Source organism: Streptomyces sp. H39-C1 (assembly GCF_027158125.1).
GTDB lineage: Bacteria > Actinomycetota > Actinomycetes > Streptomycetales > Streptomycetaceae > Actinacidiphila > Actinacidiphila fildesensis.
Genome location: NZ_JAPVLS010000066.1, coordinates 1 through 56,177, shown reverse-complemented (window position 1 = coordinate 56,177; position 56,177 = coordinate 1). Strand labels below are relative to the sequence as shown.

General features: G+C 70.4%; 56 protein-coding genes, 1 tRNA gene and 1 pseudogene (1 of these 58 running past the window's edge). 32 read left to right on the top strand and 26 right to left on the bottom strand.

What is annotated here, in order from left to right:
* The 9 genes from O3W51_RS33735 to O3W51_RS33695 all read left to right on the top strand — a co-directional run.
* On the top strand, window positions 1-255 hold the end of the coding sequence (locus O3W51_RS33735) for a hypothetical protein (protein ID WP_269288211.1). 567 nt of this gene lie to the left of the window's left edge; 255 of the gene's 822 nt are visible here — the last part of the coding sequence; its start codon lies off the left edge, out of view; it ends in the stop codon at window positions 253-255.
* Window positions 256-671: 416 nt separating this feature from the next.
* Window positions 672-1,055: a hypothetical protein gene (locus O3W51_RS33730; protein ID WP_269288210.1), complete on the top strand. Its 384-nt coding sequence runs from the start codon at window positions 672-674 to the stop codon at window positions 1,053-1,055.
* Between the two features lie 127 nt (window positions 1,056-1,182).
* Window positions 1,183-1,623 (top strand): hypothetical protein, encoded by a 441-nt coding sequence (locus tag O3W51_RS33725; RefSeq protein WP_269288209.1) that lies wholly within the window; start codon window positions 1,183-1,185, stop codon window positions 1,621-1,623.
* Between the two features lie 67 nt (window positions 1,624-1,690).
* Complete coding sequence (locus tag O3W51_RS33720; RefSeq protein WP_269288208.1) at window positions 1,691-2,545, top strand: hypothetical protein; 855 nt, start codon at window positions 1,691-1,693, stop codon at window positions 2,543-2,545.
* On the top strand, window positions 2,545-3,231 hold the full coding sequence (locus O3W51_RS33715; RefSeq protein ID WP_269288206.1) for an ABC transporter ATP-binding protein: 687 nt from the start codon (window positions 2,545-2,547) through the stop codon (window positions 3,229-3,231). Before O3W51_RS33720 ends, O3W51_RS33715 begins: the two co-directional genes overlap by 1 nt.
* Window positions 3,228-4,370 (top strand): ABC transporter permease, encoded by a 1,143-nt coding sequence (locus O3W51_RS33710; RefSeq protein WP_269288205.1) that lies wholly within the window; start codon window positions 3,228-3,230, stop codon window positions 4,368-4,370. Before O3W51_RS33715 ends, O3W51_RS33710 begins: the two co-directional genes overlap by 4 nt.
* A 122-nt stretch (window positions 4,371-4,492) precedes the next feature.
* Window positions 4,493-4,595 (top strand) — tRNA-Thr (locus tag O3W51_RS33705).
* A 348-nt stretch (window positions 4,596-4,943) separates the two neighbouring features.
* Complete coding sequence (locus O3W51_RS33700) at window positions 4,944-5,267, top strand: hypothetical protein (protein WP_269288204.1); 324 nt, start codon at window positions 4,944-4,946, stop codon at window positions 5,265-5,267.
* A gap of 11 nt (window positions 5,268-5,278) precedes the next feature.
* Window positions 5,279-5,935, top strand: coding sequence for a nucleotidyl transferase AbiEii/AbiGii toxin family protein (locus O3W51_RS33695; protein ID WP_269288203.1), 657 nt, complete (start codon window positions 5,279-5,281; stop codon window positions 5,933-5,935).
* Window positions 5,936-6,746: 811 nt separating this feature from the next.
* Here the strand turns inward: O3W51_RS33695 and O3W51_RS33690 are convergent.
* From O3W51_RS33690 to O3W51_RS33665, 6 genes are all read right to left on the bottom strand, one after another.
* Window positions 6,747-7,589: an alpha/beta hydrolase gene (locus O3W51_RS33690; protein ID WP_269288202.1), complete on the bottom strand. Its 843-nt coding sequence runs from the start codon at window positions 7,587-7,589 to the stop codon at window positions 6,747-6,749.
* A gap of 102 nt (window positions 7,590-7,691) precedes the next feature.
* A complete protein-coding gene (locus O3W51_RS33685) occupies window positions 7,692-8,078 on the bottom strand; it encodes an STAS domain-containing protein (RefSeq protein ID WP_269288201.1) in 387 nt (128 codons plus the stop codon).
* A gap of 57 nt (window positions 8,079-8,135) precedes the next feature.
* Entirely contained in the window at window positions 8,136-9,335 is a 1,200-nt protein-coding gene (locus O3W51_RS33680) for an ABC transporter permease (protein ID WP_269288200.1), read from the bottom strand.
* Window positions 9,332-10,171, bottom strand: coding sequence for an ABC transporter ATP-binding protein (locus tag O3W51_RS33675; RefSeq protein ID WP_269288199.1), 840 nt, complete (start codon window positions 10,169-10,171; stop codon window positions 9,332-9,334). Before O3W51_RS33675 ends, O3W51_RS33680 begins: the two co-directional genes overlap by 4 nt.
* A complete protein-coding gene (locus O3W51_RS33670) occupies window positions 10,168-11,232 on the bottom strand; it encodes a peptidoglycan-binding protein (protein ID WP_138354096.1) in 1,065 nt (354 codons plus the stop codon). Before O3W51_RS33670 ends, O3W51_RS33675 begins: the two co-directional genes overlap by 4 nt.
* A gap of 125 nt (window positions 11,233-11,357) precedes the next feature.
* The gene (locus O3W51_RS33665) at window positions 11,358-11,846 is read right to left on the bottom strand and encodes a hypothetical protein (protein WP_138354097.1); all 489 of its coding nucleotides are present in this window, start codon (window positions 11,844-11,846) and stop codon (window positions 11,358-11,360) included.
* Between the two features lie 124 nt (window positions 11,847-11,970).
* Here O3W51_RS33665 and O3W51_RS33660 point away from each other — a divergent pair.
* Window positions 11,971-12,624, top strand: a pseudogene (locus tag O3W51_RS33660) (response regulator transcription factor); the annotation flags it as partial.
* A 128-nt stretch (window positions 12,625-12,752) separates the two neighbouring features.
* A complete protein-coding gene (locus O3W51_RS33655) occupies window positions 12,753-14,006 on the top strand; it encodes a sensor histidine kinase (protein ID WP_232485411.1) in 1,254 nt (417 codons plus the stop codon).
* A 68-nt stretch (window positions 14,007-14,074) separates the two neighbouring features.
* On the opposite strand, the gene O3W51_RS33650 is transcribed toward O3W51_RS33655, so the two are convergent.
* The 6 genes from O3W51_RS33650 to O3W51_RS33625 all read right to left on the bottom strand — a co-directional run bounded on the left by O3W51_RS33650 (window position 14,075) and on the right by O3W51_RS33625 (window position 18,766).
* Entirely contained in the window at window positions 14,075-14,530 is a 456-nt protein-coding gene (locus tag O3W51_RS33650) for a tellurite resistance TerB family protein (RefSeq protein ID WP_138354099.1), read from the bottom strand.
* 144 nt (window positions 14,531-14,674) lie between these two features.
* Window positions 14,675-15,664, bottom strand: coding sequence for a zinc-binding dehydrogenase (locus O3W51_RS33645; RefSeq protein WP_269288196.1), 990 nt, complete (start codon window positions 15,662-15,664; stop codon window positions 14,675-14,677).
* Between the two features lie 157 nt (window positions 15,665-15,821).
* A complete protein-coding gene (locus O3W51_RS33640) occupies window positions 15,822-16,220 on the bottom strand; it encodes an SHOCT domain-containing protein (protein ID WP_138354101.1) in 399 nt (132 codons plus the stop codon).
* Between the two features lie 55 nt (window positions 16,221-16,275).
* Window positions 16,276-16,764, bottom strand: coding sequence for a hypothetical protein (locus O3W51_RS33635; RefSeq protein ID WP_138354102.1), 489 nt, complete (start codon window positions 16,762-16,764; stop codon window positions 16,276-16,278).
* Window positions 16,765-16,898: 134 nt separating this feature from the next.
* Window positions 16,899-17,576, bottom strand: coding sequence for a response regulator (locus O3W51_RS33630; protein ID WP_269288195.1), 678 nt, complete (start codon window positions 17,574-17,576; stop codon window positions 16,899-16,901).
* Window positions 17,573-18,766 (bottom strand): sensor histidine kinase, encoded by a 1,194-nt coding sequence (locus tag O3W51_RS33625; RefSeq protein WP_269288212.1) that lies wholly within the window; start codon window positions 18,764-18,766, stop codon window positions 17,573-17,575. Before O3W51_RS33625 ends, O3W51_RS33630 begins: the two co-directional genes overlap by 4 nt.
* Window positions 18,767-19,040: 274 nt before the next feature.
* Here O3W51_RS33625 and O3W51_RS33620 point away from each other — a divergent pair, with 274 nt between their 5' ends.
* Window positions 19,041-19,577: a GlcG/HbpS family heme-binding protein gene (locus O3W51_RS33620; protein ID WP_269288193.1), complete on the top strand. Its 537-nt coding sequence runs from the start codon at window positions 19,041-19,043 to the stop codon at window positions 19,575-19,577.
* An 87-nt stretch (window positions 19,578-19,664) separates the two neighbouring features.
* On the opposite strand, the gene O3W51_RS33615 is transcribed toward O3W51_RS33620, so the two are convergent.
* Complete coding sequence (locus tag O3W51_RS33615; RefSeq protein ID WP_138354105.1) at window positions 19,665-20,240, bottom strand: TerD family protein; 576 nt, start codon at window positions 20,238-20,240, stop codon at window positions 19,665-19,667.
* 174 nt (window positions 20,241-20,414) lie between these two features.
* On the opposite strand from O3W51_RS33615, the gene arfB reads away from it, so the two are divergent.
* Window positions 20,415-20,843 (top strand): alternative ribosome rescue aminoacyl-tRNA hydrolase ArfB, encoded by a 429-nt coding sequence (gene arfB / locus O3W51_RS33610; protein WP_138354106.1) that lies wholly within the window; start codon window positions 20,415-20,417, stop codon window positions 20,841-20,843.
* A 22-nt stretch (window positions 20,844-20,865) separates the two neighbouring features.
* Here arfB and O3W51_RS33605 read toward each other — a convergent pair whose 3' ends face one another.
* Window positions 20,866-21,369 carry a flavin reductase family protein gene (locus O3W51_RS33605; protein ID WP_138354107.1) on the bottom strand — a complete coding sequence of 168 codons (504 nt, stop codon included), beginning with the start codon at window positions 21,367-21,369 and terminating at the stop codon, window positions 20,866-20,868.
* A gap of 307 nt (window positions 21,370-21,676) precedes the next feature.
* Between O3W51_RS33605 and cdgB the strand changes: the two genes are divergently transcribed.
* From cdgB to O3W51_RS33585, 4 genes are all read left to right on the top strand, one after another.
* On the top strand, window positions 21,677-23,308 hold the full coding sequence (cdgB, locus tag O3W51_RS33600) for a diguanylate cyclase CdgB (RefSeq protein WP_138354108.1): 1,632 nt from the start codon (window positions 21,677-21,679) through the stop codon (window positions 23,306-23,308).
* 263 nt (window positions 23,309-23,571) lie between these two features.
* Window positions 23,572-24,774 carry a sensor histidine kinase gene (locus O3W51_RS33595; protein WP_138354109.1) on the top strand — a complete coding sequence of 401 codons (1,203 nt, stop codon included), beginning with the start codon at window positions 23,572-23,574 and terminating at the stop codon, window positions 24,772-24,774.
* 90 nt (window positions 24,775-24,864) lie between these two features.
* Entirely contained in the window at window positions 24,865-25,554 is a 690-nt protein-coding gene (locus O3W51_RS33590; protein ID WP_269288192.1) for a response regulator, read from the top strand.
* 60 nt (window positions 25,555-25,614) lie between these two features.
* The gene (locus O3W51_RS33585; RefSeq protein WP_138354111.1) at window positions 25,615-26,595 is read left to right on the top strand and encodes a quinone oxidoreductase family protein; all 981 of its coding nucleotides are present in this window, start codon (window positions 25,615-25,617) and stop codon (window positions 26,593-26,595) included.
* A 36-nt stretch (window positions 26,596-26,631) separates the two neighbouring features.
* Here O3W51_RS33585 and O3W51_RS33580 read toward each other — a convergent pair whose 3' ends face one another.
* Window positions 26,632-27,768 carry a threonine aldolase family protein gene (locus tag O3W51_RS33580; RefSeq protein ID WP_198357932.1) on the bottom strand — a complete coding sequence of 379 codons (1,137 nt, stop codon included), beginning with the start codon at window positions 27,766-27,768 and terminating at the stop codon, window positions 26,632-26,634.
* A 186-nt stretch (window positions 27,769-27,954) separates the two neighbouring features.
* Between O3W51_RS33580 and O3W51_RS33575 the strand changes: the two genes are divergently transcribed.
* From O3W51_RS33575 to O3W51_RS33530, 10 genes are all read left to right on the top strand, one after another.
* Entirely contained in the window at window positions 27,955-28,854 is a 900-nt protein-coding gene (locus O3W51_RS33575; RefSeq protein WP_164296156.1) for a Rossmann-like and DUF2520 domain-containing protein, read from the top strand.
* Window positions 28,851-29,714: a pantoate--beta-alanine ligase gene (gene panC / locus O3W51_RS33570; RefSeq protein WP_198357934.1), complete on the top strand. Its 864-nt coding sequence runs from the start codon at window positions 28,851-28,853 to the stop codon at window positions 29,712-29,714. Before O3W51_RS33575 ends, panC begins: the two co-directional genes overlap by 4 nt.
* Window positions 29,711-31,474 (top strand): L-aspartate oxidase, encoded by a 1,764-nt coding sequence (locus O3W51_RS33565; RefSeq protein ID WP_138354115.1) that lies wholly within the window; start codon window positions 29,711-29,713, stop codon window positions 31,472-31,474. The genes panC and O3W51_RS33565 overlap by 4 nt, the downstream gene beginning before the upstream one ends.
* Complete coding sequence (nadC, locus tag O3W51_RS33560) at window positions 31,471-32,508, top strand: carboxylating nicotinate-nucleotide diphosphorylase (protein ID WP_138354116.1); 1,038 nt, start codon at window positions 31,471-31,473, stop codon at window positions 32,506-32,508. Before O3W51_RS33565 ends, nadC begins: the two co-directional genes overlap by 4 nt.
* A 7-nt stretch (window positions 32,509-32,515) precedes the next feature.
* Window positions 32,516-33,313, top strand: coding sequence for a type III pantothenate kinase (locus O3W51_RS33555; protein WP_138354117.1), 798 nt, complete (start codon window positions 32,516-32,518; stop codon window positions 33,311-33,313).
* Window positions 33,314-33,391: 78 nt separating this feature from the next.
* Window positions 33,392-34,123 carry a hypothetical protein gene (locus O3W51_RS33550; protein ID WP_232485412.1) on the top strand — a complete coding sequence of 244 codons (732 nt, stop codon included), beginning with the start codon at window positions 33,392-33,394 and terminating at the stop codon, window positions 34,121-34,123.
* Between the two features lie 14 nt (window positions 34,124-34,137).
* The gene (locus O3W51_RS33545) at window positions 34,138-34,317 is read left to right on the top strand and encodes a hypothetical protein (protein ID WP_138354118.1); all 180 of its coding nucleotides are present in this window, start codon (window positions 34,138-34,140) and stop codon (window positions 34,315-34,317) included.
* 39 nt (window positions 34,318-34,356) lie between these two features.
* Window positions 34,357-34,752: a BlaI/MecI/CopY family transcriptional regulator gene (locus O3W51_RS33540; RefSeq protein ID WP_138354119.1), complete on the top strand. Its 396-nt coding sequence runs from the start codon at window positions 34,357-34,359 to the stop codon at window positions 34,750-34,752.
* Window positions 34,753-34,761: 9 nt separating this feature from the next.
* Window positions 34,762-35,280, top strand: coding sequence for an amino-acid N-acetyltransferase (locus O3W51_RS33535; RefSeq protein ID WP_138354120.1), 519 nt, complete (start codon window positions 34,762-34,764; stop codon window positions 35,278-35,280).
* A 122-nt stretch (window positions 35,281-35,402) separates the two neighbouring features.
* Window positions 35,403-35,741, top strand: a complete 339-nt coding sequence (locus O3W51_RS33530; RefSeq protein WP_138354121.1) for a histone-like nucleoid-structuring protein Lsr2 — start codon at window positions 35,403-35,405, stop codon at window positions 35,739-35,741.
* Here the strand turns inward: O3W51_RS33530 and O3W51_RS33525 are convergent.
* Window positions 35,672-36,253 (bottom strand): SCO3374 family protein, encoded by a 582-nt coding sequence (locus O3W51_RS33525; protein WP_198357935.1) that lies wholly within the window; start codon window positions 36,251-36,253, stop codon window positions 35,672-35,674. The genes O3W51_RS33530 and O3W51_RS33525 overlap by 70 nt on opposite strands.
* A gap of 429 nt (window positions 36,254-36,682) precedes the next feature.
* On the opposite strand from O3W51_RS33525, the gene O3W51_RS33520 reads away from it, so the two are divergent.
* Window positions 36,683-39,217 carry an ATP-dependent Clp protease ATP-binding subunit gene (locus O3W51_RS33520; protein ID WP_269288190.1) on the top strand — a complete coding sequence of 845 codons (2,535 nt, stop codon included), beginning with the start codon at window positions 36,683-36,685 and terminating at the stop codon, window positions 39,215-39,217.
* Window positions 39,218-39,303: 86 nt separating this feature from the next.
* Here O3W51_RS33520 and O3W51_RS33515 read toward each other — a convergent pair whose 3' ends face one another.
* Window positions 39,304-42,576: an NACHT domain-containing protein gene (locus O3W51_RS33515; protein WP_244809337.1), complete on the bottom strand. Its 3,273-nt coding sequence runs from the start codon at window positions 42,574-42,576 to the stop codon at window positions 39,304-39,306.
* Between the two features lie 5 nt (window positions 42,577-42,581).
* Window positions 42,582-42,926, bottom strand: a complete 345-nt coding sequence (locus tag O3W51_RS33510; protein ID WP_269288189.1) for a trypco2 family protein — start codon at window positions 42,924-42,926, stop codon at window positions 42,582-42,584.
* A 480-nt stretch (window positions 42,927-43,406) separates the two neighbouring features.
* On the opposite strand from O3W51_RS33510, the gene O3W51_RS33505 reads away from it, so the two are divergent.
* The gene (locus O3W51_RS33505; protein WP_138354124.1) at window positions 43,407-44,111 is read left to right on the top strand and encodes a M23 family metallopeptidase; all 705 of its coding nucleotides are present in this window, start codon (window positions 43,407-43,409) and stop codon (window positions 44,109-44,111) included.
* Between the two features lie 39 nt (window positions 44,112-44,150).
* Here the strand turns inward: O3W51_RS33505 and O3W51_RS33500 are convergent, their stop codons facing one another.
* Complete coding sequence (locus O3W51_RS33500; RefSeq protein ID WP_269288188.1) at window positions 44,151-44,726, bottom strand: TetR/AcrR family transcriptional regulator; 576 nt, start codon at window positions 44,724-44,726, stop codon at window positions 44,151-44,153.
* Between the two features lie 178 nt (window positions 44,727-44,904).
* On the opposite strand from O3W51_RS33500, the gene O3W51_RS33495 reads away from it, so the two are divergent.
* Window positions 44,905-46,491: an MDR family MFS transporter gene (locus O3W51_RS33495; RefSeq protein WP_187144970.1), complete on the top strand. Its 1,587-nt coding sequence runs from the start codon at window positions 44,905-44,907 to the stop codon at window positions 46,489-46,491.
* A 74-nt stretch (window positions 46,492-46,565) separates the two neighbouring features.
* On the opposite strand, the gene O3W51_RS33490 is transcribed toward O3W51_RS33495, so the two are convergent.
* From O3W51_RS33490 to O3W51_RS33470, 5 genes are all read right to left on the bottom strand, one after another.
* Complete coding sequence (locus O3W51_RS33490; RefSeq protein WP_138354126.1) at window positions 46,566-47,804, bottom strand: sensor histidine kinase; 1,239 nt, start codon at window positions 47,802-47,804, stop codon at window positions 46,566-46,568.
* A gap of 6 nt (window positions 47,805-47,810) precedes the next feature.
* Window positions 47,811-48,494 carry a two-component system response regulator CseB gene (gene cseB, locus O3W51_RS33485; RefSeq protein WP_138354127.1) on the bottom strand — a complete coding sequence of 228 codons (684 nt, stop codon included), beginning with the start codon at window positions 48,492-48,494 and terminating at the stop codon, window positions 47,811-47,813.
* On the bottom strand, window positions 48,487-49,095 hold the full coding sequence (locus tag O3W51_RS33480) for a hypothetical protein (RefSeq protein ID WP_244809340.1): 609 nt from the start codon (window positions 49,093-49,095) through the stop codon (window positions 48,487-48,489). Before O3W51_RS33480 ends, cseB begins: the two co-directional genes overlap by 8 nt.
* A complete protein-coding gene (locus O3W51_RS33475) occupies window positions 49,083-49,613 on the bottom strand; it encodes a SigE family RNA polymerase sigma factor (RefSeq protein ID WP_138354128.1) in 531 nt (176 codons plus the stop codon). The genes O3W51_RS33480 and O3W51_RS33475 overlap by 13 nt, the downstream gene beginning before the upstream one ends.
* A gap of 178 nt (window positions 49,614-49,791) precedes the next feature.
* On the bottom strand, window positions 49,792-50,688 hold the full coding sequence (locus tag O3W51_RS33470; RefSeq protein WP_138354129.1) for an A/G-specific adenine glycosylase: 897 nt from the start codon (window positions 50,686-50,688) through the stop codon (window positions 49,792-49,794).
* Window positions 50,689-50,819: 131 nt separating this feature from the next.
* Here O3W51_RS33470 and O3W51_RS33465 point away from each other — a divergent pair, with 131 nt between their 5' ends.
* Window positions 50,820-51,641, top strand: a complete 822-nt coding sequence (locus tag O3W51_RS33465; RefSeq protein WP_138354130.1) for a hypothetical protein — start codon at window positions 50,820-50,822, stop codon at window positions 51,639-51,641.
* A 214-nt stretch (window positions 51,642-51,855) separates the two neighbouring features.
* On the opposite strand, the gene disA is transcribed toward O3W51_RS33465, so the two are convergent.
* Both disA and radA read right to left on the bottom strand, forming a co-directional pair.
* Window positions 51,856-52,980, bottom strand: a complete 1,125-nt coding sequence (gene disA / locus O3W51_RS33460) for a DNA integrity scanning diadenylate cyclase DisA (RefSeq protein ID WP_138354131.1) — start codon at window positions 52,978-52,980, stop codon at window positions 51,856-51,858.
* Between the two features lie 101 nt (window positions 52,981-53,081).
* Window positions 53,082-54,467 (bottom strand): DNA repair protein RadA, encoded by a 1,386-nt coding sequence (gene radA, locus O3W51_RS33455; protein ID WP_138354132.1) that lies wholly within the window; start codon window positions 54,465-54,467, stop codon window positions 53,082-53,084.
* Window positions 54,468-54,659: 192 nt separating this feature from the next.
* Here radA and O3W51_RS33450 point away from each other — a divergent pair.
* A partial coding sequence (locus tag O3W51_RS33450; protein WP_269288187.1) for a BACON domain-containing protein occupies window positions 54,660-56,177 on the top strand: 1,518 nt, incomplete at its 3' end.

Sequence of the window (56,177 nt, the reverse complement as noted above, 5' to 3'; positions counted from 1 at the left end):
GGTGGAATTCTAGAGTTGGGCTACCCGATCGGGGATTCAAATGGCCTCCTTGGTGACGCTAAGAACATCCCGGCCCGACTTCCTAAGGGCACTGTGGAGATCAATAGCGTTGCGCATGCAGGGGGTATCCTTGGAAGGGAAATTTTGATTCGTGGCATCAACGCGCTTCTGTGTGTATTTTCCGCCACTTACTCTGGGTCCGACATTCAGAAAGAGCTCAGCGGGTTGTTGAGAAATTTTCTCACCGCCGAATAATCGAATATTCCCAATTCGGTTCGGCTGGGCCTGGTCGTCGCCATCTGGCGCGCGGGCTGTAATTGCACGAGGGAGGGGTTTGTGTGTTTGGAATGAGACATCTCGGGGATGACCTGCTCGAAATGACGGAACCAATCCAAGCGGTACGTGATCTGCAGTTGCGACTGCTTCCGTTCGATGGCGGAGAGCAGATCGAACCTGTGGCCATCTACATCGGGGAGCGAGGTTCAGGTATTGAAACATCGGAGAAATCCTTCCTCGCGGTCCCTGGAGGATCTCGATGGGTTCCCGATCCGCCGCTGGTTGGCGAAAGACCGGTGATTTTCCGCTAGCAATTCGCTGTATGAGTGCTTTTCAACTGTTCGTGGTTTTGATCCGAGGGGGTTCCGAAAATGCGTGGAGCACGTAAAGTCCTGATGACGGTTGTGCTGGCAGGTTTGATGGTGGCGGTTTCTGTGCCGGCGCAGGCGGATCCGGGGCGGCCTAACCAGCATGTGGAGGGGGACCTTCCTAACGGGAATTCCACGGTGGTTCAGTACTCGACATACCGCACCATTCCTTCTGCGTGGCGGAACGTCGACCTCTGGTACGCCAACAAGATTACTGGAGACCTGCGTCTTGGGCTGCGGAATGTCTGGGGGTACCAGATCACTACCAGTGTGCAGCTCGGTGGGATCAATGCCTCCTACAGGCTTGCAGCGAATATGGCCGCGGGCACGGAGTTCGCAATCAATGGCCGTGCTGTCAGCTACCTGTGGGCCAGCGACGATCAGCACTGGGCCGGGGAGCTCTACTGGTAGATCGCCTGGCCGTGGTGGGGTTCTTTATCGCAGCATGAGCAGGGGGCGGGAAGTCATCTTCCCGCCCCCTGGCAAGCAGGGGAATATAATGAGAAATGTTGTGCGGCAGTGTGCTGTACTTGCCGCTGTGGGCGTCATGGCGGCCGGTCTTGCGGGTTGTTCGGAGTCCAATGAATTCACTGGCTACGATAAGGCGGCTGCCGAGTACCGGGATGCCGCCGGTGATCTCACTCTTCCGCAGGGCGCGAAGCCCTTCCCGGGTCTTCCGGAGCCGAAACAGAAGACCAGTTACCAGAACGGCGTAGGACTGGTCACCGCGCAGTACTTCTGGCGGTGTTCATGGGAAAAGGAATGGCTGGACAGTCAAGGCTCGGACAAGACCAGAGCGGGCAAGGCCCTGGCTGAACTCAAGAAATCACCATCTATGGATTTCATGAGCAAGGATCATTTGGACGACACCGGACGGTCCATGTTCACCGAGTACATGGACAAGGCCGAGCTCGGCGACCCCAGCGGGTTCCAGCAGCACTACAGTGCCAACTGCATCATGCCGGGGCAGAGCCAATGACGTGTGGTCGTCCTGCAGGGAACAGGTTCGCGAAGTGAGCGGGACGGGATTCGTGCGCAAGAAGAGTGTGCTGGCGGCCGGCTGCGGCGTGCTCCTGGCCGCGGCCGCGGCCTATGCCGCGGCCGGGGCGGGTGCCGGACCGGCAGGGGAGTCCTCCGAAGGGAGCCTGGCCACAGGCAGTGGATCGAGCGGAACCGTCACGGTCACGAAAGGCGACATCCGCAATGTCTTGTCCCTCAACGCCGAACTGGTGGCGCGCCCGGCGTATACGGTCCTCGCGCCGGTCGGGGGAACCTTCCAGCCCCGCGTGCAGGTGGGAGCGACGGTCCGACCGGGCGAGGTCCTTGCCACGGTGCAGACCAAAGACGGGCAGGTGTCGGTCACCGCGACGGCGCGCGCCGAGGTGCTGTCCGTCGCGGCGGCCTCAGGCGAGCAGGTCCCCTTGGGTATCCCCTTGGTCTCGCTGCGCTCCCAGGGCTTCGCCCTGCGGGCGGCCGTGGCCCCCGCTGACCGTTACCGGCTGACGGCCATGGACGCCGGCTCTCGGGCCCGGGCCTCCATCGACAAGGGGCCAGGCCCCTTCGACTGCCCCGTCCTGGGAGGTCCCCAGCAGTCCGACGGCGGCGACCTGTCTGTCTTGTGCGCGCCTCCGGACAACATCCGTGTCTTCGCTGGCTTGCGCGGAATCCTCGCCATTGACCTGGAAAAGCGTGGCCAGGTCCTGACCTTGCCCCTCACCGCCGTGGCGGGAAGCGCGGACTCCGGCCAGGTGAACCTCGTCGACAGCGCGGGAAACACCACCGTCCACAGCGTCACCCTCGGGATCACCGACGGCATCCAGATCGAGATCCGGTCCGGCTTGACCGAAGGCCAATCCGTCGCCGCGCGGCCCCCCGCCCTCGACACCCCGGCAGCCGACTGATGCCCGACGTCCCCTTCCTCGAGTTGCGTGACGCGGTCCGGTCCTTTCGCACAACTACCGGTCAAGAACTACCGGTTCTCCGCGGCGTTTCCCTCACTGTGCATTCCGGCACCAGCCACGCGGTGCTGGGCCGGTCGGGATCCGGCAAAAGCACTCTGATGGCGCTGCTGGGACTGCTCGACCAGCTGGACGCGGGCACTTATCGGGTCAACGGCCAGGACGTCCACAGCCTGCGGGACCGCGACCTGTCCGCTTTCCGCGGCGAGTTCTTCGGCTTCGTCTACCAACGGTTCTTCCTGATGCCCCATCTCACGGCACTGCAGAATGTCGAACTCGCGCTCGTCCACGCGAGCCGCGCGGGGCGCCGGCAACGCAGACAATCCGCACTGGAAGCCCTGGACCGCCTCGGCCTGGCCGACCGCGCCCACCATCGCCCCGCACAACTGTCCGGCGGCGAGCAACAGCGCACCGCGATCGCCCGAGCCCTGGCCCTCGTTCCCCGCGTCGTACTCGCCGACGAACCCACCGGCGCCCTCGATGAAAAGACGGCAGAAGACACCGTGTCCTGGCTCCTGTCCCTGTGCCGCGAACAGGACATCGCCCTGGTCGTGGTCACCCACGATCCGCAGGTCGCCGCCAGGATGGACGCAACCCACCACCTCGTCGAAGGACAGTGGGCCCCGTGAGACCGTCACACATACCCCGCGGCATCATCATCCAGACCGCCGCCCAAGGCTTGCGCAGCCGAGCCGGCCGCACCCTACTGTCCTGCCTCAGCCTCGTCCTCGGCGTCCTGGCCATCCTCATCGTCGACGTGGCCTCGACCACCGCGGAACGCGTCATCCTGCGCCCCGCCGAGCTACAACACGGACTCGAAGGCACCTGGGCACTGAAGGCCGACGGTAGCGCACAATCCCTGCAAGCCGCCGACCACCTCGTCCATCACGGGCAGGGAACCGCAGCGCTGCTGGCCACCGAGAACGGAGCCGCCCTGACCAACCCCGACGGCGCCCAGGTGTCCGTCACCGCCTTCAGCGGCCCGCTGCTGCAGATCCGCCCCTTCCGCATCGAAAGCGGGAGATGGCCCACCGACCACGACCAGCTCATTCCCACCATCGCGCTGAACAAGGCGGCCGCGCGGTTCGGCGCCCTGACACTGCGCCCCACCTCCGGCTCCGTCCCCCTGCCCGTCGCCGTCGTCGCCCTCATCGACGACGGCGACGACACCCCACACGCATGGCTTCCCCTGACCCAACTCCGCGCCCGGGCCGGAGCTAACCCCTCCACGATCCTCCAAGTGCTCGCCCGAAATCCCCGCGGAACCGACGACGCCGCACACCGCCTCACCGCCGCAGCCACAACCTACGGACTGCGTACCGACGGTGGTGCGGTCCGCGTCGACACCATCGAAACCCTCACCAACACCCTCCACAGCACCCGGACGATCTTCCTGATCATCGGGGGAGTCACTCTGCTCGTCGGCGTCATTGGCGTCTTGAACATCGGACTCGCCACGCTCAAAGAGCGAGCCGAGGAACTCGCGCTACGCCGCTCCCTGGGCGCAACGCGCCGCGACGTGGCACTCCTGGTCCTGACGGAATCCGTCCTGGTCGGCGTACTCGGTGCTGCCGTGGCCACATGCCTGTCCTGGGCAGCATTCACGATGGCGCTGCCTTTGGTCGTGGGCGGCCTCGACACCGGGCCATTCCCGCTCAGAGCCTGCCTGGTAGGCCTTGCTGTCGGAGCGCTGGCCGGTCTAGCCGGAGGTGCCGTGCCAGCGCTGCGCGCGGCGCGGCTACCCATCGCCCTCGTGATGCGTGCCTGATGATGCTCGGCACCCGGGGTGGACCGCTGGAGGGGACTGTCTTGATTAGGACAGTCCCGCCCTTGCGGCGGCGGGTGAACAGCGGCGCCTGCTGCTGAACGGCACATGGATCCCCACCTGGCGCCGCGCCTCGCTGGCCAGCGAGGCGAATCCCGATCCGCGCTACAGCGGGAAGCGGCACTCGTAATACGTAGGTCTCGGGTTCGAATCCCGAAGGCGGCTCCATGGTGAAACCCAGGCCGGGCCTCTGACGCGCAAATAGATCGGTTCCAAGGTCATCGATGTCCTGGTGTCTTAGATTTGCCCGCCCCACGGCGGGCGGCGAAGCCACCCTGGGTCGCTGACCTGGGGTTTTACTTTTCGATGATCTTGGGATGCGTGCAAGGTTGCTGTGGAGCCTTAGGGAGTCCGAGGGCGCCGGCCGGCACTCCGGCCGGTTGTAGGTGCCGTCCCTGACGCCGGCGGTCTCGTCCTTGCTCCAAACCTGCCCTTGCTGCACTCGTTGCTTCCGCCGCGAACTGGAGCGGGTGGATGGCTGTGGTTTCGGGGGTCAGCCTTGGGCATACTGGGCGCATGGAGACACGGGTGCGGTATGCGGAGATCCGGCCGTACACGGTTCCGGAAACCCTGGATGAGCTGGCCGGTCCGACGGACGGGGTCGTGGTTTTGCCGACGGTGTTGGACTGGACTCCGAAGAGGTCCTACGACCTGTCGGACGATGTTGACCTTCGAATGCTCTATGAGACGGTCATCCGGGAAGCTATGCATGTGGAGGAGCTTCGGGGGTTCCTGGACCCGGTGCTTCTGTCGGCTGTGTGGCAGAGGTTGTGGCTTCCGCCGCGGGTGCGGTTGATGTGGGAAGGGCGTTTCCCGGAGCTGGCCCGTAGGGCTGCGTAGTATTCGCTGGCATGGATCCGTTTCATGCCCGACTCGCCCGTATCGGTCTTGGAGCCGCCGCGAGATACGGCTTTGTCCTGGCCGGCGGGTACGCGGTTCAGGTGCACGGGTTCCTGGAACGCCTGTCGGATGACGTCGACCTCTTCACGGATATCGCCGACCCCGTCGCCTTTTCAGAGGCCATCGATGCGGTAGCCGCCGCGTACCGGGCGGCAGACCTGACCGTTGAGGTGGAGAAAACCGGTGAGGTGTTCGCTCGGCTCGCGGTTGCCGACGAACAGGGGCACATGGCGAAGGTGGAGCTCGGGTGCGACTGGCGGGCTCGGCCGCCTGCCGTGTTGGAGATCGGGCCCGTACTGCACCCCGACGACGCGGTGGCCAACAAGGTGACCACGCTGTTCGGACGGGCCGCGCCGCGAGATTACCTTGACGTGAATGCCGCGCTCGCCTCCGAGCGGTACTCGGGTGAACAACTGCTTCAGTTGGCGTCGGAGCACGATGCCGGGTTCGAACCGCGCTACTTCGCCCAGGCGCTGCAAGCGGTCGACCGTTGGCCGGACCGAGAGTACGAGGCCTACGGCGTCGATAGCGGTCAGGTGGAGGACATGCGTCGACGCCTGCGTGCCTGGGCTGCCGAGATCCTCGATGAGTGGGTCGACGAGCGATGACCCAGCCGGGCGTGGTGACCCGGAGAGCCTACTGGCGGCTCTTTCGGCGGCTATCGGCGCTTCGGCACCCGAGCAGGAGTACTGGCCGCTCTTGTGTAGGGATGCGACAAGGCCGCCGGGCGGACTGAATGCCCCGCAAGGAAGGGTCTCCGGTGGACGGGCGGTGGACGGACGCCTTTGGACGGTGCGTCACGGCGTAGCACGGAACAACCAGCCGCACGTGCTCTGATCAGGCAAAACGTCACCCGGCAGCACGACCTGGCACTACGCAACACGATCGCTCATGGTCTTGTAAAGCGAAGGTCGTCGGTTCGAATCCGACAGGGGGCTCCCCGCACCACCCGCCCGAGCCGCACCAGCGGCCCGAGCGAGCACCACATCGTGACCACCACAGACGGCCCCGGACACCGCGTCCGGGGCCGTCTGCGTGAGCGCTGCGTGAGCGGCCGGCCCGGCCGGAGGCGGCGTCGATGGCGGCGGCCGCGACGAATCTGCGGAACGCGACGCACAAGCTGCCCAGGCGCTGAGCGCCTACCGCCACGCGTCCGGAACCAACGGCCCATACCACTTCAAGGCCACCGTCACCTGGAAGATCGGCTGGACGGGCACCGGCAACCCCAAGCCGGTCGATCTCCCCGACGGGACCTTCGGTACCACCACGGACCTGACCGTCCGCGAGATCCAGGCCGTCGTCCGCTGACCTAAGTCGGCGACCGCTTGGCAGGGTCAGGCGCGGGGGATGGGGTTGAACCCCCGGTGTTGAACGCCCTCGTGGCCCTTCTCGCGTTCACCCGGGCCGCCCGTGAGCCGGTCAGCGGGTGAGGAGGGTGGCCAGTTGGGTGGCGAAGGCCGGGGCGTGGGGGAGGTAGCCGGCGTGGTTGCCTGGGAAGTCGGTGATGGGGATGCCGAGGCGGGTGGCCAGGACGGTGTTGGGGCGGTAGGGAAGGAAGCCGCGGGAGTCGCGGCCGCCGGCCAGGGCCAGTTGGGGGGTCACGGTGGCCAGGGCGGTCAGGTCCGGGAGGTGGTTCGTGACCGGCAGGAGCTCGTGGGCCAGGAGGTGGTCGGTGTTGGCGGCCATCCGGGTGACGAGGTCCCGGATCTGTGGGGGGAGCTCCGTGTGGGGCAGGGGACCTTCGGTGTCCAGGCCCATGCGGGCGCCGAAGACCTCCATCGCGGGTCCGACGCCGTCGCGGAGGTAGATGGCGTGGACGTTCCTGAGGAAGGCGATGTGCTCGTCGGCGTCGGGGAGCACGCCGAACAACGGGGGTTCGTGGGGGACGGCGATGCGGACGCGGTCCGGGTGCCGGGTGAGCAGGTCGAGAGCGACGATGGCGCCCGAGCTGCTGCCGAACACGTGGGCGGGCTCGTCGGTGAGGGCGGCGAGGAGGAGGCGGGCGTCCTCGCTGTCGGTCGCGACGCTCATGTCCTGCGGCGGGCCCTCCACCGGGCTGCGGGAGTTGCCGCGCCGGTCGTAGGTGACGACGGTGTAGCGGTCGGCCAGGGCGCCGGCGACGCCCTCGAAGACACCGGCGTCGCCGGAGCCGCCGTGGATCATGAGCAGGACGGGACCGGAGCCGCGGATCTCGTAGTGGAGGGTGGCTCCGGGCACTTTGAGCGTGTCGGTCCTGGGCGCGTTCGTCGACGGCGCGTTCATCGGTCCTCCTGGGGCGTTCCGGGGTCCTGGCCGGCGCTGCCCGGATCCGTCAGGTCTTGGTGGCCCTAGCGGATCCGGGCAACGACTCCACTGTGGACCGCGTCACCGACAGGGCGCTGATACGCGGCCGACGCGGGCGTCCTGGACGGCGAAGGTCCTGTCCAGGCCGGTGAGGTGGAGGAGTTTGCGGAGGTGCGGGCGGACGCCGGTGAGGTGCAGCCGGCCGTGCCGTGCGCTGATGAGGTTGTGGGCGTGGACGAGCACGGAGAGCCCACGGCAGTCCATGAACGTGACGCCGGTGACGTCGATGACGAGGTCGGGAGGGTGGCCCTCGTGCTCCCGGCGGGCGAGTCCGTCCAGCCGTCGGCTGATGTACGGCGTGGCCATGAGGTCGATCTCGCCGTGGAGTTCGACGACCGGCACGGTGCCGCGGGTGCTGACACGGACGGTGAAGGCGGGGCTCGGGTGGTCTGGTGGGACGAGGGGCACGGGGGCTTCCTTCCGGAGAGGTTCCACGGGAGGCGTACGGGCTCGGCCGGACCGGCCCTACGCGGCGTGCAGCGCCAGGGTCGGCGAAAGGCGGGCCGCGCGGACCGCCGGATAGAGGCCGGCGACGGTGCCGATGATCAGCGTGGCGCCGAAGCCGCCGCTGACGGCCCACGGCGGTACCACCCACGGGAGGCCGCCGGTGGTGGCGTAGACGAAGGTGGCGAGGGAGCCGAGGGCGATGCCCGCCAGGCCGCCGAGTCCGGAGAGCATGAGGGACTCGGTGACGAACTGGATGCGGATCTGGCCCCTGGTCGCGCCCAGGGAGCGGCGCAGCCCGATCTCGTAGCGGCGTTCCAGCACCGAGATGATCATGGTGTTGGCGACGCCGACGCCGCCGACCAGCAGGGCGACCCCGCCGAGACCGAGCAGCAGATTGGTGAACGCGCCGTCCGTGGCGGCCTTCGCCTGCAGTGCCGCCGAAGGATCCGTGACCTTCACGACCTGCGGGTTCTGCGGGTTGGCCGTGCGCGGGACCAGGTCGCGTACGGCGGCGACCGCGGCATCGGTGGAGCGTTCGTAGACGGACGTGGGATGGCCGTCGAAGCCCAGCAGCCGTTCCGCCGCGTCCCACCCGACGAGGGCGGAGCGCTCGATCTCGGGGGCGAGCGGCAGCGGGTCGAGGATGCCGGTGACGGTGAAGTACCGGCCGCCGATGAACACCTGCTGCCCGGGGGCGGTGATGCCGAGGCGGTCGGCGGCGACGCTGCCGAGCACGACGGACGGGTACCTGCCGGTGGCCTTGTTGAGCCAGTTGCCGCTGCGCACCGAGCCGCGCAGGGTCTTCAGCAGCTCCTCGGTGGTCGCCTTGACGGCGATGCCGCCGGTGTCGCCCTCGGGGATCTTCTCGGAACGGCGTACCGACTGCTTGATGTCGCCGGTGGCGCCCACCTGCTCGACGCCCGGGATCCGGCCGACCATGCCCGGGGCCTCCTTCGGCAGCCGGGCGTCCTGGCCGGTGAACAGCGCGTCGCCCGGGGTCACCACGAGCATGTTGGTGCCCAACCGGTCCAGTTCCCGCATGAGTTGGGCCTTGCTGGAGGACGAGATGCCGACCACCGCGATCATCGTCGCGATGCCGAGCGCGATGCCCAGGGCGGACAGGACGACGCGCATGGGGCGGCCGCGCAGCCCGGCGGATCCGACGTGGAACACATCGCGGGCGCTGAGCCGGGCGGGGGAGAGTGCGGTGCGCCTCATACGGCGACCGCTCCGGCGTCGGTCCCGGCGTCGGTCCCGGTGCCGGTCCCGGTGCCGGGTGCGGTGCCGGGCACAGTGCCGGGTGCGGAGTCAGCTGCCGCGTCCGTCCTGGCATCAGCACCCGTCCCGCCACTCGTGCGGGCCTGTCTGGTGTCCGCCACCACCCGGCCGTCGCGGATCCGCACCTGGCGGGGCAGCCGGTCGGCGATCTCGCTGTCGTGGGTGATCACGGCGATGGTCGCGCCTTCCTTGTTGAGATCGTGCAGCAGCTCCATGACCGCCTCGCCCGAGGCGGAGTCCAGGGCGCCGGTGGGCTCGTCGGCGAGCAGCAGGTCGGGTTCGCCGACGACGGCGCGCGCGATGGCGACGCGCTGCTTCTGCCCGCCGGACAGCTGGTGCGGCTTGTGGTCCATCCGGTCCGCGAGGCCGACGCGCTCCAGCGCGGCGGCGGCCCGGCGGCGGCGTTCGGCGCGCGGCAGCCCCGAGTAGAGGAGCCCCTCGGCCACGTTGTCCTGGGCGCTGATGCCGGGCACGAGATGGAACGCCTGGAAGACGAATCCGACGTGCTGGGCGCGCAGCGCGGAGAGCCTGCGGTCGGACAGCGCGGCGACGTCGTGGCCCGCGATGGCGACCGAGCCGGAGGACGGCCGGTCCAGGGTGCCGACGATGTGCAGCAGGGTGGACTTGCCGGAGCCGGACGGGCCGACGATGGCGAGCAGTTCGCCGTCGTCGATCGTCAGGTCCACGCCACGCAGCGCCGTGACGCCGCCCGGGTACTGCTTCCCGACGCCCACGAGTTCGACGACGGTGTTCGGGGCGGTACCGGTGGAACTCACAGCGACGGCACCCCGACCTTCATGCCCTCGCGCAGCCCGCCGCCGCTGATCTCGACCCGCCCCTGCCCGAACATGCCGAGCTCGACCGCGACGTCGCGCGCCTTGCCGTTCTCCACGACCTGGACGCCGAAGCCGCCGCTGGGCAGCGCCAGCAGGGCGTTGACGGGTACGGACAGCACGCCCTGGTGGGTCTGGCCGGTCAGGTTCACCGTCACCGGGGACTTGTCGAGGCCGCCGACCTTGGACGGGTCGTCGAAGGTGACCGTGACGGAGATCCTGGGTGTCTTGTCCTGCGGGTCCTCGCCCTCCTCGACGGTTTTGCCGATGGAGGAGACCTTGCCCTGCGCGGTCCCGCCGCCCGGCAGATCGACGGTGACTTTGGTGCCGGTCCGCGCCAGCTGACCGTCGGCGACCTCCAGCTTGAACTCGACGATCCGCTCGGAACTGGTCGTGGTCAGCACCGGCTTGCCGGGACCGGCCTGGTCGCCGACGGTGGAGTCCGCCGACTTGATCCGTACCGGGCCGGCGGAGAAGGCGATCTGGTCGGGGCCGGTCGTGCCGGTCCTCGGCAGGTCGTGGTCCTTCTGCCAGCGCTTCACGGCATCGGCGGTGCCGGCGGTGAACGTGCCGTCGGCGGCCAGGCCGGAGCCGAAGCCGAGGGCGCGCAGATTCTCCTTCAACTGCCGGACGTCGTCGCCCTTGTCGCCGGTCTTCAGCGTCCGGTACATGGGGGTCGTGCCGTACATCAGCCGTACGGGCTTGCCGTCGACCTCGTACAGCCTGCCGTCGCGCGCGACGGAGGAGCCGGCGCCGGCGACCCAGGTGATGGTGCCCATGGCGCCCGCGTTGATCTTGCGCTCCTTGGAGTACCCGAGCGTGCCCTGCTTCTGGGTGCTGTCGCTGAGATCGCCGCGCTCGATCGGGGCGGTCGCCGGCGGGAGGCCGGAATTCTGCTGGGTCACCCCCTTGTCGGGGGCGGCCAGCGCGGTGACGGCCACGCCGCCCCCGGCGACGACCACGACCACCGCCACGGCGGCCAGAACGATTCTCTTGCGCTTCATCGACGTATTCCCGTCCGTCCCCTGCGTGCTCGGCCGCGTGCTCTGCGTTTCGTGCCTTGCCTGCGTTCGGCGTGTTCCGTGCGTTCCGTGCGTGCTCTTGCGCATGCCGTCGGTCACGCCGGTCGTCAGTCGACGGAGCAGAGCTTGTTGGCCTTGTCGAACTTCTCCTTCTCCGCGCCCTGCGGCATCGGCATGGCCTTCTGCATCCCGCCACTGCCGCCAAAGTTCGGATCGGGCATGTCGACGCCGTTCCTACGCATGCACTGCGCGAACTTGAGAGCCTTGTCCTTGTCCGCCTGGGATATTTCTCCCGACGGATTCGCGCTGAACTGCTTGCAGGCGTCCATCGCCTTCTTCATCGACGCCTCACTGCCGTTCCTGCCGATCGTCATGCCCCGCGGGTCCTCGCCCGGCTTGGGTTCCTGCACGTCCATGCCGTTGTCCCGCAGGCACTTGCGGAACTTGAGCGCCTTGTCGGCGGCGGTGTCGGCCGAGCTCTTCCCGGGCGATCCCTTCGCGTCGGAGTCCGTATCGGAGCCCGAACAGGCGGAGGCGAAGAGGGCGAGAGCGGCCAGTGCCGCGGCGCCGGCGGAAACGCGGTTGCGATTTCTCATGGGATTCTCACTTTGCGGCTGTTCCGGATAGTGACGGGAGGAGATTGACAGCCGCAGAGCTCTCGTTTCTCTAAGCGAGGTCCTTTACAACGCCGAAAGGTCCCCATCGGGTAAACAGGGGCACATGCGTGTTTTGCTGGTGGAGGACGAGGAATTCCTGGCCGAAATGGTGGCCGACGGGCTGCGCCGTGACGCCATCGCGGTGGACGTGGCGTCGGACGGCGCCGAAGGGCTGCGCAAGCTCCGGTTCGGCGCCTACGACGTGCTCGTCCTGGACCGCGATCTGCCCGGGGTCCACGGCGACGAGGTCTGCCGCCGGGTCGTGGAGCAGCGGCTGCTCACCCGGGTGCTGATGCTCACCGCCGCCGGCACCGTCCGCGACCGGGTGGCGGGGCTCGGCCTGGGCGCCGACGACTACCTCACCAAGCCGTTCGCCTACGACGAGTTGCTCGCCCGGGTCCTGGCACTGGGCCGCCGGGTGCACCCCGCGCTGCCCCCGGTGATCGAACGCGCCGGCCTCGTCATGGACGGCGCGCGCCGCCAGGCGAGCCGCGACGGCCGGTATCTGAGCCTGTCCCGGAAGGAGTTCGCGGTGTTGGAGGTACTGATGCGCGCGGACGGCGCGGTCGTCAGCGGCGAGGACCTGATCGAGCAGGTGTGGGAGGAGGACACCAGCTACCGCACGAACGCGGTCCGGGTGACGCTCAGCAAGCTGCGCACCAAGCTCGGCGAGCCGCAGGTGGTGGAGACGGTGCCGGGCGTCGGCTACCGGATCGCCGACGTTCCGGGGGACCGGTCGCCGTACGCAGCCGCCGGGGACCAGGCCCTGAACTCAACCGCCGGGGAGCGGACCCCGAACTCCGCCTCCGGGGACCAGGCCCCGAACTCCGCCTCCCGGGACCGGTCATGAGCCGGTTCCGTCTGCGGCTCTGGCGGCTGAGCAGTGAACGGGCCCGGCTGACGAGTCTGTACGGCGGGCTGCTGGTGCTGGCCGGCGGCGTGCTGATAGCCCTCGTGTACTCGCTGGTGCGCAGCGGTCTCTACTCCACCATCAGCCTTGCCGTCACCACCGCCGTCCCCATCGGCGGCGGCCCCCGCTCCCCTTACGCCCTGCCGACCCGGCAGTTCGCCGAGGCCCAGCCGGCGCTTCCCCTGCAGGGGCAGACGTTCGACGCCGCCAAGGCGCACGCGGCGACGAAGATGATCACGACGGCGGCGGAGAGCGCGGCCCTCAGCAAACTGCTGACGGTCTCGCTCATCTCGCTCGCCGTCTTCGCCGTGCTGTCCGTGGCGCTGGCCTGGTGGATGGCGGGACGGGTGCTGCGTCCGGTGGGCGTCATCACGTCCACCGCCCGCCGGCTGTCCGGTGAGAACCTGCACGAGCGCATCAAGCTGAAGGCGCCGCCCGGCGAGCTGAAGCAGCTCGCCGACACGTTCGACACCATGCTCGACCGGATAGAGCAGCTGGTCTCCGCCCAGCAGCGGTTCGTCGCCAACGCCGCCCATGAGCTGCGGACGCCGCTGGCCGTGCAGCGTGCCGCGGCCGAGATCGGGCTGGCGGACCCGGACCTGGATCCGGAACGGCTCGCGCGCCTGCGCGGCAAGCTCATCGACGTCGCCGATGACAGCGAGAAGCTGATCGACGGACTGCTGCTGCTCTCGGCCAGCGACCAGGGGCTGGAGCGCGTCGGGCCGATCGCGCTCGACGCGACCGCGGCGAGCGTTGCGACGGCGCTCGCGGACCAGGCGGGCGAGCACGGGGTCACCGTCGGGACCGAACTGCGGCCGCTGACCGTGCAGGGCGAGGCCGTGCTGCTCGGGCATCTGGTGCACAACCTGGTGAGCAACGCGATCCGCTACAACCACCCGGGCGGGCAGGTGCGGGTCAGGGTCGGCGCGGACGGCCTGGAGGTCGTCAACACCGGCCCTGAGGTGCCGGCCGCCGAGGTGCCGGAGCTCTTCGAGCCCTTCCGGCGGATGCAGGCCCGCCGCCACGGGCCGGGGGAGGGGGCGGGACTCGGGCTCTCCATCGTCGCCTCGATCGCCCGCGCGCACGGGGCCGTGGCCACCGCCGCAGCGAATCCGGGCGGCGGCCTGACGGTCCGCGTGGCCGGCTTCCAGCCGGCCGGCTCCAGGAAGCCGGTTTCTCAGCGGTCCTAGAGGTCCTGGCCCTGGAGGCCCTGGAGGCCCTAGCGGTCCTAGCGGTTCTGGCCCTAGCGGTCCTGGCCTTAGAGGTCGAACTCCTTGGGGTCGATGCCCACCGCGAAGCACGCCTCGCGGACGACACCCTGCTCGGTCTTGTCGAAGTCACCGTCGGCGCCGCCGATGACGATGCCGATCTGGATGACGGCGCGGGCCTCGGTCGGCTTCTTCTGGACCTTGCCGATCTCCTGCAGGATCCCGACCTTGCCGAAGTCGAAGTCGGCGGTCAGCTTGCCGAGGTAGGCGTCGAACCGGCGCTGCAGGTCATCGGCCGGGAAGTTCTGCAATACGTCGTTGCCCGCGATCAGCGACGCCACGCGCTGGCGCTCGGACGGGTCGATCTGACCGTCGGCGGCGGCGACCAGTGCGCACATCGCCATGCTCGCGTCGCGGAACGCCCCGCTCTTGAGGTCGTTCTTCTTCGCGGTGAGCTGGGTCTGCATGGTCTGCGCGGACTCCTTGAAGCGATTCCACAGGGCCATGGTGGTGTTCTCCTCGACGCATTGGCTTTCGATCTCGCCCAGGGAACTCCCCGGAGGCCCCATGGAGTTCCCTGGCGCCCCCGGGCCGGGCACCGCCCGGGGGCGCGCGGGACGGCACGCGACCGGCGGCCAAGGATGCGGCGGCTACGGGACCAGCACGACCTTGCCCATCGTGGCGCGGGTCTCCAGCGCCCGGTGCGCGGCGGCGGCCTCCGCCAGCGGGAAGCGCTGCACCGCAGGTACGAGACGGCCGGCGGCGGCCTCCGCGAGGGCCGCCTCCTCCAGGGCGCGCAGGCCCTCGGGGCCGCCGATCGCCTTCATCATCGGCGGGCCGATCACGGTCTGCGAGGTGATCCCACGAGTGGCCAGTTCCTCCTCGCCGAGCTCCAGCGGTCCGCCGGCGGACCAGCCGTAGACGAGGTGCCGGCCGCCCTTGCCGAGCAGATCGACGGCGGCGCGGCCGAGCGGGCCGCTGACGGCGTCGAAGACGACGGTCGCGGACCGGCCGCCGAGGGCGGTGCGCACCTGGTGGGTCCAGCCGGGGGTGTTGTAGTCGACGGCCACGTCCGCGCCCAGGCCGCGGATCCGTTCGACCTTGGCCGGGCCGCCCGCCGCTCCGACGACGGTCGCGCCGAGGTTCTTGGCGTGCTGGACGAGCAGGGTGCCGATGCCGCCGGCCGCGGCGGTGACGATCACCACGTCCTGGTCGGTCAGGTCCGCGAACCGCAGGATGCCGAGGGTGGTGCGGCCGGTGCCGATCATGGCGATGCCCTCGGCGAAGTCCAGGTTCTCCGGCAGCTCGTGCAGTTTGCCGGTGTCGGTGACCGCGGTCTCGGCGTAGCCGCCGGGGACCATGCCGAGGTGGGCGGCGACGCGCCGGCCGAGCCAGCGCGCGTCGGTGCCCTCGCCGAGCGCGTCGACGGTGCCGGCGACCTCGCGGCCGGGGATCGTCGGCAGCTCGGGCAGCGGGTACGGGCTCTTCGGGTCGCCCTGGCGGAAGACGGTGTCGATCACGTGGACCCCGGCCGCGCCGACGGCGATCCGCACCTGCCCGGGACCCGGAACCGGGGTCTCGGTCTGCTCGTACGTCAGGTTCTCGGCGGGGCCGAAGGCGTGCAGACGGGCGGCGCGCATGGCGTTTCTCCGGATCTTCGGGCGGTGGGGGGGGGGGGGGGGGCCCCCCCCACCGCTCATCCTTCGACGTGAACCTAGGTTCACGTCAAGGCCGGAGGTCCGGAGGAAGCCGGGAGGTCCGAAGGCGTCCGGGAGACCCGGGGCCTGCGCTACCGCGTTACGACGACCGGGCCAGGAGCTTCTGCTTGGCCTGGGCGTACTCCTCCTCGGTGAGGTCGCCGCGGCTCTTCAGCTCGGACAGCTTGTGGAGCTGGTCCACGCTGTCGTCCTGCGTGCCCGCCGCTTCGCGCACGTACTGCTTGAAGGCCGTCTGCTGAGCCTCCACCTGCTTGACGTCGCGCTGGCTCATGCCCTTGCCGCGCACGATGACATAGGCCAGCACGCCGACGAAGGGCAGCAGGATGACCAGGATCATCCAGCCCGCCTTGGCCCAGCCGCCGAGCTCGCGGTCGCGGAACAGGTCGCCGATGATCCGGAACAGCAGGAAGAACCAGAGCACCCAGAAGAACAGCAGAAGCATCGTCCAGAAGAGGTCGAGCATCGGGTAGTTTTCCATGACTCAAGGAGAAGCTCTGGTCAGAACCGGCGCATCCGGGGTTGACCCGAATGGGTCACACGCGCGGGAAGCGGGCCCGCAGGTCCCAGATCGCCGGGTTGTCGCCGAGGCCGTCGTGCATGTCGGTCAGGTCCGCGATCAGGTCGTGCAGGAAGTCGCGTGCCTCGCGGCGGAACGTCGTGTGGTGCAGGGAGAGCGGCGGCTCGTCCTCGGCCCAGTCGGCGACGACGTCCACGTAGCCGAAGCGCCGCGCGAAGCGGAGCCGGTCCGTGGACTCGGTGAAGTCGAACTCGGCGTACTGCGAGCGCGAGGCGCGGCTGCCGCGCGGGTCCTGGTCCAGCCGCTCGACGATGTCGCACATCGCCCACGCGAAGTCGAGCACCGGGACCCATCCCCAGGCTGTGGACAGTTCGCGCTCGCCCTTCGCGAGGTACACATCGCCGCAGAACAGGTCGTGACGCAGGGAGTGGACGGTCGCGGTGCGGTAGTCCGTCTGCGGGGGGTCGGGAAAGCGGCGGGAGAGGGCGTAGCCGAGGTCGATCACACTGTCGATCGTCGCACGCGGTACGACTGCGGAATGACGCGGCGGAACGACGCGTGGGCGCGACCCGGTCCGCGTCGGTGCAACAGCCGCCGGCCGGTCCGGGTCGGCGCAGCAGCCGCCGGCCGGCCGCGTGGTCAGCGCAGCAGCCGCTGCTCCTTGGCCACGGACACCGCTCCGGCCCGGGTGTCGACGCCGAGCTTGTCGTAGATCCGGCCCAGGTGCGTCTTGACGGTCGCCTCGCTGATGAACAGGGCGCGGGCGATGTCGCGGTTGCCGAGGCCCTGCGCGAGCTGGGCGAGGATGTCCAGCTCGCGTTCGGTGAGGTTCGGGCGCGGGGCGCGCATCCGGGCCAAGACGCGGCTGGCGACCGGCGGCGAGAGGGTGGTGCGGCCCTGGGCCGCCGCGTGGATCGCGGCGAACAGCTCCTCGGGCCGCTCCGCCTTGAGCAGATAGCCGGTCGCGCCGGCCTCGATGGCGCGGGTGATGTCGGCGTCGGTGTCGTACGTGGTCAGCACCAGGACGTGCGCGGCCGCGTCGGGCGCCTCGACGGCCGAGGTGATCCGCCGGGTGGCCTCGACGCCGTCGATCCCGTTCCCCAGCTGGAGATCCATCAGGACGACCTGCGGACGCAGCCGGGCGGCCATGACGACCGCCTCCTCGCCCGTCCCGGCCTCGCCGATCACGTCTATGTCGCCCGCGCTGGCGAGCAGCGCGAGGAGCCCGGCGCGTACGACGGCGTGGTCGTCGCAGACCAGCAGCCGCACGGGGGCGGGCGTGGGCGTGGGTTCCGGTACGGCGGCGGAGGCGGTCACTGGTGCTCCAGGGGGATCGTGGCGGTGACGACGGTGCCTTCGCCCGCACCGCTCTCGACGGTCAGGGTGCCGCCGAACTGGCGGAGCCGGGCGCGCATCGCCGGCAGGCCGTGGCCGCGGGCCGCCCCTTCGGCGGCGGCGCCGGAGCCGGGGGCCGCGCGGTCGGCCGGGTCGAAGCCGCGGCCGTCGTCCGCGATGTCCAGGACGGCCTGGTCGCCGAGGTACGACAGGGTGATCACGGCGGCCGAGGCGCCGGCGTGCTCGCGCACATTGGCCAGCGCGCCCTGCGCGATCCGCATCAGCGCGGCCTGCGCGGCGGCCGGCAGCCCGCCCGATGCCGTGCCGCTCGGGATGGTTCCGATCGGCGTTCCGCCAGGGCTTCCGTCCAGGTGGAAGCGGACCGGCAGGCCGCTCTCCGCCGACTCGCGTTCGGCCAGCGCCCGCAACGCGTCGTGCAGGGTGCCGCCGTCGGCGAGGTCGGCGGGCGCGAGGTCGTGCACGAAGGCGCGCGCCTCGGCGAGGTTGCGCGCGACGATCGAGGTCGCGGTGGTGACGTGCGTCCTGGCGGTGCCGGGGTCGCTGTCCCAGGTGCGGGCCGCGGCCTGCAGCAGCATCTGCTGGCTGGACAGGCCCTGCGCCAGGCTGTCGTGGATCTCCATGGCCAGCCGCTGCCGCTCGGCCAGCGCGCCCGCGCGCCGCTCGGTCGCCGCGAGCTCGCGCTGGGTCCTGACGAGGTCGTCGATGAGTGCGTGCTGACGGGCGGCCTGCCGCTGCATGTGCAGGAAGACGGCGGTGGCGAGGCCCGCGACGGCGGGCGGCAGCAGGAGGAGGTTGGGGTCGAAGCCGTCGGCCAGCCGGAGCTGGGAGATGACGACCAGGACGGTGAGGGCCGCCACGAGGATGATCGCGGCACGTGCCGGCAGGGTCCGCAGCCCGCTGTAGAAGAGCGGGATCGCGCACCAGGCGAAGCTCGGCGCGAGCAGCACGATCACCACCCAGGCGACGACGACGGCCGCCAGCCACAGACGGTGGGCCGAGGGCCCAGCCCTTCCGGCGGCCGGACCGAGCGCGTACAGGACGGCGAGCGCGACGCTCAGGCCGATCACCCACGGCACCCTGGCGGCGCCCGGATGGTGCACCACGAAGCGGGTCAGCGAGGCACCCAGCAGCAGGACGAACGCGGTGTGCATGACGAGGGTGAGCCAGCCCGCATCGGGGTCGGCGGTCTCCGCCGCCGGTCGCGGGGTGGTGCTCACGTGGATCTCCTCGTCGTCGGCCGCTCCTGCCCCCGTATCCCTTTATCGCCCGGCCCCGCCGGCCCCGCATCATCCGATCGGTTGACGGCCCCGTCATCCATCATGCCCGCGGGGAGGGGCCGGCTCGCCGACCCTGATCGGCCCGGTCCGGGCCGAGGATCGAAGGGCAGGCCCGGTGCGGGCCGCACCGATTCTCTGAGGAGTGACCGTGAAGATTTCCGCTCGTGTTCTGGCCGGGTCCCTCGCTGCAGCCGCTCTCGGCGCCGGCGTCTTCGGCAGTGTGTCGGCGTCCGCCGCCCCGGCGCCCGCCGCGAAGACCGCCGACATCCGGCCGTCGCAGACCGTCCGGACGGCGCATCTGACGATCGACGCCGCCGCCAAGGGCGCCCAGGCCGCGCTCGACGCCGCCGAGAAGGCCGGCCAGCACGTCACCGTCGCGGTCGTCGACCGCAACGGGAACACCGTCGTCACCCTGCGCGGCGACGGCGCGGGCCCGCAGTCCTACGAGTCCGCCGAGCGCAAGGCGTACACCGCGGTCTCCTGGAACGCCCCCACCTCGGAGCTGGCCGAGCGGCTGGCCCAGGCCCCGAACCTCAAGGACATCCCCGGCACCCTCTTCCTGGCCGGCGCCGCCCCCGTCACCGACGGCGGTGCGCCCATCGCGGCCATCGGTGTCGCCGGCGCCCCCAGCGGTGACCTGGACGAGCAGTTCGCGCGCGTCGGTGTGGCGGCTCTCGGGAAGTGACCGCTCTCGGGAAGTGACCGCCGCACGAACGCCGACGGCCTCCGGATCAGGGTGCGATCCGGAGGCCGTCGGGAGGTGGAGCCGGTGTCAGAGGTTGACGCCGAAGTCCGTGGCGATACCCACGAGGCCGGAGGCGTAGCCCTGGCCCACCGCGCGGAACTTCCACTCCGCGCCGTTGCGGTACAGCTCGCCGAAGACCATCGCGGTCTCGGTGGCCGAGTCCTCGCTCAGGTCGTAGCGGGCGATCTCCGCCTCGCCGGCCTGGTTGACGATGCGGATGTAGGCGTTGCGGACCTGGCCGAAGTTCTGGCTCCGGGTCTCGGCGTCGTAGATCGAGACCGGGAAGACGATCTTGTCGATGTCGGCCGGGAGCGCCGCCAGGTTGACCTTGATCTGCTCGTCGTCGCCCTCGCCCTCACCGGTCTTGTTGTCGCCGGTGTGCACGATGGACTGGTCGGGCGTCGCCTTGTTGTTGAAGAAGACGAAGTGGCCGTCCGAGTAGACCTTGCCGGTGGTGTTCACAGCGATGGCGCTCGCGTCGAGGTCGAAGTCGGTACCGGTGGTGGTACGGACGTCCCAGCCGAGACCGACCGTGACCGCCGTCAGGCCAGGCGCCTCTTTGGTCAGCGAGACGTTGCCGCCCTTGGACAGGCTTACAGCCATTGGGAGTCCCCTCCATGGAGATGGGTTGTTGCCGACGAAGCTACCGTCACCCGTCACAACGCCGTCAGAGGACTGTCTGGTTCCCTTCGAAGGATTCACGATTGGCCACAGCGGCCGAAACCACCGTGGAAAACCCTGTGACGGGAGCCGTCGGAACACGGGATCATAGGACGCATGTCCGGTCCCCTTGTCATTCGCGGCTCCGTCTCCGTCCCGGAGGCCGAGCTCCTGTGGCGTTTCTCCAGGTCGTCGGGGCCGGGCGGGCAGCATGTGAACACCAGTGACAGCCAGGTCGAGCTGCGCTTCGACCTCGCCGGTACGGAATCCCTGCCGCCGGTCTGGAAGGACCGGGCGCTGGAGCGCCTCGCGGGCAAGCTCGTCTCCGGCGTTCTGACGGTCAAGGCCTCCGAGCACCGCTCGCAGTGGCGCAACCGGGAGACGGCGCTCGCCCGGCTGGCGTCGGTGCTGGCGACGGCCACCGCCCCGCCGCCGAAGCCGCGCCGTCCGACGAAGATCCCGCGCGGGATCAACGAGCGCCGGCTGCGGCACAAGAAGCAGCGCGGCGAGACCAAGCGCGGCCGCGATCAGCGTTCCTGGGACTGACGCCGGGCTTTCGCAACACACCCTAGCCGAGCTGCCGGTAGCGGCCCTTGAAGTAGACGAGCGGTGAGCCGTCGGCGCTCGGCGTCTGCGCGGCGAGCACCCGTCCGATGACGAGGGTGTGGTCCCCGGCCGTGACCCGCTGTTCCGTCTCGCACTCCAGCACCGAGAGCGCCCCGCCGAGTATCGGCGCCCCGGATCGGGCGCCGCGGTAGTAGGCGACGTCCTCGAAGAGCAGCCGGTCGCTGATCCGCCCGCGCATCGCGAAGCGCCCCGCGATGTGCCGCTGGCTCTCGCTGAGCACGGACGCCGCCCACAGCGGCTGCCGCTCCAGCAGATCGTCCATTCGCGAGTCCGCCCGAACGCTCACCAGTACCATCGGCGGTTCGAGCGAGACGGACAGGAACGCGGTGGCCGTCATGCCGACGTCCTCGCCCCTGGGCCCGTCCTCCGGGTCATGAGCGGTGACGAGAACGACGCCGGCCGCGAGGCGGGCCATCGCGGCGCGGAAGTCGTCGGGGTGGGCCATGATCCCAGGATGGGGGACAGCGGTTGTCTGCAGCACACCAAGGACGGTACGTCCCCGTTCTGGCCCCGCGCATCGGGCTTCAGGACCAGGACCGGTCCGGGCCCGGCTTAGGCCGGTACTAGCCGGGTCCTAGGCCCAAAGCCATACGCTCCGTGGTCAAGCCCGGACAAACTCCTGTGACTTGAGTCACAAGGGGCAGGAATTGTTGACCCTGTGTACCGGCCGAACTGCTCGCTGTGATTCAGTTGCCGTGGCAATCGGACGACAAGAAATCCCAGGAGTTGCTGTCGAGGGCTCGGAGAGAGGCATGGACACCGAGTCGGAGCCGTATGTCCGTCTCGCGACCCTGCGTCAGCTGCACCAGGTCGTAGCAGACCTCAATACGGCACGAAGTCTCGCCGACACCCTGCAGGCCGTGGCCGACGGGGTGGTCAACGGGCTGGGCTATGAACTCTGCGCCGTGAACCTGGTGCGCCCGGACGGCGACCTGGTCGTCGCCGCCTTCGCCGGAAGTGCCGCCGCCGAGTCACTGCTCGCCGGCCGCGTCGGATCCCGCGCCTCGTGGGAGCGCCGGCTGAACATGGGTGAGCGTTGGGGGATGCTGCGGTTCATACCGCACACCGAGGGCTGGGTCCTGGTCGACGACGACGTCCCGCAGTGGCACACCGACGGCCCGCCGCCCCGCTTCCCGGACGAGTGGCACCCCAACGACCGGCTCTACGCCCCGATGTACGCCTCCGCGAACATCGGCGGGGAGCTGATCGGCGTCATCTCCGTCGACAAGCCCACCAACGGCCGGCACCCGGGACCGTGGGGGTGCGAGGCGCTCCAGATGTACGCCTTCCAGGCCGCCATCGCCATCAGCAACGCCCGGCTGCGGGCCAACATGCAGCGGGCGCTGGTCCGGCTGGAGCGCGACCAGCAGGCGCTGCGCGCCAGCGAGGAGAGCTTCCGGCAGGCGTTCGAGTACGCGCCCAGCGGTATGGCCATCGCCGAGATGGGTGGTGACCAGCACGGCAAGCTGCTGCGTGCCAACGACGCGCTGTGCCGGCTGCTGGGCCGGCCCGCCTCCGTGATGCGCCGTTACTCGTTCTCCGACCTCGTCCACCCCGAGGACGTCGGCCTGCTGCTGCGGACCTCCGCCGAGGGCGGCCGGGCCGAGCTGCGTCTGGCCCGCCGCGACGGCACCTATGTGTGGGTCTCGCTGCGCAACTCCGTCGTCGCGGACACGGCGGACGGCCCGCGCTTCCTGCTGACCCACGTCGAGGACATCGAGGAGCGCAAGGGTCGCGAGATGCAGCTCGCCCACCGCGCCAGCCACGACTCGCTGACCGGGCTGCCGAACAGCGCTGAGCTGCGCGCCCGGCTCTCCAGCCGGCTCTGTCAACGGCCGGACGACGCGGTGTCCGACGCCGCACCCGACGAGTTCGCGTTCAGCTACGGCTTCGGCCCCGACGAGATGGCCAGCCCCATGGGGGCGGTCAGCGGCTACGACCTGCACACCCACACCATCGCGCCGGACGAGAGCGTGGACTCGGGCAGCAAGGGGCTGGCCGTGCTCTTCTGCGACCTGGACGGCTTCAAGTCGATCAACGACCGGTTCGGTCACCACACGGGCGACGCCGTTCTGATCGAGGTCGCCCGCCGGCTGGCGAGCGTGGTCCGTGACGGCGACACTGTGGCCCGGCTCGGCGGCGACGAGTTCGTGGTCCTCGCCGACGGTCTGGGCCCGGCCGACGCGCAGGACCTCTCGGTGCGGCTGCGCAACGCGATCATCCCGCCCATCCGGGTCGACGGCCGGGCGGTACGCGTCGGTGCCAGCTTCGGCATCGGCTGGGCCGGCTGCGGTATGACCGCCGACGAGATCCTGCACTCCGCGGACCAGCGCATGTACATCGAGAAGCGCTCCCGCTCGCGCAACCACCGCCGCGCGGGCTGACCGCCGGGGACGCGCGGGCTGACCGCCGGGTCGGGGCGAGGCCGGTCCGCAGGTCCGCAGGGGTGGGATCGGACGGCCCCCCTGTGATCGGGTCGTGACCCCCTGAGTCCACTGAGGGGCGATATCGGGGCGGAACGGGACCAATGCGGGACCACAACGGGACCAATGCCGGGTTCAAGGGGGTTCCCTCCACCTTGCGGAGTACCCGAGATCGATCTGGCGGTTGACCCCGGACCGCCATTCCCCTGCATACGCTGGGTAATGTGCAGCGCCTCTACTCCTTCCTCCGCAGACACCCGACATGGGTCGACAGCTTCTGGGCTCTCGTCCTGCTCGGGTTCAGCGCGCTGTGGGTGATGGAGAACAGCCAGGCATCGCAGTTCTCCCGGCTGGCCGCGATCCCGATCGCGTTCGGGCTGAGCGCCGTCGTCGCGCTGCGCCGCCGGTCGCCGGAGAACACGCTGCTGCTGGTCATCGCCCTCGGGATCGCCCAGCTCCTGCTGGACGTCCGGGTCAATCCCGGCGACTTCGCGATGCTGGTCGCCGTCTACACCGCCGCTGCCAACGGCGCCCGCTGGTCCTCGCGGCTCGCCCTCGTCGGCGGTCTGAGCGCCTCGCCGATCTCGACCCTGCGCTGGCCGGAGGACAACCCGTACTCCAGCACCTGGGTCGGCATCGCCCAGGTGATCTTCGTGTCCGTCCCCTTCGCGCTCGCCTGGGTCATCGGCGACAGCCTCCGCACCCGCCGCGCCTACTACCTCCAGCTGGAGGAGCGCGCCGCCCGGCTCCAGCGGGAGCGCGAGGCGCAGTCCAAGGCCGCGGTCGCCGCCGAGCGGGCCCGTATCGCCCGTGAGTTGCACGACGTGGTGGCGCACAACGTGTCGGTGATGGTGGTGCAGGCGGACGGCGCCGCCTATGTGCTGGACGCGTCGCCCGAGCAGGCCAAGCAGGCGCTGTCGACGATCTCCAGCACCGGCCGCCAGGCGCTCGCCGAGATGCGCCGGCTGCTCGGTCTGCTGCGGGCGGGCGACGACAGCGGCGGCGAGTACGTGCCGCAGCCCGGTGTCGACCAGCTCGCCGAGCTCGTCGAGCAGGTGCGCGGCGCCGGCCTACCGGTCCGCTTCGAGGTGACCGGCGAGGCCCGTCCGCTCTCCAGCGGCGTGGAGCTGACCGCGTACCGCATCGTCCAGGAGGCACTGACCAACACCCGCAAGCACGGCGGCATCGACGCGACCGCCACCGTCCAGCTCGTCTTCGCGGACGCCGAACTGGACCTGCTCATCGAGGACGACGGGCGGGGCTCCCAGCACGAGCTGTACGAGGACGGCGGTCAGGACGGCCTCGGGCAGGGCCTGATCGGGATGCGCGAGCGCATCGCCATGATCGGCGGCACGCTGGAGGCCGGGCCACGGCCCGGCGGCGGCTTCCGGATCAGCGCCGTGCTGCCCCTCAAGACGGGACGCTGACGCCCCCGGCGCCCCCCGCCGTCCCGCCCCGCCGGGTCATCCCCGCCGACCCCCAGAAGCCGATTTCCAGCAGAAGAGGACCAGAACACGATGGCGATCCGCGTAATGCTCGTCGACGACCAGGTGCTGTTGCGCACCGGTTTCCGCATGGTGCTGCAGGCCCAGCCCGACATGGAGGTCGTCGCGGAGGCGGGCGACGGCGCGGAGGCGATCGAGGTGCTGCGCTCCACCACGGTGGACGTGGTGCTGATGGACGTCCGCATGCCGCGCCTCGACGGCGTCGAGGCGACCCGCCAGATCTGCGGCGGCCCGGACCGCAAGCCGGACGACGGCGGCCCGCGGGTGCTCATCCTCACCACCTTCGACCTGGACGAGTACGCCTTCTCGGCGCTCAAGGCGGGCGCCAGCGGCTTCATGCTCAAGGACGTCCCGCCGGACGAGCTGCTGGGCGCGATCCGTTCCGTGCACAGCGGGGACGCGGTCGTCGCCCCGAGCACCACCCGCCGCCTGCTGGACCGCTTCACGCCGATGCTGCCCAGCTCCGGCGCCCCGGACAACACGGCGGTGAACCGGCTGACCGAGCGCGAGCGCGAGGTGCTGTTGCTCGTCGCCCAGGGGCTGTCGAACGGTGAGATCGCGCGGAAGCTGGTGCTGTCCGAGGCGACGGTGAAGACCCACGTCGGCCGGATCCTCACCAAGCTCGACCTGCGCGACCGCGTCCAGGCGGTGGTACTGGCCTACGAGACGGGCCTGGTACGCGCCGGCACCGGCGGCCACTAGGCTCCGGCTCCAGGCTTCAGAGTTCGCTTTTCATCGAACAGTTGGCGAGGGGTGGCTGTCATGCGTGCAATCGAATTCGGAGAGTTCGGCGGACCCGAGGTCCTGCGGGTGACCGAGGTTCCGGTGCCGGAGCCAGGACCCGGTGAGGTGACCGTCGACGTGGCCTACGTCGGGGTGAACTTCGCCGACACCAAGGCCCGTGCCGACGGGTACCGGGTGCCGGCGCTGCCGTTCCGTCCCGGTCTCGAGGTGTCCGGCCGGATCCGTGCCGTCGGCGCCGGCGTCGAAGGTCTGGCCGTCGGGCAGCAGGTCGCCGCCCTGACGCCGCACAGCGGCTACGCGGAGGTCGTCACGGCCCCCGCCGTCACCGTCTTCGCGCTGCCCGGTGGCGTGTCCCTGCGGGTCGGTGCCTCCCTGCCGACCGTTCTGCCGACCGTTCAGGGCCTGGTGCACGAGGTCGGCCGGCTGCGCGCCGGAGAGACCGTACTGGTCCAGGGCGCGGCCGGCGGGGTCGGCACGGTCGCCGGGCAGGTGGCCCGGCTCGGTGGGGCGGGTGCCGTCTACGGGGTCGTGTCGCGGCCGGAGAAGGTCGCGGAAGCGCTCAAGTACGGCTACGACGAGGTGTTCGTCGGCGACGACTTCGCCGCGGAGGTCCGGCGGGCCACCGGCGGCCGTGGCGTCGATCTCGCGCTCGACCCGGTCGGCGGCGACACACTCCGCCGCAGCCTGGACTCCCTCGCGCTGTTCGGCCGGCTCGTCTCCTTCGGCAACGCCGGCGGCGGCGCCCCCTGGCAGCTCGGCCAGCCCGAGCTGTACCCGCGCGGCCTGTCGGTGGCCGGTTTCTCGATCCTCACCATCGCCGAGAACGAGCCGGAGCGGCTGCGCGCGATCGCCGACAGGTCGTTCCAGCTCGTCGCCGGCGGCAAGGTCGAGCTGCCGGTCACCGCCGAATTCCCGCTGGAGGAGGCCGCCGAGGCACACCGCCTCATGGACACCCGCACCACCACCGGCAAGCTGCTGCTGCGGGTCGCGGGCGAGTGACGCGGGAGGTGCGGCGCGTTCGCTCCCGGGCCCGGGTCAGTCCTGCTGCAGGCGCTCCACGAACGCCCGCACCGCCTCCGCGACATCGTCGACCGTCCACTCCAGCGCCGACGCGGCAACCGTCACCTCGGTCACCGCCATCCCCGGCACCTCGCTGTCGAACCACTTGCCGAACACGACGGACTTCGTCTCCAGGGCCTGTCGCAGCCCGGCCGCGTCCAGGACCGAGGCCGGGTACGGCAGCCACACCTGGAACTGGTGGGTGAAGGGCACCGGGGGGTTGATCCGGAAGAACGGCACCGCGCCCTCGAGGCCGTCCCGGAGCCCCTCCACGACGTTCTTGGCGTGCGCCACGTACGAGGGCAGGCGCGGCAGTTCGGTGTCCAGCCCTGCCAGCGCGGCGAGCACCGTCGGGAACTGCTGGAAGGGCAGCCCGCCGTACCGGTGGCGCCAGGCCTTCGCCTCCGCGATCAGGTCGGCCGGGCCGGCGAGCACCGCGCCCGCGATGCCGTCGAGCGACTTGTAGAACGACACATAGACGCTGTCCGCGAGGTCCGCGATCTCCGCCAGGGAGTGCCCGAAGTGCGGCGGGCACTCCCACAGCCGGGCGCCGTCGAAGTGCACCACGGCGTCCCGGTCGCGGGCGGCGGCCACCGTCGCGGTCAGCTCCTCCCAGGTGGGCAGCTGGAAGCCGGCGTCGCGCAGCGGCAGCTCCAGCATCAGCGTGCCGAACGGTTCGTCGAGGTTCCGGATCTCCTCCGCGGTCGGCATCCGGGGCGCGGTCGTCGGATGGACGGTGCGCAGCCCGCTCACCACCGAGAGGGCGTCGCGCTCATGCACCTCGGGATGGGCCAGCGGGTGCAGGGCGACCGCCGGGTTGCCCGTCCGGCCCGCCCAGCAGCGCAGGGCCACCTGCTGCGCCATCGTGCCGGTCGGGAAGAACGCCGCGGCCGCCATGCCCAGCAGCTCCGCCACCCGCTGCTCCAGCGTGGCGACGACGCCGTCGCCGTACATGTCCAGCGGAAGGTCCAGGTCGTACGCGGCCGCGCTCTCGGCCACCAGACGCTCCAGCCGTTCGCGCATCAGCGGCCGCTTGCCGCCGGACAGCACCCGGTCGCACGCCCGTACAGCCGCCAGTCGCGCTGCCTTCTCGTCGTCGATCGCATTGCCCATGGCACCGATCCTGCCCCACGGGCCCCCCTTCTGCCGAGGGGGATTTCCCGGCTGCCCGGTGTCCGTCCGGTGGACCCCCGGGGAGGCCGGGAAGCATTCGCGTAGCATTGACGAGAACGTCCGGTACCGCTCAGGACTGGAACGGAAGGCCAGCGCAGCGTGAACGCATCGCATACCCCGGGCCCCATGCCCTCCGAAGCGGAGGCGCGCCCCGCCCGTCTCACCGTCGGCGTCGTCGGCGCGGGCCGGGTCGGACCGGCGCTCGCCGCCGCCCTCAAGCTCGCGGGTCACCGGCCGGTGGCCGCGTCAGGGGTCTCCGACCTCTCACGGCGCCGCGCGGCGACCCTGCTGCCCGACGTGCCGCTGGTCGAGCCCAAAGAGGTGCTCGCCCGCGCGGACCTCGTCCTGCTGACGGTCCCCGACGACGCGCTGCCCGGCCTGGTGGCCGGCCTCGCCGAGACCGGCGCCGTACGCCCCGGCCAGCTGATCGTGCACACCTCGGGCCGGTACGGCACGGGCGTCCTCGAACCGGCGCTGCGGGCCGGCGCCCTACCGCTCGCGCTGCACCCCGCGATGACCTTCACCGGGACCGCGGTGGACGTGCAGCGGCTGGCCGGCTGCTCCTTCGGCGTCACCGCCCCCGAGCAGCTGCGGATGGCCGCCGAGGCCCTCGTCATCGAGATGGGCGGCGAGCCCGAGTGGATCGACGAGGCGGCCCGCCCGCTCTACCACGCGGGTCTCGCGATCGGTGCGAACCACCTGGTCACCCTGGTCGCCCAGTCCATGGAGCTGCTGCGCGCGGCGGGCGTCGAGGAGCCGGGCCGGATGCTCGGCCCGCTGCTCGGCGCCGCACTCGACAACGCCCTGCGCGCCGGCGACGGCGCCCTCACCGGCCCGGTCGCGCGCGGCGACGCGGGCACGGTCACCGCCCACCTGGCGGAGCTGCGCAAGCACTCCCCGCAGGCCGTCGCCTCCTATCTGGCGATGGCGCGGGCCACCGCGGACCGCGCGATCGCCAACGGAATGCTCAAGCCGGAATTCGCCGAGGCACTGCTCGAAGTCCTCGCGGACGGGGGACCCCGATGACCACGCACCTGCTGGAGACGGCCGCGGAACTGCGGGCGGCCGCCCGGGACGGCCGCCCGCGCGCCGTGGTGATGACGATGGGCGCGCTGCACGAGGGGCACGCGACGCTCGTCCGTACCGCGCGGGAGCACGTGGGGGCGGACGGCGAGGTCGTCGTCACCGTCTTCGTCAATCCGCTGCAGTTCGGCCCCGGCGAGGACCTGGACCGCTATCCGCGCACCCTGGACGCCGATGTGAAGATCGCGGCCGAGGCCGGCGCGGACATCGTCTTCGCGCCCGCGGCCGACGAGGTCTACCCGGGCGGCGCACCGCAGGTGCGGATCACGGCCGGTCCGATGGGGGAGCGCTACGAGGGCGCCTCCCGTCCCGGCCACTTCGACGGCATGCTCACCGTCGTCGCGAAGCTGCTCCACCTCACCGCCCCGGCCGTCGCGTTCTTCGGGCAGAAGGACGCCCAGCAGCTCGCGCTCATCCGCCGGATGGCGACGGACCTCAACTTCCCGGCGGAGATCGTCGGCGTCCCCACGGTCCGCGAGAGCGACGGGCTGGCGCTGTCCAGCCGCAACCGCTACCTCTCGGACGCCGACCGCCCGGCGGCCCTCGCCCTGTCGCGCGCGCTGTTCGCCGGCCGGGACGCGGTCCAGGCGGGCCCCGACGCCGTACGAGCGGCGGCGCGCACCGTACTGGAGCAGACGGGGGACGGCGGCCCGGCCGTCGACTACCTGGCCCTCGTCGACCCCTCGGACTTCACCGAGGCGCCGCCCGGCCACACCGGACCGGCGATCCTCGCCGTCGCCGCGAAGGTCGGCACGACCCGTCTGATCGACAACATCCCCCTGGAATTCGGAGCCGCCCGATGAACGGAACCGGCATACGGTTGCACGCCCCCGCCCCCGGCTGGGCGATCGCCGCCGACGTGATCGTCGTCGGGTCCGGCGTCGCCGGCCTGACGACCGCGCTGCGCTGCGCCGCCGCCGGGGCGAAGGTCGTCGTCGTGACGAAGGCGCAGATGGACAACGGCTCCACGCGCTGGGCCCAGGGCGGCATCGCGGCCGCGCTCGGTGAGGGCGACACCCCGGAACAGCACCTGGACGACACCCTGGTCGCGGGCGCCGGGCTGTGCGACGAGCCCGCCGTGCGGGCGCTGGTCACCGAGGGCCCGGACGCGGTGCGCCGGCTCATCTCCACCGGCGCGCAGTTCGACACGTCCGACGAGACCGGCGAGATCCTGCTGACCCGCGAGGGCGGCCACCACCGCCGCCGGATCGCGCACGCGGGCGGCGACGCGACGGGCGCGGAGATCTCCCGCGCCCTCGTGGAGGCGGTCCGCGACGCCGGGATCGAGACCGTGGAGAACGCGCTCGTCCTGGACCTGCTCACCGACGAGGCGGGCCGCACCGCCGGTGTCACGCTGCACGTCATGGGCGAGGGCCAGCGCGACGGCGTCGGCGCGGTGCACGCCAAGGCCGTGGTGCTCGCGACCGGCGGCATGGGCCAGGTGTTCTCCGCGACGACCAACCCGGCCGTCTCGACCGGCGACGGCGTGGCGCTCGCGCTGCGGGCCGGCGCCGAGGTCAGCGACCTGGAGTTCGTGCAGTTCCACCCGACCGTGCTGTGGCTGGGCCCGGACGCCGAGGGCCAGCAGCCGCTGGTGTCCGAGGCGGTCCGTGGTGAGGGCGCGTACCTGGTCGACGCCGAGGGCATCCGGTTCATGACCGGCCAGCACGAGCTGGCCGAGCTGGCGCCGCGCGACATCGTCGCCAAGGGCATCACGCGGCGGATGCAGGAGACCGGCGCCGAGCACATGTTCCTGGACGCCCGGCACTTCGGCGCGAAGATGTGGGCCGAGCGCTTCCCGACCATCCTCGCCGCCTGCCGTTCGCACGGCATCGACCCCGTCACCGAGCCGATCCCGGTCGCTCCTGCGGCTCACTACGCGAGCGGCGGCGTCCGGACGGACCTGCTGGGCCGGACGACCGTGCCGGGCCTGTACGCGTGCGGTGAGGTCGCCTGCACGGGTGTGCACGGCGCCAACCGGCTCGCCTCCAACTCGCTGCTGGAGGGCCTGGTCTTCTCCGAGCGCATCGCGGCCGACATCATCGCCGACCCGACCGTGCCGGGCGCCCCCGTAGTCCCCGCACCGGCCCGCACCCCGCTGCTCGCCTCCGAGGCCCGCTACGAGATCCAGCGGATCATGACGGCGGGCGCGGGCGTGCTGCGCAGCGCCGCCAGTCTGGCGGGCGCGGCCACCGCGCTGGAGCGGCTCCACACCGCCTCGGTCGAGGATCTGGAGCGCGACGGCAAGACCGCGGAGCCGTGCGTCGAGACGTGGGAGGCGTCCAACCTGAGCCTGGTGGCCCGGGTCCTGGTCGCGGCCGCCCGCCGCCGGGAGGAGACTCGTGGCTGCCACTGGCGCGAGGACCGGCCGGACCGGGACGATGCCCAGTGGCGCCGGCACCTCGTCGTCCGCCTGACGCCGAACGGGACGCTGGCCGTCCACACCACCGACACGGCGGACTTCCCGCCGGTGCGCAATGCAGAGGCACCGCTCGACAGCCTGCCGGTGACCGCAGAAACCCCGCGGGGGACGACCCGCGCAGCCCTCAAGGAGCCCTCGTGAGTACCCCGGACCGTCCTCAGCCCGTCCTTCTTCCGCTGCCGCAGTTCGGCCTGCCCGTCGGCCTGCCCGACGAGGGCTCGGGCGGCTGCGGTGACGCGTGCGGCTGCGGCGGCGAGGAGGAGCTGTACGAGCACGACCCGCTGCAGTGCGGTCTGGACGCCGATCTGGCGCAGCTGCTGGTCGACGCGGGCCTGGACCCCGTCCAGGTCGAGGACATCGCGCACATCGCGATCGAGGAGGACCTCGACCAGGGCGTCGACGTCACCACCGTCGCGACCGTCCCCGAGGACGCCTTCGCCACCGGTGACTTCACCGCCCGCGAGGCCGGCACCGTCGCGGGACTGCGGATCGCCGAGGCGGTCCTGTCGGTCGTCTGCACCGACGAGTTCGAGGTCGAGCGGCACGTCGAGGACGGCGACCGCGTCGAGCCCGGCCAGGTGGTGCTGACGGTCCGCACCCGCACCCGTGACCTGCTGACGGGCGAGCGCAGCGCGCTCAACCTGCTGTGCCGGCTGTCCGGTATCGCGACCGCGACCCGCGCCTGGTCGGACGTGCTGGAGGGCACCAAGGCGGAGGTCCGCGACACCCGCAAGACGACGCCGGGGCTGCGCGCCCTGGAGAAGTACGCGGTGCGCTGCGGCGGCGGCGTCAACCACCGGATGTCGCTGTCGGACGCGGCGCTGGTCAAGGACAACCACGTGATCGCGGCCGGCGGCGTCGCGCAGGCGTTCAAGCTGGTCCGCGACGAGTTCCCCGACCTGGCCATCGAGGTCGAGGTCGACACCATGGACCAGGTGCGCGAGGTCCTCGCGGCGGGCGCCGACCTGATCCTGCTCGACAACTTCACCCCCGAGCAGACCGCCGAGGCCGTCACGCACGTCGCCGGCCGCGCCGTCCTGGAGTCCTCGGGCCGGCTCTCCCTCGACACCGCCCGCGCCTACGCGGAGACCGGCGTCGACTACCTGGCGGTGGGCGCGCTGACGCACTCCTCGCCGATCCTGGACATCGGCCTCGACCTTCGCCCGGGAGTCTGAGACCCGCATGCTCCTCACCATCGACGTCGGCAACACGCACACCGTCCTGGGCCTCTTCGACGCGGAGGAGATCGTCGAGCACTGGCGGATCTCCACCGACTCGCGCCGTACCGCCGACGAGTGGGCGGTCCTGCTGCAGGGCCTGATGGGCATGCACCCGCTGCTGGGCATGGAGCTGGGTGACGGCATCGACGGCATCGCGATCTGCTCGACGGTGCCGGCGGTCCTGCACGAGCTGCGGGAGGTCACCCGGCGTTACTACGGGGACGTCCCGTCGGTCCTCGTCGAGCCGGGCATCAAGACGGGTGTGCCGATCCTGGTGGACCACCCGAAGGAGGTCGGCTCCGACCGGATCGTCAACTCCCTCGCGGCCATGCACCTGTACAACGGCCCGTGCATCGTCGTGGACTTCGGTACGGCGACGACCTTCGACGCGGTCTCCGTGCGCGGTGAGTACATGGGGGGCGCCATCGCCCCGGGCATCGAGATCTCGGTGGACGCCCTCGGGGTGCGCGGCGCGCAGCTGCGCAAGATCGAGCTGGCGCGCCCGCGCAGCGTCATCGGCAAGAACACCATCGAGGCGATGCAGTCCGGCATCCTGTACGGCTTCGCCGGCCAGGTCGACGGTGTCGCGGAGCGGATGGCCCGGGAACTCGCCGACGACCCGGACGACGTCACGGTGATCGCCACCGGCGGTCTCGCGCCGCTCGTCCTCGGCGAGGCGTCGATCATCGATGTGCACGAGCCGTGGCTGACGCTGATCGGGCTGCGCCTGGTCTACGAGCGGAACGTCTCGACGAGTTAGTCCCCCGGTTGGTCGGTGTCCCCAGATCCAGCCATGTCGTTACGGGAATTTTGTCCGTTTAGCACTTAAAGTCGTCTCATGCCCACGCCACACGGGTCCCGGGGCGGCATGGCGTTCAGCGCGGACGAACTGCGTGTGTTCCGGCGCGCCCTCGCAGCGGCCCTCCGACCCGCCACCACGACATCCGTCCCCGACGACCTCCAGGAGTACCTCCGGCTCGCCGAGGCCCTGGACGAAGCGGTCAGCGAGGGCGGGCGGCTCCGGACGTTCCTCCTCGCCGAGCTGGCCCGCTACCGCGAGGCCCTCCCGGGCAGCGCCGCCGGTTATCTCGCACGGCTGCGGGACGCCCTTGACACCGGCTACCTGCCGGGCCCCGACGACCTCGCGGCGCTGCGGCGGCTGCGCAGTCACCCCTGTGGCACGGTCGAGCACCGCCGCCGCACCGTGTTGCTGCGGCGCTGCGAGGACCTGGCCGAAAACGATCTACGAGCCCGCCTGGAGGCCCATATGCCCACGTCGCGCCGACGCTCCACGATCGCCGACCGCGGACGGCTGCTCTCGCTGCCCGGCGGCCGCACGGAATCGCCCGTGCCGGCTCTCCTGTTCGGCTCCGCGGCCGACCGGCCGGACACGTCGGGCAAGCCCGGGGAGAAGCCCGCACGGCCCTCCCAGGTGCCCGCTCCGGCCCCGGCGCCGTCCAGGGGCCCCGCGGCCCCCGACCCGGGCCGCCGGGTCCCCACGCCGGCCGAGGTGTTCCCGCCGGGACACCACCGCGCCACGCCCCCGGACGAGGAAGCCCGCTCGGCCTGACTACGCTGGACGGCATGGACTACGTATCCGCGCTCGTGCCGCCGTTCGTGATGGCGGTCTTCTTCATCGGCCTCGTCGTGACGATCATCAAGAACCAGGGCGGGGCCAACAAGGCCAAGGAGGACGCGGCGGTCGACGCCGCGTTCGCCAAGGCCGAGGCGGTCCAGCAGGCCGGAACCGACGAGGTTCGCTAAATAAGCGGCATTTCCGGCAATCGTCACTAGTATTCGAGAGTGCCCCGTCCATTGGGAGACCTCGAAGACGCAGTGATGACCAGGGTGTGGCAGTGGAATCGCCCGGTCACCGTTCGCGAAGTGCTCGAAGACCTGCAGCAGGACCGTTCCATCGCGTACACGACGGTCATGACCGTAATGGACAACCTGCACCAGAAGGGCTGGCTGCGCCGCGAGGCGGAAGGCCGCGCCTATCTCTATGAGGCGGTATCCACAAGAGCTGCTTACTCGGCCGCACTGATGAACGAAGCATGGGCGGCGAGCGACAACCCGGCCGCGGCCCTCGTGCACTTCTTCGGCATGATGTCGCCGGAACAGCGGGAAGCTCTCAGGGACGCAATGCGCGTAGTCCAGTCCGTGGACCCCTCTGCCCCTCCCGAGCCCGACGAACGATAGCGTCCGGCCATGCCCCTCGTATCAAATGACGTCACCATCCGCCGGGCCAGGACCAGTGATGTGCCGGCTGTCCGCAGCCTGCTGGACTCATATGTCCGTGACCGCATCCTGCTGGACAAGCCCACGGTGACTCTTTATGAGGACATCCAGGAGTTCTGGGTCGCCGAACGCGACGAGGACGCCGCCGTCGTGGCCTGCGGCGCACTTCATGTGATGTGGGAGGACCTGGCAGAGGTCCGCACGCTGGCGGTTCATCCGGGACAGCGTGGGAAGGGCGTCGGACATCAAGTCCTGGCCAAGCTCTTGCAGACCGCGCGCTGGCTCGGAGTCCGCAGGATTTTCTGTCTCACCTTCGAAGTCGACTTCTTCGCGAAGCACGGCTTCGTCGAGATCGGCGAGACGCCGGTGGACGGTGATGTCTTCGGCGAGCTGCTGCGTTCCAATGACGAGGGAGTGGCCGAGTTCCTCGACCTCGAGCGAGTGAAACCGAACACCTTGGGCAACAGCCGCATGCTGCTGCAACTCTGAGGGTCCCGGTATGTCCGGTACGCGCACGGGCATCTTGCTCAGCTTCGCGCAAGGGGTTTGTGTTTTTCCGTAAAAGGCGCTTTGCTTTTACCGTTAATCCGTTTTCGATGAAAGGGAAGCCGGTGGCACAGAAGGTTCAGGTCCTTCTTGTTGACGACCTCGACGGCGGCGAGGCGGATGAGACCGTCACGTTCGCACTCGATGGAGTGACGTACGAGATCGACCTCACCACTGCCAATGCGGACAAGCTGCGCGGGCTGCTCACCCCGTACCTGGACAGCGGTCGCAGGACCGGTGGACGGGTCGGCCGTGGCCGCGGTCCCAAGGTTGTGCGCGGCGGTTCGGCGAGCCAGGACACCGCGAAGATTCGTGCGTGGGCCAAGGACAAGGGCTATGAGGTCAATGACCGCGGCCGTGTTCCCGCGTCCATTCGCGAGGCGTACGAGAAGGAACACGGCTGATTCTCCAGCAGCCGGACCCGGTGGCAGGCCGTCGCGAGAGCGGAGACCAGTGCCACCAGGCCGATGGGTCCCCCCACACCATCGGTACCGGAGCGGCCCGTGAAGCACATCGCGGGCAACGTAGGTTCCACCTCGCAGCCCGGTTGGGGAGGCCGCAGCCAGACCGGCGCCGTCCGGTCGTAGGCGGCCTCCCGGCGTCCCCATTCGGGATGAGCCGGCGCCCGCATCAGATCGCCCGCACCCAGGGCGGTCAGATCGAGCGGGATTCCGCCCCATTCCAGCCATTCCAGCAGCCCGGTCAGTTCCTCCGCCGTACCCGCCGCCACCAGCAGCAGGACCCGCCGTCCGTCCAGCGCGACGGGCCCCAGTTCACCGGGCCGCGGGAAGCGTGTCAGTGCGGCGAAGCCCACCTTGGCGGGAACCTCCAGCGCGTCGAAGCGCGCACCGGTGACCAGGTGCGGAGGCGTCGTACCGGCGATCGGCCAACCCAGCTCGTGCTCGTACCAGCCCATGCAGTATGCAACTCCCGCGGAGCACAAGGGTTACGAGCGGTGGCGCTCCGGATACGCTCCGTGCCCGCCGAAGGTGCCAGGTGTGCGGCCGATGAGCGCAAGGTTGTTCGCCCGTAGCGCACCCGTTGGCCCCGCGCGGCATGGAATGTCGGTGCCGGCGGGTAAGAAAGTCCTAGTGGGACGGGACGACGGCCGCCGCGGATGGGCGCGCGTTCGCCATCGGCGTACTCGATAAAGGTCTATTCACCTGGCCTGCGGGAACATCGTCTCGCACCATCAGGTTGGAGCTGTTGTCGGCTGCGTGGGACTAAAGGGCCCAGGTGGGTGTCTACGGTTGAAGTGAGCTGCCCCGCTGTCGGGACTAGCATGCGGAAGGACAGGGAGGGGACCGCCCCCTAACTGCCCGACCGCTCTGAGGAGCGATTAACGATGTTCGAGAGGTTCACCGACCGCGCGCGGCGGGTTGTCGTCCTGGCTCAGGAAGAAGCCCGGATGCTCAACCACAACTACATCGGCACCGAGCACATCCTCCTGGGCCTGATCCACGAGGGTGAGGGTGTCGCCGCTAAGGCCCTGGAGAGCCTCGGGATTTCGCTCGAGGCGGTCCGCCAGCAGGTGGAGGAGATCATCGGTCAGGGCCAGCAGGCCCCGTCCGGGCACATCCCCTTCACCCCCCGTGCCAAGAAGGTCCTGGAGCTGTCGCTCCGCGAGGCCCTTCAGCTCGGACACAACTACATCGGGACCGAGCACATCCTGCTCGGCCTCATCCGCGAGGGCGAGGGCGTCGCCGCCCAGGTCCTCGTGAAGCTCGGCGCCGACCTGAACCGGGTCCGGCAGCAGGTCATCCAGCTGCTGTCCGGCTACTCCGGCGGCGGCAAGGAGTCGGCGGGCGCCGGCGGCCCGGCCGAGGGCACGCCCTCGACCTCGCTGGTCCTGGACCAGTTCGGCCGCAACCTGACGCAGGCCGCTCGGGAAACCAAGCTCGACCCGGTCATCGGGCGCGAGAAGGAGATCGAGCGGGTCATGCAGGTGCTGTCCCGCCGCACCAAGAACAACCCCGTCCTCATTGGCGAGCCCGGCGTCGGCAAGACCGCCGTCGTCGAGGGCCTCGCCCAGGCGATCGTCAAGGGTGAAGTTCCCGAGACGCTCAAGGACAAGCAGCTCTACACCCTGGACCTCGGCGCCCTCGTCGCCGGTTCCCGGTACCGCGGTGACTTCGAGGAGCGCCTGAAGAAGGTCCTCAAGGAGATCCGCACCCGCGGCGACATCATCCTGTTCATCGACGAGCTCCACACCCTGGTGGGTGCGGGTGCCGCCGAGGGCGCGATCGACGCCGCGAGCATCCTCAAGCCCATGCTGGCGCGAGGTGAGCTGCAGACCATCGGTGCCACGACGCTCGACGAGTACCGCAAGCACCTGGAGAAGGACGCGGCCCGTGAGCGCCGCTTCCAGCCCATCCAGGTCGCCGAGCCGTCGCTGCCCCACACCATCGAGATCCTCAAGGGTCTGCGCGACCGGTACGAGGCACACCACCGTGTGTCGATCACCGACGCCGCCCTGGTCGCCGCCGCCACCCTGGCCGACCGCTACATCTCGGACCGCTTCCTCCCGGACAAGGCGATCGACCTGATCGACGAAGCCGGCTCCCGGATGCGCATTCGCCGGATGACCGCACCGCCGGACCTCCGCGAATTCGACGAGAAGATCGCCGATGTGCGCCGTGAGAAGGAGTCCGCGATCGATTCGCAGGACTTCGAGAAGGCCGCCTCGCTCCGCGACAAGGAGAAGCAGCTCCTCGCCGCCAAGGGCAAGCGCGAGAAGGAGTGGAAGGCCGGCGACATGGACGTCGTCGCCGAGGTGGACGAGGAGCTGATCGCGGAGGTCCTGGCCACGGCCACCGGCATCCCGGTCTTCAAGCTCACCGAGGAGGAGTCCTCGCGCCTGCTGCGCATGGAGGACGAGCTCCACAAGCGCGTCATCGGCCAGAAGGACGCCATCAAGGCGCTCTCCCAGGCGATCCGGCGTACCCGTGCCGGCCTCAAGGACCCGAAGCGTCCCGGTGGCTCGTTCATCTTCGCCGGTCCGTCCGGTGTCGGTAAGACCGAGCTGTCCAAGACGCTCGCCGAGTTCCTCTTCGGCGACGAGGACGCGCTCATCCAGCTCGACATGTCGGAGTTCAGCGAGAAGCACACCGTCTCGCGGCTCTTCGGCTCGCCTCCCGGCTACGTCGGCTACGAAGAGGGCGGCCAGCTCACCGAGAAGGTGCGCCGCAAGCCGTTCTCCGTCGTGCTCTTCGACGAGGTCGAGAAGGCCCACCCCGACATCTTCAACTCCCTGTTGCAGATCCTGGAGGACGGTCGGCTGACCGACTCCCAGGGCCGGGTCGTGGACTTCAAGAACACGGTCATCATCATGACGACCAACCTCGGCACCCGGGACATCTCCAAGGGCTTCAACCTCGGCTTCGCGGCCACGGGTGACGCCAAGACCGGGTACGAGCGGATGAAGGCGAAGGTCGGCGAGGAGCTCAAGCAGCACTTCCGTCCCGAGTTCCTCAACCGTGTCGACGACATCGTGGTCTTCCACCAGCTGACGGAGGAAGACATCATGCAGATCGTCGACCTCATGGTCGCCAAGGTGGACGAGCGCCTCAAGGACCGCGACATGGGCCTGGAGCTCAGCGTCGAGGCCAAGAAGCTGCTCGGCAAGAAGGGCTACGACCCCGTCCTGGGCGCCCGGCCGCTGCGCCGGACGATCCAGCGGGAGATCGAGGACATCCTCTCCGAGAAGATCCTCTTCGGTGAGCTGCGCCCCGGTCACATCGTGGTCGTCGACACCGAGGGCGAGGGTGAGGAGAAGAAGTTCACCTTCCGCGGCGAGGAGAAGGTCACGGTCGCGGACACTCCGCCGATCGAGGCCGCGGGTTCCGGCGGAGCCGCGCCGAACCTGTCCAAGGACGCGTAACGCCTGCTGCTCGGCATTGCACGGCGCCGGCCCCGAAACCTTCTGGTTTCGGGGCCGGCGCCGTTTGCGCGGTCGGCGGGTGCGGATCAGTCACGACGGTGCGGGGTGATGTGCAGCCGGTCCTGCGGGAACAATTCGGCGCCGATGACCCGGGCCGCGTTCTCCACGGTGAGACGGATTCCTTCGACGCCCCGGAGTGCGGTGAGGTCGAGCGTGGTGGTGGCCGGCGCGGTGGCGTAAAGGAACCGCAGATCCACCAGGCCGGGCAGAAGCCGCACCAGAGAGGCCAGATCGACGACGGGTGACGGATCGACGAGCTGGAGCGTCGCGACAGCCGGCATGGTTACCAGAGCCTCGGTGATGTGGTGCCGGACATCCCGGAGCACCAGTTTCCTGAGATCGGGCAGGCCGGCGAGAGCCGATAGACAGGACACCTCGTCGGGACAGTCGATCGACACCCACCCCAAACTGCGCCATTTCTCGATTCCGCGCAGGCTTCGGACGTCTGCGTTCCGAATCAGCCAAAGACGAGTCAGCTGTTCCAGTGCCGGCGCGTCGCGGAAATCGGCCCACTCAACGTGTGTGGCGAGGCCCAGAGAACGCAAGGACTCCAGACTCTCCAGCACCCGGAGATCCAGAGGCCGCGTGAAGTTCCAGAGGTCGAGGTACTCGAGGGAAGTGTTGTCCCTCAGATCCTCGAGGTCGGTGATGCCCGGACAGTTGGCGATACCCAACAGCTCCAGTTCAGGAGCGGCCGAAACCCGGCCGAGGTTGTCCAGAAGCGGATTGTCCTTGATGTTGAGACGTTGCAGGTGGACCGTTCTGGACGGCGGCAATAGCTCTTCAGGAGGCAGCGCTCCCACACACCAGAGGAGCCTGGCGTGGGCCAGCGAAGGCAGGGCCCGGAGTTTGGCCGCGCTGTCGATGGTTACCCATGAGTTGAGAAGCGAGTACTTGAGTACCTGCTCCGCATAGGCGTCGACGGGGAAGTGGTCCCACGCCTCGACAATGCTGAATTGCACCTGCGACCGCTCGTCCTGGGTGAACCTGCTGATGAAGGCCATGGCCGCATCCGTGCCGAGTTTCCCGGCGGTGCGGACCACCGCCGCCGCCTCCTGCACCGAGAGGCCGGCGGGTCCTGGCAGCAGTTCCAGGACGACGGGGCCGACCGCGGCCAGCGCGTCGGCGCCCTCGTCCGAGCGCGGCGGGATGAGGGCCGCCGCCCGCTCCTCCACGGCGGTCCGGACGACCGCGTCCAGTTCCACCGCCTGCTCCAGGCAGGCCATCGCCAGCAGATGGAGCCGTGAGCGGTGGCTTTTGGTGCGGTCGCCCCGGGCGACGAGCTGGTTGAGGAGCCGGGCGCGCTCGTCCGGGCGGGCGTGGGCCACCGCCATCCGCAGGACGTCCTCCCACTGGTCGTCGTGGGCGTTGCGGACGAGGAACGCGAAGTCGCGCTCCTCCACGGCCGCCTTCGCGCCCAGATAGTCCTGGAAGGTGCGGTGGATGAAGTCGACGGTGCCTTCCGCGGGCTCGCGCAGCAGTCCGCTGCGGAGCAGCAGGTGCTGGAAGACCTGCGACGCGTCCCCCATCGCGGCCACCGCGGGCATCGCGGGGAGCGCTGCCGCGATGAGCTCCTCCGCGTCGGTCTGGTCCATCTCGACCTGGCCGTTGCGGATCATCCAGTAGGCCAGCTTCTGGAGGAGCTGGATCTGGGGTTCCTCGGTGAGCCGTACGTCGATGTCGCGTTCCAGGTCGCGGCGGCCCAGCAGCATGGACATCGCGGCGTCGTACAGCTGCTTGCGGCTGTGCGGCAGATAGCCGCGGCGGTCGCGGTGCAGGGCGCAGATCAGTCCGCACATCAGGGGGTTGGTGGCGAGGCGGGCGAGGTCCTGCTGGGTGCGGACGGCGTCGAGCAGGGAGCGCTGGTAGCCGTCGGTCCTGGCGGTCTCCTCGGCGTCGGCGTCCGTCGCGCGGGCGGCGTCGTGCCAGCGGGTGATGAACGCGCCGACGTCGTCACGGCCCATGGGGGAGAGCGCCAGCTCGGCGAAGGCCTCGCCCGCGAGCCACGCGTCCGAGACCGCGGAAGGGCGCGAGGTGACGAGCCACAGGTTGCCGGGGAAGGCGATCAGCAGATCACGCAGCCAGTCGCGGACGCGGTCGCGTTCCCGCTCACCGATCTCGTCCAGCCCGTCGACGAGCAGCAGACCCCGGCCCGCCTGGAGGATCCGCTCGGTCCAGCCGTCCGGCGCGGTCAATGGGACGTTCGCGGAGCGGAGGAAGTCGGCGGGGAGCGGCAGCTCGCCATGGCGGATGAGGGTGCGCAGCGGCAGGACGAACGGGACGCGGTCCCGCAGATGGTGATCCCCGGCGTCCTGGTCCTGCCCGGCGGCGGACACCGCCAGCCACTGCACCAGCGTGGTCTTCCCGGATCCGGCGAGACCGCGCAGCAGGACGCGCTCACGCCCGGCGAAGGTCTGCTCCGCGCGCACCGACCCCCCGCCGCCCGGCAGCGGGCTCCCCGGTGCGCCGCGGTCGGGTTCGGTCACCTCCAGGCTGAGGTAGGCCGCGTCGAGCGGCCAGACGGCCCGGGAGCGGTCGCTGAGGTCGATCCCGAAGATGGTGAGGGTGGAGTGCCGCTTGGCGATGTACGCCGCGTAGCGGGACGTGAACGCCGCGTCCGGGTCGACCGGCCGGGTGATGAACGTGTAGGCGCAGCCGGCGGCATCGAGCGCGCCCATGAAACCCCGGTGTCGCACGAGCTCGGCGACGGGGACGGTGATGAGCCGGCTGTGCGGCCAGCCGCGTGGGTCGCCGCAGACCACGGCCATCAGCAGGGCGCCGCAGAAGACGGCCGCGCCGGACATCCCGGCCCACGCCGACCCGCCGTCCTGTCGTGCGGAGGGCGGGGCGTGGTCGCTGTCCAGGACGTACTGGCGCTTGAGCATCCCGGAGCCGGGTTTGAGGGTGCCGGTCACCTGCTCGCTGTCGAGGGACTTCCCTTCCGGGCCGCCGCGCTGGACGTACGGGAAACCGATCGCCTGGCAGTCACGGATCGGGGAGAGGGAGTCCACCTCGCCCAGCTGGACGAGGCCGGTGGGCGGCACCAGGTCGACGGGGGCCTCGATGAGGGCGACGTCGATCTCGCGCTCGATCTCGTGCGGCTGCCACACGACGCGGCACCGCACGTCGCCCGGGCCGCCGGGTACGGCGATCCGGATGTCCAGGCCGTCACCGATGACGTGGGCGGCGGTCAGCACCAGCCGGGGGCTCAGCAGATAGCCGCTGCCCTGCCGACCGCCCGAGAAGACCGCCGCGATCCGGTTCCGCTGGGGGCCGTCGGCCCCTGGCCCGGCGGCCACGGCGGTCAGCTTCCGGCGTCGGTGAAGTGGCTGCTGTCGCCCTCGTCGTCCATGTGGATGTCGAGATGGCCGCCGGTGGCGGCGTTCTTCGGCTTGAGGGTGAAGGAGACCGTGTGGGTGCGGCCCCGGGAGCGGGTGCCCTCCACCCCGGCGTCCACGACCCAGGCCTTGACGCCGGCCTTGCCGGTCACGTCGCGGCGGATCTCCACGGTGAACTCCATGTGGATGTCGCCGACCTCGAAGCGGACCGCTTTCCCGCTGCCGCGCGCGGCAGCGGTGGCCAGGCCCTCACGGACCGCCTCGACCGCATCCGCCAGCTCGATGTCGGTCAGGTACTCGTCCGCCGCCATCGTGTGCGCCCCCGCCCTGTCGATGGGGCAACGGTAGGGCAGCCGGGGCGGGCGCCGCCATGCTTTCCGGGGAATTGAGTGGCGGGGGTCACAGGACTTTCGGCCCGGGTGAATGACGGAACGTCCCGCGGGAAAGCGATTTGATCTTATTGCGTGGTGACATGGCACACGCGCCATTCCGAGCTTACTAGGCGGAATAGTCGATGCTTCAAGGGCTCGGAAGGCGGTTCCGCACCGGCCGCCGGAACCGCGGGAAAAACACCGTCGGTCCCATGTTCTGGCTGGTCGAGCTAGGTGCGCCGGACTCACTCAGTAGCCGGGGTGAGCTTGGCAAGAGGCGTTTCGTCCTTGCTTTCGCTACGGCCGCAGTTAGTAGCAGCGCGCCTTGTGCGGGCACAGCGAAGCGCGTTACCAATGAATGGCCGGAGCGGCCCACAGTCGCTCCTGCTTCATACCCCCCATTCAGTGAGGTAATCCTGCATGCTTAAGAACTCGACGAAGAACCACGCCCCGAAGTCCGTCATGCGTGGTCGTGCGGCCGTGGTGGCGGGCGGCGTGTGCGTGGCACTCGCGCTGGGCTCTACGGCGGCCATGGCCGCCGACTCGCAGGACGCGGGTCTCTTCGGGACCGCGTCGGCGAACAGCATCGCGGACGTCATGAAGACGCAGGCCGACGTACAGAAGAAGGCCGCCGCGGCGAGCGCGAAGGCCGCTGCCGCGAAGGCCGACGCCAAGAAGCGGGCGGCCGTGAAGTCCGCCGCGGACCGCAGCGCGCGCCAGAACGCCTGGGTGAAGCCCGTGACCAGTTACACGATCGGCGCGTCCTTCGCGCAGGCCGGCTCGCACTGGTCGCACAAGCACTCCGGCCAGGACTTCGTGGTGCCGACCGGCACCCAGGTCAGGGCTGTGCACGGCGGCACCGTCGTCGAGGCCGGCTGGGGCGGCGCCTACGGCAACAACATCGTGATCAAGCACGGGAACGGCACGTACACGCAGTACGGCCACCTGTCGAAGCTCGAGGTCTCGGTCGGCCAGACCGTGAGCACCAGCCAGGAGATCGGCAAGTCCGGCAGCACCGGGAACTCGACCGGCCCGCACCTGCACTTCGAGGCCCGCACCACGCCGGTCTACGGCTCGGGCATGGAGCCGCTGTCGTTCCTGCACCAGCACGGCGTCAACATGTGACGCATGCCGTCAGGTGACCCACAGCGTCATCAGCGGTGATCAGTCCAGGTTCCGGTGAGCCTGGGCGATGAGATCGAGGGCGACCTCGAGGATGGCTTCGCGCTTCTCCTCGGGGTCGCCCTCGATGTTCTGCACGGCGAACATCCCGGCGTGCATCGCGAAGAGCGCGGTGATGCAGCGGACCTGGCTCGCCATCGAGAACTCGGGCTCCTTCAGCAGACCGTTGAGCGCGAGCATCTTGCTCTTGAACTGCTCGCCGATGCTCAGCTTGCGGACCGTGGCCTGGTTCTCCTGGATGAAGCGGAACAGCGCGCTGGCGCCCCACAGGGCGGCGCTGTAGCGGCGCAGCATCTCCTGCTTGTTCTCCAGGGTGCGCGGCTGCGCCTCGGCCCAGGTGATCAGCTCGTCGACCGGCCGGCCGATGTCCTCGACGATGCTGGTGAGGATGTCTTCCTTGGTCTTGAAGTGGTAGTAGAGCGCGGCCTTGGTCACCTCGAGGTGCTCGGCGATCTCGCGCAGCGAGGTCTTCTCGTACCCCTGCTCGGCGAAGAGTTCGAGCGCGACGTCCTGGATGCGGTGGCGGGTGTCACCGCGACGTGCCTGCGAAGTGCCCATGGCTACCGCTCTCCTGCGTCGACCGCCCGAATGGCCGGTATGGCTTTGGTCAAACGTAATCTACTTACTTGACGACCGGCTAGCTGCGGCTTACCTTCGGTATCGTAGCGAACTAGCCGGGCGGCAAGTAAGTACCAAAAGCACAAGCGGGCCGCCCCATCCAGGGGAGGCACCGGTCATGTCCCAGACCGCAGAAACGCCACCCGAAGCGGCTCCTCAGCGCAGTGTGCGTGTGGTTCTGCTCGGGCTCATGATCGCGATGTTGCTCGCGATGCTCGACAACATGATCATCGGTACCGCGATGCCGACGATCGTAGGGGAGCTCGGCGGCCTCAACCACCTCTCCTGGGTGGTCACCGCGTACACGCTCGCGACCGCCGCCTCGACGCCCATCTGGGGAAAGCTCGGCGACATGTACGGTCGCAAGGGCATCTTCATGACGTCGATCGTGCTGTTCCTGGCCGGTTCCGCACTCTCCGGCCTCTCCCAGTCGATGGACCAGCTGATCGCCTTCCGTGCGATCCAGGGCCTCGGCGCCGGCGGTCTGATCGTCGGTGTGATGGCAATCATCGGTGACCTGATACCGCCTCGGGAACGTGGCAAGTACCAGGGCATGATGGCCGGCGTCATGGCGCTCGCGATGATCGGCGGACCGCTCGTCGGCGGCACCATCACCGACAACTGGGGCTGGCGCTGGAGCTTCTACATCAACCTGCCGCTCGGCGCGGTGGCGCTCGCGATGATCTACATCGTGCTGCACCTGCCGAAGAAGCGCGTCCAGGCCCGTATCGACTACCTCGGCGCCGGACTGCTCACCGTCGGCATCACCGCGCTGGTGCTCCTCACGACCTGGGGCGGCACCCAGTACGGCTGGGCCTCGGCGCAGATCATCGGGCTCCTCGTCCTCGGCGTGGTCGCTATCGCGGCCTTCATCTGGGCCGAGACCCGCGCCAAAGAGCCCGTCATGCCGCTGCACATCTTCCGCAACCGCAACTTCTCGCTGATCTCCCTGATCGGCTTCCTGGTCGGTTTCGTGATGTTCGGCGCGATGACGTTCCTGCCGCTCTACCAGCAGACCGTCCAGGGCGCCTCGGCCACCAACTCCGGCCTGCTGCTCCTGCCGATGCTGCTGGCGATGATGGTGGTCTCGCTGATCGCGGGCCGGGTCACCACCCAGAGCGGCCGCTACAAGATCTTCCCGATCATCGGCGGCGCCCTGATCACCGTCGGGCTGTACCTGCTGTCCACCATGGACACCGGGACCACCCGCTTCATGTCCGGCGTCTACATGGCCGTGCTCGGCGCGGGCATGGGCTTCCTGATGCAGATCACCATGCTCGTCGCGCAGAACAGCGTCGAGATGAAGGACATCGGCGTCGGCAGCTCGTCCGCCACGCTCTTCCGCACCATCGGCGGCTCGTTCGGTGTCTCGCTCTTCGGGGCGCTCTTCACCCACCACGTGCAGAACACGATGACGGAGCTCGGCGGCACCGCGGGCAGCAAGGCGATCGGGGCGGGCGCCCAGCTCGACCCCGCGCGCATCGCCCACCTGCCGGCGGAGGTGCGGGACGCCTACCTGCACGCGGTCTCCAACGGCACGCACACCGTCTTCCTGTGGGGCGCGGTGATCAGCATCGTCGGCTTCGTGGCGGCCTGGTTCGTCAAGGAGATCCCGCTGCGCGGTGCTCCGCAGGCCCCCGGCGACGGCGACAAGACCGACAAGGACGAGGCCTCCGAGGCCCTGCACCCGGTCGAGGCGATCTGACCCCCTCGTAGCGCCCGTACGACGACGGCCCCCGGCATCTCCTGCCGGGGGCCGTCGTCGTTGTACGGGCATGTCTACCGGGGCAGCAGCAGCTGCGCGACCGCGCCGCCGCCGTCGGAGGCGGGAGCGTTGCGGAAGGTGAGCCGGGCGCGCAGTACGCGGGCCTGGCCGGTGGCGATGGTGAGGCCGAGGCCGTGGTCGCCGCCGGCCCGGTCGGAGCTGCCGGTGCGGAAGCGGCTGGGGCCCTCGCGCAGCAGATCGTCGGGGAAGCCGGGACCGTGGTCGCGGATCCGCAGGAACGGCCCGTTGATGCTCACCTCGGTCTGCGGCTTGCCGTGCCGGGCGGCGTTGGCCAGCAGATTGCCGAGGATGCGCTCCAGCCGGCGCGGATCGGTGTGCACGACCGCGTCCTCGATCACCGTCACCACGGCATCGGGATCGAGCGCCAGCACCCGCCTGCGGACGAAGTCGCCCAGGGCGACCTCCTGCAGATCGGCCTGCTCCGCGGCCCCGTCCAGCCGCGCCACCTCCAGCACGTCCTCGACCAGGGTGCGCAGCGCCTGCGCCCGGTTCCGCACCAGCTCGGCGGGACGGCCCGGCGGCAGCAGCTCGGCCGCGGTGACCAGCCCGGTCACCGGGGTGCGCAGCTCGTGGGCGATGTCGGCGGTGACCCGGCGCTCGGCCTCCAGCCGGTCCTGCAGGGCGTCGGCCATCGCGTCGACGGCGGCCGCCAGCTCGTCGGTCTCGTCCCGGACCCGGCCGCCGATCGCGTCGCGCACCCGTACCTCGGGGTTGCCGTCCGCCACCTTGCGGGCCGCGACGGCGGCCTTGCGCAGCCGCCGGGACATCTGGCCGCCGATCAGCACTCCGAGCGCGGTGCCGCCCACCACCACCGCGAGCGAGCCGACGACCAAGGCCTGGTCGAGGTCGACGAGGACCGAGTAGCGGTCCTTGAAGGTGGTGCGCAGCGACAGGATGCGGCCGTCGTTGGTCGGTGTCTCGGCCCACACGATCGGCGCGCCGCCACTGTCCTGGACGTACGTCGCCCGTTCGCCCCTGGCCGCGAACTCCTTGAGCGGCTTGGGCAGGGCCGGGTCGTCGAGCTGGGCGGAGAAGACCTTCTTGCCGGTGACCTCGTAGATCCGCAGCGCGGACTGCACCCGCTCGTCCTGTACGTCACGGGAGTTGTCGATCATGCTGACGCGGGCGGCGTTGTGCACCACCAGGCTCAGCGCCACGGCGACGAGCACCGATACGCAGGCGATGGCGGCACTGAGCTTCCAGCGCAGACTGGAGCGGGGGAACAACGGCATGGTCTGTCAGGCCCTGAGCTTGTAACCGAAGCCGCGCACCGTCTCGATCCGGTCCTGGCCGATCTTGACGCGCAGCCGCTGGACGTGGACGTCCACGACCCGGGTGTCGCCACCCCACTCATAGTCCCAGACCCGTTCCAGCAGCCGGTCGCGGGAGAGCACGGCGCCGGGCGCCGCGGAGAACTCCAGCAGCAGCCGCATCTCGGTGGGGGTCAGGGCGAGCCGCTCACCGCCGCGGGTCACCTCGAGGCCCTCGGGGTCGATCTCGATGTCGCCGAAGGACAGCAGGGCAGCCTCCGCCGGTTCGTCACCGGAGGAGGCGTGGCCGAAACGGCGCAGGACCGCCCGGATCCGGGCGACCAGCACCGCCCCGTCGAAGGGCTTCGTCACATAGTCGTCGGCGCCGGCCTCCAGGCCGAGCACGATGTCGATGGAGTCGGCGCGCGCGGACAGCATGATCACCGGCACGGTCGACTCGTCCCGGATCCGCCGGCACAGGCTGACGCCGTCCAGGCCCGGCACCATCACATCGAGCAGCGCGAGATCGGGCTGCTCGGCGCGGAACGCCTCCAGCCCGGCCAGTCCGTCGGCGACCGCCGTCACCTTGAAGCCGTCACGCTCCAGCGCGAGCGTGGTCGCCTCGCGGATGACGTCGTCGTCCTCGACGAACAGGACGTGTGTTTCAGCCATTCGACTTCATTTCCGGCTTGGGGGTGGGGAGCGCGTCCCCGTAGTCGGTGTACGTACGCTCCACCTGGACGAACCTGGTGTCCTTCCAGACGTACGTCAGGGCCTCCTGCCCGGTGGGGCAGCAGACCTGGTCGTCGCCTTTGTACACCTGACGGATGATCTCCAGCTTGCCGTTTTCCGCGCTGCCGTAGACCGGCGGCTGCTCATCGGCGAAGACGTTCCGATACTGCCCGCCGACCATCCGGTACACATAACTCGCGATCCCCATGCCGTCGCCGCAGGTGGCGACGTTCACGATCAGATCGGGTCCTTCTCCGCTGGTCAGATCGCCGGACGAGGTGTCCACCGGGTACTCGTCACCGGCGCAGGGCGCGAGATCCTCGCGCACCTCCTGGCTGACGTTCTGCGTGTCCTTCTTCACCAGCTTCGCCAGCGCCGCCGGGTCACCGGCGATGGACGGCGCCGGGCTGGGCTCCGCCTTCAGCGTCTGGAGCGGTGCGGGGCCCTCACGGCGTGCCCCGGTGCCGGTCCTGCAGCCTGCAAGCGCGGTCAGCAGGCACAGAGCCACTGCCACCGCGGTCAGCGCTGCTAGGCGGCGCACACGCCCTCCATCCGTGAGTAGCCGTAGCGGCCGTGCTCCAGCTCGTGGCGCAACCGGGCCAGTGCCCGGTGCAGGGTGCTCTTCACCGTACCCGTCGACATCCCCAGCGCGCGGGCGGTCTCCTCCGTGGACAGCTGGCCGTAGTGGCGCAGCATCACGACCTGGCGCTGCTTGGGCGCGAGGACCTGCAGCGCGTCGCGGAGCATCTCGCGGTCGGCGCGCTGGTCGGCGCCGTCGTCGACGCTGGCGTCCGGCAGCTCCTGGGTGGGGATCTCGTCGAGCTTGCGGTTCCGCCACCACTCGGTCCGGGTGTTGATCATGACGCGGCGCATGTAGGCGTCCGCGAGCGTCTTGTCGGCGATGCCGTCCCAGCGGGGGTAGGTGCGCACCAGCGCGGTCTGGACGAGGTCCTGGGCGTCGATCGGGTCGGGGACGAGCCGCCGTGCGCTCCGCAGCAGTGCGTCCTGCCGGGTCCTCACGTACTCCTCGAACTCCAGAACCGTGCCGTTCGCCGCCATGGGTCGCCCTCCGTCCCGTGCTGTCCCGCCCTGTCGACTGTTGCGCTGGGGTGCCAACCGTTCCGACGAGGACGACGCTACGGAGGGGATGTTGGGCTTTTGCCACCGTGGGCGCACAGAGGACTCACAGGAAGCCGTCGGTTATGTAACAGCCTCAGGACCAACGTCCCGAAGGGGTTTAAACCGGCAGTCGGTAGACCCCGTCGGCGAGCGGCTCGACGAGACCGTCCGCCACCAGGCCGTCCAGCGCGCGGGCCCGCTGCACCGGCTCGTCCCACACCGCGTCCAGCGCGGACTGCGGCACGGGATCGACCGCGTCCCGCAGCACGGCCAGCAGTTTTCCGCGCACCTGGCGGTCGGTACCCGCGTACGTCTGGCCGCGGCGCGGCGGGCCGGTGTGCTCGGGGGAGCCGGCCAGCCGCCAGGCGCAGCTCGCCGCGATCGGGCAGCGCACGCACTCGGGCCCGCGCGCGGTGCACACCAGCGCGCCCAGCTCCATCGTCGCCGCCGCCCAGCGGGCGGCCGTCCCCTTGTCGTCGGGCAGCAGCGCCAGCGCGGTACGGCGCTCCGCGGCGGTCGTCGCGGTCGGCGGGTACTGGACGCCGGTGACGGCGCGGGCGAAGACCCGGCGGACATTGGTGTCCAGGACGGAGTGCCGCTGCCCGTACGCGAACGAGCCGATGGCGGCCGCGGTGTACTCGCCGACACCGGGCAGCGCCAGCAACTTGGCGTGGTCGCGCGGGACTTCACCGCCGTGGCTCAGCGCTATCGCGGTCGCCGCCGCGTGCAGCCGCAGCGCGCGGCGCGGATAGCCGAGCCGCCCCCAGGCGCGGACGGCCTCACCCGCGGGCTCCGTGGCGAGGTCGGCGGGCCGCGGCCAGCGCGCCAGCCACTGCTCGTACACCGGCAGCACGCGGCTGACCGGGGTCTGCTGCAGCATGAACTCGCTGACCATCACGCCCCACGCACCGGCCTCCGGGCGGCGCCACGGAAGGTCCCGGGCATGCTCGTCGAACCAGTCGATGACGGGTGCGTGCAGATCGTGGTGGGCGGTGGCGCGGGTGTCTGTGCTCATAGCGTCGTCGATCCTCGCACATGCCACTGACAGTGACCGCTCGCGCGGGAAAACGTGATGATCGGGAAAGACCGCGCCCGGTGCGGCGGGTGTTGCGTCGGTGCGCGGCCGATCTCCCCTAGAGTTCGCGTGTGGGCTCTGTGCGCAATCCGATCGGACCTCTTCCGTCGTCCATCTACTGGCGACGGCGGGCTGTTGTGCTCTGCCTGGTCGCACTGCTCGCCGTGCTGGCCGTCTGGGCGGTCAACTCCGGCGGCTCCAGCGGCGGCACCGGCGCGAAGGGACCCGGCGGTCACACCCCCGCGACCTCCATCACGCCCGGCCCCACCCCCAGCGGACCGCACCTCCCCGGCCGCCCGGGCGGCCGGGACACCAGCGGTGGCAGCGGCAGCGGCGGTTCCTCCGACGGCACTTCGTCCGGCGGCTCCTCCGGCTCGCCCTCCGGCGGCACCGACTCCGGTGTCTCCGGCGGCGGTTCGAACGGCGCCTCGTCCGGCGGAGCGGCCTCCGGCGGCTCCAGCGGCCAGCTCCCGGCCGGCTCGACCCTCGCCGACTGCGCCGTCTCCGACGTCCAGTTGACGCTGCGCAGCACGCAGAACTCCTACGCGCCCGGCCAGAAGCCGAAGTTCGAGCTGACCGCGGCCAACTCCGCCGCGACGGCCTGCAAACTCGACTTCGGATCGACGGCGGCCATCGTCACCATCACCAACACCACCGGCAACAAGCACGTCTGGTCCACCGACGACTGCCCGGCCGGCCGCGGCGCCTACCTGCTGCAGGTTCCGGCGCACAGCTCGACGACTTACACGATCGAGTGGAACCGCCAGACCAGCTCCCCCGACTGCGCCACCCCCAAGGGCCAGCAGGCAGCCGTCGGCACGACCTACCTCGTCGAGGCAAGGCTCCAGGGCTTCACGCCGAAGCAGGCGTCATTCGTCCTGAAGGCCGACTAGGGCGTGTTGCGAAAGTAGCGCCGTTCGCCCGGTGGGCCAGGCGGGACTTTCGCAACACGTCCTCGCTCGGCCGAGAAGCCGAAGGGGGCCGGGTCCGCAGGGGCAGGGTCCGAAATGCTGCCGAGCTGTTTGTGGGCCGCCAGGCACGTAAACAGTCGATTTCGGACCCTGCCCCGGAGGGCCCGGCCCCCGACCCGCAAACCGGGACGGAGTCCTAGACGTACCGCTCCAGGATCGACGACTCCGCCAGCCTGGACAGGCCCTCCCGCACCGAACGCGCCCGCGCCTCGCCGACCCCGTCCACCGTCTGCAGGTCGTCGACGCTCGCAGCGAGCAGCTTCTGCAGGCCGCCGAAGTGCTCGACCAGCCGCTCGATGACCGTGTTCGGCAGCCGCGGCACCTTCGCCAGCAGCCGGTAGCCGCGCGGCGAGACCGCGGAGTCCAGCGTCTCGGGGGAGCCGGTGTAGCCCAGGGCACGGGCCACGGTGGTCAGTTCGAGGAGCTCGGCGTGCGGCAGCGCGTCCAGTTCGACGAGCGCCTCCGGCACGGTCCTGTTCCGCTTCGCGGTCGGCTCCGGCACGTAGTCCCTGACGACCAGCTCGCGCTCCGGCTCGACGCCCGCGATCAGCTCGTCCAGCTGCAGGGAGAGCAGCCGGCCGTCGGTGCCCAGCTCGACCACGTACTCGGCGATCTCGGTGGCGATCCGGCGGACCATCTCCAGCCGCTGCGAGACCGCGCTGACGTCCCGGACGGTGACCAGGTCCTCGATCTCCAGCGCGGAGAGCGTGCCCGCCACCTCGTCCAGGCGCAGCTTGTAGCGCTCCAGAGTGGCCAGCGCCTGGTTCGCCCGCGACAGGATCGCGGCGGAGTCCTCCAGGACCCGGCGCTGCCCGTCGACGTACAGCGCGATCAGCCGCATCGACTGGCTGACCGAGACGACCGGGAAGTTGACCTGCTTGCTCACCCGGTCCGCCGTGCGGTGCCGGGTGCCGGTCTCCTCGGTCGGGATGTTGGAGTCGGGGACCAACTGCACACCGGCCCGCAGAATCTTCGTGAGGTCCTTGTCGAGGATCAGCGCGCCGTCGAGCTTGCACAGTTCGCGGAGCCGGGTCGCGGTGAATTCGACGTCGAGGACGAAGCCGCCGGTACAGAGCGACTCGACGGTCTTGTCCATGCCGAGGACGAGCAGACCGCCCGTATTGCCCCGCAGAATGCGTTCGAGTCCGTCACGCAGGCCGGTGCCGGGAGCGACCGCGCTGAGCGAGGCGCGCATCAGGGCATCAGCAGCGGAACTCCCGCCGGACTTGCCGGGAGCTGCTGCCCGGTCGTTGGCTGCCACTGCAATCCTCCGGTCGCTACGGATGCCCAAAGGGCGAGACCAGGGCAAAGTTTACTGACGTTCTCTCCGCAATGGGCCAGCGACCGCTGTTCGGACCGTCTCTAGGCCCGTGAGCCACGCTTCGGGAGCACCCGCAGGGCGTCTCCTATGTCGGCCACCTCGATCACTTTCATGCCCGGCGGGATTTTCCCGGGATCCGGCGGTACCAGGGCATGGGTGAAGCCCAGCCGGGCGGCCTCGGACAGCCTGCGCTGCACCCCCGTGACCCGTCTGACCTCGCCCGCGAGGCCGACCTCGCCGATCGCGACCAGGTTCTTGGGCAGCGGTGTGTCGATCGCCGCGCTGGCCAGCGCGAGCGCCACGGCCAGGTCCGCGGCGGGCTCGGTGAGCTTCACACCGCCCACCGTCGCCGTGTAGATGTCGCGCTTTCCGATCGCCTGAATCCGGCCGCGCTGTTCCAGCACAGCGAGCATCATCGAGACCCGGGACGTCTCCAGACCCGAGGTCGTGCGGCGCGGGGACGGGATCTGGGTGTCGACGGTGAGCCCCTGGACCTCGACCACCAGCGGGCGCTTGCCCTCCAGCGTGACCGTCAGGCACGTACCGGGAACCGGTTCGTCGCGGCGGGTCAGGAAGAGTCCGGAGGGATCGGCCAGTCCCGTGATGCCCTCGTCGTGCAGTTCGAAGCAGCCGACCTCGTCCGTCGCGCCGTACCGGTTCTTGACGCCGCGGATCAGCCGCAGCCGGGCGTGTCGGTCGCCCTCGAAGCTCAGCACCACGTCCACCAGGTGCTCCAGCAGACGGGGGCCCGCGATGGCACCGTCCTTGGTGACATGGCCGACCAGGAGCGTCGACATACCGCGCTCCTTGGAGGCGCGGATCAGCGCGCCCGCGACCTCGCGGACCTGCGCCATGCCGCCGGGCGCGCCGTCGATCTCCGGGGACGCCACCGTCTGCACCGAGTCCAGGATCAGCAGCGACGGTTTGATGTCGTCCAGATGGCCCAGGACCGCCGACAGGTCCGTCTCGGCCGCCAGGTACAGATGGTCGGAGAGCGCGCCGATCCGGTCGGCGCGCAGCCGGACCTGGGACGCCGACTCCTCGGCGGTGATGTAGAGCGTCGGGCCCTGGGCGGTCGCCGCCTTCGCCGCCACGTCCAGCAGCAGCGTCGACTTGCCGACGCCCGGCTCACCCGCGACCAGCACGACCGCGCCGGGCACCAGCCCGCCGCCGAGCACCCGGTCCAGCTCGGGCACACCCGTCGAGCGGGCCGTCGCCTGGCTGACGTCCACCTGGCCGATCGGCTTGGCGGCCGTCGTCACCCGGCCGGCCGCGGTGGTCCTGACGGCGGGCGCGCCGCCGAACTCCTCGACGGTGCCCCAGGCCTGGCACTCCCCGCAGCGGCCGAGCCACTTCACGGTGGTCCAGCCGCACTCGGTGCAGCGGTAGGACGGACGGTCCTTCGTAGCGGTCTTGCGGGGAGGCATGGGGTTCACCGTAGTGGCAGGGTCCGACAACGCGTTCCCGGTGGACCGCGACAGCGCCCGCACTCGCATTCCCCCGGGCACTCGTACGAGTTAACGGGGTGTCCCCTTTTGAGCGGCATCACCACCCATACGGGTTAACGCTCACGAGGACGCCTGAGACTTGTGCTCCCGCCGCCCTACCGTCGCCAGGTGATGAGCAGGCAGGAGACCCACCCCCAGGACGCCGCTACGGGCCCTCGCACCGGTACGCACCGCAAGCACCGGGCGACGGCGCCCCGGACGCGCCCCGAACCGCGTCCGGAACAGCGCAAGGACCGGCGCCCGCACGGCACGTTGCCGATGCAGCCCCCGGCCCACTACGAGCCCTATCTGGACGGGCTGTTCACCTACTGCCTCTCCGTCCTCTGCGAGCACGACGCCGCCGCGGCGGCGCTCGGCGAGGTGCTGGCCCTCGCCGAGCGGCAGCGCGGCCGGCTCCGTGAGGCCGGGCTGCGCCGCCCCTGGCTCTACGCCCTCGCCCGCTGGTCCTGCCGCCGCCGCCTCGCGGCCGGCCGGCCCGATCTGCCCCGCATGTCGGAGGCGGTCGCCGCCGAACGCCGCGGCCAGCTCGCCGCCCTCGCCTGGCCGGAGGCCGCCGGCACCACCCCCGAGCAGCGCGAGGCCCTCGAACTCGCGGTCCGCCACCAGCTCCCGCCGCACGAGGTCGGCCACGTCCTCGGCATCGAGGCGGACGCGGCCCGCGCGCTCCTCGCCCGCGCCGCCTGCGAGGTCGAACGCACCCGCGCCGCGCTCGCCGTCGTCGAGGTCGGCACCTGCGCGGCCGTCGCGCGGCTGGCCGGTGACACCCAGGTGCTGCTCGGCACGGCCCTGCGCCGGGAACTCGTCCGCCATGTCGACGACTGCCCGGAGTGCCGGCTCACCGCCGAGCGCGCCGTCGTCGGCGGCCCCTGGCCCGGCACCGCGACCACCGCGGCGACCGCCGTGCTCACCATGCTCGAAGCGCCACGGTCCGCCGCGTACGCCGCCCTGATGCACTCCATGCGCGACGGCGCCGGCCGCAGCCGCGAGGGCACCCCGCGCTTCGACCGGCGCGGCTTCCCCCTGGACCACAAGGACCGCGCGGCCCGCCGCGCCCAGCTGCGGCACCGCGCCGTCACCACCACGGTCGTCGCCGCCGTCGTCGCCGCCCCGGTACTCGCCCTCTGGGCCGCCTACCGTGGCGCGCCGATCGGCGCCGACCAGCCGGGCGGCGGCATCTCCGCCAGCGAGCCGGATGGTGCCGACGGCATCGACGGCCACCCGTACGAAAAGGCCGGCAGCACGGGCTCCAACGACGCCCACCACCCGGCGACCCCCCGAACAACGGTCAGCGTGGACACCTCCGCCTCACCGTCCACTCCACCCGGCACCCCCACCCCAGGCGCCCCCGGCCACCTCACCGTCACCGCCGGATCCCACAGCGGCACCACCGTCATCACCCTCACCGCCACCGGCGACACCCCGGTCCACTGGACCGCCTCCACCGCCGCCTACTGGCTCCACCTGAGCGCCACGAGCGGCGACCTCCGCCCCGGCGAGTCAGCCACCCTCACCGTCACGGTCGACCACTCCACCGAACCCACAGCCCCCTGGGCCGCCCGCATCCTCCTGAACCCCTCCGGCGCGGTGGTCACCGTCCGAGGCCATGCCACACCCCCCACCCACACCAAG

Coding starts and splice junctions, on each gene's coding strand:
- O3W51_RS33500 (WP_269288188.1), bottom strand. CDS start 44,726: ATGGGCACTTCGCAGGCACGTCGCGGTGACACCCGCCACCGCATCCAG.
- cdgB (WP_138354108.1), top strand. CDS start 21,677: ATGGACACCGAGTCGGAGCCGTATGTCCGTCTCGCGACCCTGCGTCAG.
- O3W51_RS33615 (WP_138354105.1), bottom strand. CDS start 20,240: ATGGCTGTAAGCCTGTCCAAGGGCGGCAACGTCTCGCTGACCAAAGAG.
- O3W51_RS33580 (WP_198357932.1), bottom strand. CDS start 27,768: ATGGGCAATGCGATCGACGACGAGAAGGCAGCGCGACTGGCGGCTGTA.
- O3W51_RS33520 (WP_269288190.1), top strand. CDS start 36,683: ATGTTCGAGAGGTTCACCGACCGCGCGCGGCGGGTTGTCGTCCTGGCT.
- O3W51_RS33655 (WP_232485411.1), top strand. CDS start 12,753: ATGAGCCGGTTCCGTCTGCGGCTCTGGCGGCTGAGCAGTGAACGGGCC.
- O3W51_RS33650 (WP_138354099.1), bottom strand. CDS start 14,530: ATGGCCCTGTGGAATCGCTTCAAGGAGTCCGCGCAGACCATGCAGACC.
- O3W51_RS33645 (WP_269288196.1), bottom strand. CDS start 15,664: ATGCGCGCCGCCCGTCTGCACGCCTTCGGCCCCGCCGAGAACCTGACG.
- O3W51_RS33695 (WP_269288203.1), top strand. CDS start 5,279: ATGGATCCGTTTCATGCCCGACTCGCCCGTATCGGTCTTGGAGCCGCC.
- O3W51_RS33525 (WP_198357935.1), bottom strand. CDS start 36,253: ATGGGCTGGTACGAGCACGAGCTGGGTTGGCCGATCGCCGGTACGACG.
- O3W51_RS33715 (WP_269288206.1), top strand. CDS start 2,545: ATGCCCGACGTCCCCTTCCTCGAGTTGCGTGACGCGGTCCGGTCCTTT.
- O3W51_RS33510 (WP_269288189.1), bottom strand. CDS start 42,926: ATGGCGGCGGACGAGTACCTGACCGACATCGAGCTGGCGGATGCGGTC.
- O3W51_RS33700 (WP_269288204.1), top strand. CDS start 4,944: ATGGAGACACGGGTGCGGTATGCGGAGATCCGGCCGTACACGGTTCCG.
- O3W51_RS33575 (WP_164296156.1), top strand. CDS start 27,955: ATGCCCTCCGAAGCGGAGGCGCGCCCCGCCCGTCTCACCGTCGGCGTC.
- arfB (WP_138354106.1), top strand. CDS start 20,415: ATGTCCGGTCCCCTTGTCATTCGCGGCTCCGTCTCCGTCCCGGAGGCC.
- O3W51_RS33680 (WP_269288200.1), bottom strand. CDS start 9,335: ATGAGGCGCACCGCACTCTCCCCCGCCCGGCTCAGCGCCCGCGATGTG.
- O3W51_RS33605 (WP_138354107.1), bottom strand. CDS start 21,369: ATGGCCCACCCCGACGACTTCCGCGCCGCGATGGCCCGCCTCGCGGCC.
- O3W51_RS33505 (WP_138354124.1), top strand. CDS start 43,407: ATGCTTAAGAACTCGACGAAGAACCACGCCCCGAAGTCCGTCATGCGT.
- cseB (WP_138354127.1), bottom strand. CDS start 48,494: ATGGCTGAAACACACGTCCTGTTCGTCGAGGACGACGACGTCATCCGC.
- O3W51_RS33565 (WP_138354115.1), top strand. CDS start 29,711: ATGAACGGAACCGGCATACGGTTGCACGCCCCCGCCCCCGGCTGGGCG.
- O3W51_RS33475 (WP_138354128.1), bottom strand. CDS start 49,613: ATGGCGGCGAACGGCACGGTTCTGGAGTTCGAGGAGTACGTGAGGACC.
- O3W51_RS33730 (WP_269288210.1), top strand. CDS start 672: ATGACGGTTGTGCTGGCAGGTTTGATGGTGGCGGTTTCTGTGCCGGCG.
- O3W51_RS33585 (WP_138354111.1), top strand. CDS start 25,615: ATGCGTGCAATCGAATTCGGAGAGTTCGGCGGACCCGAGGTCCTGCGG.
- O3W51_RS33535 (WP_138354120.1), top strand. CDS start 34,762: ATGCCCCTCGTATCAAATGACGTCACCATCCGCCGGGCCAGGACCAGT.
- O3W51_RS33670 (WP_138354096.1), bottom strand. CDS start 11,232: ATGAAGCGCAAGAGAATCGTTCTGGCCGCCGTGGCGGTGGTCGTGGTC.
- O3W51_RS33545 (WP_138354118.1), top strand. CDS start 34,138: ATGGACTACGTATCCGCGCTCGTGCCGCCGTTCGTGATGGCGGTCTTC.
- O3W51_RS33665 (WP_138354097.1), bottom strand. CDS start 11,846: ATGAGAAATCGCAACCGCGTTTCCGCCGGCGCCGCGGCACTGGCCGCT.
- O3W51_RS33690 (WP_269288202.1), bottom strand. CDS start 7,589: ATGAACGCGCCGTCGACGAACGCGCCCAGGACCGACACGCTCAAAGTG.
- O3W51_RS33640 (WP_138354101.1), bottom strand. CDS start 16,220: ATGGAAAACTACCCGATGCTCGACCTCTTCTGGACGATGCTTCTGCTG.
- O3W51_RS33625 (WP_269288212.1), bottom strand. CDS start 18,766: ATGCACACCGCGTTCGTCCTGCTGCTGGGTGCCTCGCTGACCCGCTTC.
- O3W51_RS33490 (WP_138354126.1), bottom strand. CDS start 47,804: ATGCCGTTGTTCCCCCGCTCCAGTCTGCGCTGGAAGCTCAGTGCCGCC.
- O3W51_RS33495 (WP_187144970.1), top strand. CDS start 44,905: ATGTCCCAGACCGCAGAAACGCCACCCGAAGCGGCTCCTCAGCGCAGT.
- O3W51_RS33470 (WP_138354129.1), bottom strand. CDS start 50,688: ATGAGCACAGACACCCGCGCCACCGCCCACCACGATCTGCACGCACCC.
- panC (WP_198357934.1), top strand. CDS start 28,851: ATGACCACGCACCTGCTGGAGACGGCCGCGGAACTGCGGGCGGCCGCC.
- radA (WP_138354132.1), bottom strand. CDS start 54,467: ATGCCTCCCCGCAAGACCGCTACGAAGGACCGTCCGTCCTACCGCTGC.
- O3W51_RS33590 (WP_269288192.1), top strand. CDS start 24,865: ATGGCGATCCGCGTAATGCTCGTCGACGACCAGGTGCTGTTGCGCACC.
- O3W51_RS33550 (WP_232485412.1), top strand. CDS start 33,392: ATGCCCACGCCACACGGGTCCCGGGGCGGCATGGCGTTCAGCGCGGAC.
- O3W51_RS33555 (WP_138354117.1), top strand. CDS start 32,516: ATGCTCCTCACCATCGACGTCGGCAACACGCACACCGTCCTGGGCCTC.